The organism is Streptomyces sp. NPDC056128, assembly GCF_042263835.1.
Classification (GTDB): Bacteria; Actinomycetota; Actinomycetes; order Streptomycetales; family Streptomycetaceae; genus Streptomyces.
On sequence record NZ_JBHJVQ010000001.1, the window covers coordinates 854,259 to 905,613 of the forward strand.

38 protein-coding genes (1 of these 38 running past the window's edge) are annotated in these 51,355 nt (G+C 71.4%); 19 read left to right on the forward strand and 19 right to left on the reverse strand.

Annotation, left to right across the window (positions count from 1 at the left end):
* Positions 1-614 carry the 5' portion of a CHAT domain-containing protein gene (locus ACFC1X_RS03765; protein ID WP_376348546.1) on the reverse strand. 2,434 nt of this gene lie to the left of the window's left edge, so the window shows 614 of its 3,048 coding nt (coding positions 1-614); its start codon is at positions 612-614; the stop codon falls past the left edge of the window.
* Positions 615-814: 200 nt separating this feature from the next.
* Here ACFC1X_RS03765 and ACFC1X_RS03770 point away from each other — a divergent pair, with 200 nt between their 5' ends.
* The 3 genes from ACFC1X_RS03770 to ACFC1X_RS03780 all read left to right on the forward strand — a co-directional run bounded on the left by ACFC1X_RS03770 (position 815) and on the right by ACFC1X_RS03780 (position 3,413).
* Positions 815-2,248: a S8/S53 family peptidase gene (locus ACFC1X_RS03770; protein ID WP_376348439.1), complete on the forward strand. Its 1,434-nt coding sequence runs from the start codon at positions 815-817 to the stop codon at positions 2,246-2,248.
* Between the two features lie 71 nt (positions 2,249-2,319).
* Entirely contained in the window at positions 2,320-2,895 is a 576-nt protein-coding gene (locus ACFC1X_RS03775; protein WP_376348441.1) for an RNA polymerase sigma factor, read from the forward strand.
* Complete coding sequence (locus ACFC1X_RS03780; RefSeq protein WP_376348443.1) at positions 2,892-3,413, forward strand: hypothetical protein; 522 nt, start codon at positions 2,892-2,894, stop codon at positions 3,411-3,413. Before ACFC1X_RS03775 ends, ACFC1X_RS03780 begins: the two co-directional genes overlap by 4 nt.
* A 31-nt stretch (positions 3,414-3,444) precedes the next feature.
* Here ACFC1X_RS03780 and ACFC1X_RS03785 read toward each other — a convergent pair whose 3' ends face one another.
* The 5 genes from ACFC1X_RS03785 to ACFC1X_RS03805 all read right to left on the reverse strand — a co-directional run bounded on the left by ACFC1X_RS03785 (position 3,445) and on the right by ACFC1X_RS03805 (position 10,529).
* Positions 3,445-4,242 carry an N-formylglutamate amidohydrolase gene (locus tag ACFC1X_RS03785; RefSeq protein ID WP_376348444.1) on the reverse strand — a complete coding sequence of 266 codons (798 nt, stop codon included), beginning with the start codon at positions 4,240-4,242 and terminating at the stop codon, positions 3,445-3,447.
* 93 nt (positions 4,243-4,335) lie between these two features.
* The gene (locus ACFC1X_RS03790) at positions 4,336-6,555 is read right to left on the reverse strand and encodes an NADP-dependent isocitrate dehydrogenase (RefSeq protein WP_376348446.1); all 2,220 of its coding nucleotides are present in this window, start codon (positions 6,553-6,555) and stop codon (positions 4,336-4,338) included.
* Between the two features lie 37 nt (positions 6,556-6,592).
* Positions 6,593-7,735, reverse strand: coding sequence for a mechanosensitive ion channel family protein (locus ACFC1X_RS03795; protein WP_376348448.1), 1,143 nt, complete (start codon positions 7,733-7,735; stop codon positions 6,593-6,595).
* Between the two features lie 215 nt (positions 7,736-7,950).
* Entirely contained in the window at positions 7,951-9,495 is a 1,545-nt protein-coding gene (locus tag ACFC1X_RS03800) for an amino acid permease (protein WP_376348449.1), read from the reverse strand.
* A 32-nt stretch (positions 9,496-9,527) separates the two neighbouring features.
* Positions 9,528-10,529, reverse strand: coding sequence for a hypothetical protein (locus ACFC1X_RS03805; protein WP_376348451.1), 1,002 nt, complete (start codon positions 10,527-10,529; stop codon positions 9,528-9,530).
* A gap of 274 nt (positions 10,530-10,803) precedes the next feature.
* Here ACFC1X_RS03805 and ACFC1X_RS03810 point away from each other — a divergent pair, with 274 nt between their 5' ends.
* The 3 genes from ACFC1X_RS03810 (at position 10,804) to ACFC1X_RS03820 (ending at position 15,100) form a co-directional block, all read left to right on the forward strand.
* Positions 10,804-12,243 carry an FGGY family carbohydrate kinase gene (locus ACFC1X_RS03810; protein ID WP_376348453.1) on the forward strand — a complete coding sequence of 480 codons (1,440 nt, stop codon included), beginning with the start codon at positions 10,804-10,806 and terminating at the stop codon, positions 12,241-12,243.
* Between the two features lie 242 nt (positions 12,244-12,485).
* A complete protein-coding gene (locus ACFC1X_RS03815; protein WP_376348455.1) occupies positions 12,486-13,880 on the forward strand; it encodes an FAD-dependent oxidoreductase in 1,395 nt (464 codons plus the stop codon).
* The gene (locus ACFC1X_RS03820; RefSeq protein WP_376348456.1) at positions 13,877-15,100 is read left to right on the forward strand and encodes an NAD(P)/FAD-dependent oxidoreductase; all 1,224 of its coding nucleotides are present in this window, start codon (positions 13,877-13,879) and stop codon (positions 15,098-15,100) included. The genes ACFC1X_RS03815 and ACFC1X_RS03820 overlap by 4 nt, the downstream gene beginning before the upstream one ends.
* Before the next feature lie 26 nt (positions 15,101-15,126).
* On the opposite strand, the gene ACFC1X_RS03825 is transcribed toward ACFC1X_RS03820, so the two are convergent.
* A complete protein-coding gene (locus ACFC1X_RS03825) occupies positions 15,127-16,026 on the reverse strand; it encodes a YbhN family protein (protein ID WP_376348548.1) in 900 nt (299 codons plus the stop codon).
* A gap of 198 nt (positions 16,027-16,224) precedes the next feature.
* Here ACFC1X_RS03825 and ACFC1X_RS03830 point away from each other — a divergent pair, with 198 nt between their 5' ends.
* Positions 16,225-18,105, forward strand: a complete 1,881-nt coding sequence (locus tag ACFC1X_RS03830) for an ABC transporter ATP-binding protein (protein WP_376348458.1) — start codon at positions 16,225-16,227, stop codon at positions 18,103-18,105.
* A gap of 3 nt (positions 18,106-18,108) precedes the next feature.
* On the opposite strand, the gene ACFC1X_RS03835 is transcribed toward ACFC1X_RS03830, so the two are convergent.
* From ACFC1X_RS03835 to ACFC1X_RS03880, 10 genes are all read right to left on the reverse strand, one after another.
* Positions 18,109-19,890, reverse strand: a complete 1,782-nt coding sequence (locus ACFC1X_RS03835) for a SpoIIE family protein phosphatase (protein WP_376348459.1) — start codon at positions 19,888-19,890, stop codon at positions 18,109-18,111.
* A 116-nt stretch (positions 19,891-20,006) separates the two neighbouring features.
* Positions 20,007-21,611 carry a glycoside hydrolase family 13 protein gene (locus ACFC1X_RS03840; RefSeq protein ID WP_376348460.1) on the reverse strand — a complete coding sequence of 535 codons (1,605 nt, stop codon included), beginning with the start codon at positions 21,609-21,611 and terminating at the stop codon, positions 20,007-20,009.
* A 131-nt stretch (positions 21,612-21,742) separates the two neighbouring features.
* A complete protein-coding gene (locus ACFC1X_RS03845) occupies positions 21,743-22,618 on the reverse strand; it encodes a carbohydrate ABC transporter permease (protein WP_376348462.1) in 876 nt (291 codons plus the stop codon).
* A gap of 17 nt (positions 22,619-22,635) precedes the next feature.
* Positions 22,636-23,595, reverse strand: coding sequence for a carbohydrate ABC transporter permease (locus ACFC1X_RS03850; protein ID WP_376348464.1), 960 nt, complete (start codon positions 23,593-23,595; stop codon positions 22,636-22,638).
* Between the two features lie 67 nt (positions 23,596-23,662).
* The gene (locus ACFC1X_RS03855) at positions 23,663-25,078 is read right to left on the reverse strand and encodes an extracellular solute-binding protein (protein ID WP_376348466.1); all 1,416 of its coding nucleotides are present in this window, start codon (positions 25,076-25,078) and stop codon (positions 23,663-23,665) included.
* 151 nt (positions 25,079-25,229) lie between these two features.
* Entirely contained in the window at positions 25,230-26,243 is a 1,014-nt protein-coding gene (locus ACFC1X_RS03860) for a LacI family DNA-binding transcriptional regulator (RefSeq protein WP_376348468.1), read from the reverse strand.
* A gap of 84 nt (positions 26,244-26,327) precedes the next feature.
* Positions 26,328-30,617, reverse strand: a complete 4,290-nt coding sequence (locus tag ACFC1X_RS03865) for a discoidin domain-containing protein (RefSeq protein WP_376348470.1) — start codon at positions 30,615-30,617, stop codon at positions 26,328-26,330.
* A 263-nt stretch (positions 30,618-30,880) separates the two neighbouring features.
* Positions 30,881-31,891: a LacI family DNA-binding transcriptional regulator gene (locus ACFC1X_RS03870; protein WP_376348472.1), complete on the reverse strand. Its 1,011-nt coding sequence runs from the start codon at positions 31,889-31,891 to the stop codon at positions 30,881-30,883.
* A gap of 70 nt (positions 31,892-31,961) precedes the next feature.
* Positions 31,962-32,930 carry an endonuclease/exonuclease/phosphatase family protein gene (locus ACFC1X_RS03875; RefSeq protein WP_376348473.1) on the reverse strand — a complete coding sequence of 323 codons (969 nt, stop codon included), beginning with the start codon at positions 32,928-32,930 and terminating at the stop codon, positions 31,962-31,964.
* A 148-nt stretch (positions 32,931-33,078) separates the two neighbouring features.
* Positions 33,079-33,528, reverse strand: a complete 450-nt coding sequence (locus tag ACFC1X_RS03880; RefSeq protein WP_376348475.1) for a cold-shock protein — start codon at positions 33,526-33,528, stop codon at positions 33,079-33,081.
* A 251-nt stretch (positions 33,529-33,779) separates the two neighbouring features.
* Here ACFC1X_RS03880 and ACFC1X_RS03885 point away from each other — a divergent pair, with 251 nt between their 5' ends.
* The 6 genes from ACFC1X_RS03885 (at position 33,780) to ACFC1X_RS03910 (ending at position 40,720) form a co-directional block, all read left to right on the forward strand.
* Complete coding sequence (locus tag ACFC1X_RS03885) at positions 33,780-35,099, forward strand: cysteate synthase (RefSeq protein WP_376348476.1); 1,320 nt, start codon at positions 33,780-33,782, stop codon at positions 35,097-35,099.
* 89 nt (positions 35,100-35,188) lie between these two features.
* Positions 35,189-36,241: an alpha-hydroxy acid oxidase gene (locus tag ACFC1X_RS03890; RefSeq protein ID WP_376348478.1), complete on the forward strand. Its 1,053-nt coding sequence runs from the start codon at positions 35,189-35,191 to the stop codon at positions 36,239-36,241.
* A 94-nt stretch (positions 36,242-36,335) separates the two neighbouring features.
* Positions 36,336-37,415, forward strand: coding sequence for a 3,5-dihydroxyphenylacetyl-CoA synthase DpgA (gene dpgA, locus ACFC1X_RS03895; RefSeq protein WP_376348479.1), 1,080 nt, complete (start codon positions 36,336-36,338; stop codon positions 37,413-37,415).
* Entirely contained in the window at positions 37,409-38,065 is a 657-nt protein-coding gene (gene dpgB / locus ACFC1X_RS03900; RefSeq protein WP_376348481.1) for an enoyl-CoA-hydratase DpgB, read from the forward strand. The genes dpgA and dpgB overlap by 7 nt, the downstream gene beginning before the upstream one ends.
* Positions 38,062-39,255, forward strand: a complete 1,194-nt coding sequence (gene dpgC, locus ACFC1X_RS03905) for a (3,5-dihydroxyphenyl)acetyl-CoA 1,2-dioxygenase DpgC (protein ID WP_376348483.1) — start codon at positions 38,062-38,064, stop codon at positions 39,253-39,255. Before dpgB ends, dpgC begins: the two co-directional genes overlap by 4 nt.
* Before the next feature lie 79 nt (positions 39,256-39,334).
* Complete coding sequence (locus ACFC1X_RS03910; RefSeq protein WP_376348485.1) at positions 39,335-40,720, forward strand: sulfotransferase; 1,386 nt, start codon at positions 39,335-39,337, stop codon at positions 40,718-40,720.
* A gap of 46 nt (positions 40,721-40,766) precedes the next feature.
* Here ACFC1X_RS03910 and ACFC1X_RS03915 read toward each other — a convergent pair whose 3' ends face one another.
* Complete coding sequence (locus tag ACFC1X_RS03915; RefSeq protein ID WP_376348487.1) at positions 40,767-41,939, reverse strand: sulfotransferase domain-containing protein; 1,173 nt, start codon at positions 41,937-41,939, stop codon at positions 40,767-40,769.
* 182 nt (positions 41,940-42,121) lie between these two features.
* On the opposite strand from ACFC1X_RS03915, the gene hppD reads away from it, so the two are divergent.
* Together hppD and ACFC1X_RS03925 are read left to right on the forward strand one after the other, a co-directional pair.
* A complete protein-coding gene (hppD, locus tag ACFC1X_RS03920; protein WP_376348489.1) occupies positions 42,122-43,198 on the forward strand; it encodes a 4-hydroxyphenylpyruvate dioxygenase in 1,077 nt (358 codons plus the stop codon).
* 18 nt (positions 43,199-43,216) lie between these two features.
* On the forward strand, positions 43,217-44,728 hold the full coding sequence (locus ACFC1X_RS03925) for a tryptophan 7-halogenase (protein WP_376348491.1): 1,512 nt from the start codon (positions 43,217-43,219) through the stop codon (positions 44,726-44,728).
* A gap of 21 nt (positions 44,729-44,749) precedes the next feature.
* On the opposite strand, the gene ACFC1X_RS03930 is transcribed toward ACFC1X_RS03925, so the two are convergent.
* Positions 44,750-46,657 carry an ABC transporter ATP-binding protein gene (locus tag ACFC1X_RS03930; protein ID WP_376348492.1) on the reverse strand — a complete coding sequence of 636 codons (1,908 nt, stop codon included), beginning with the start codon at positions 46,655-46,657 and terminating at the stop codon, positions 44,750-44,752.
* 200 nt (positions 46,658-46,857) lie between these two features.
* Between ACFC1X_RS03930 and ACFC1X_RS03935 the strand changes: the two genes are divergently transcribed.
* The 4 genes from ACFC1X_RS03935 to ACFC1X_RS03950 all read left to right on the forward strand — a co-directional run.
* A complete protein-coding gene (locus ACFC1X_RS03935; RefSeq protein ID WP_376348494.1) occupies positions 46,858-48,240 on the forward strand; it encodes a PLP-dependent aminotransferase family protein in 1,383 nt (460 codons plus the stop codon).
* A gap of 373 nt (positions 48,241-48,613) precedes the next feature.
* Positions 48,614-49,426 carry an alpha/beta fold hydrolase gene (locus ACFC1X_RS03940; RefSeq protein WP_376348495.1) on the forward strand — a complete coding sequence of 271 codons (813 nt, stop codon included), beginning with the start codon at positions 48,614-48,616 and terminating at the stop codon, positions 49,424-49,426.
* Between the two features lie 76 nt (positions 49,427-49,502).
* A complete protein-coding gene (locus ACFC1X_RS03945) occupies positions 49,503-49,715 on the forward strand; it encodes an MbtH family protein (protein ID WP_122616379.1) in 213 nt (70 codons plus the stop codon).
* A gap of 94 nt (positions 49,716-49,809) precedes the next feature.
* Positions 49,810-51,355: condensation domain-containing protein (locus ACFC1X_RS03950; RefSeq protein WP_376348497.1), on the forward strand; the 1,546-nt coding region annotated here is incomplete at its 3' end.

The window sequence follows — 51,355 nt, forward strand, 5'->3', positions numbered from 1 at the left end:
AGCCGCAGCGCCGCCGGCACGTCACCGGACCGGAACGCCGCGAGCCCCCGGCTCTCCACCGCGTCCGCCTTGTCGTGCTCCTGGCCGGTGGTGTCCCACAGCCGCTCCGCCGCCGTGAAGTCGGCGTCCGCGCGCTCCACCGAGCCGAGCGCCAGATGCACGGTCGCCCGCAGCGTCAGCGCCCGCGCCGTCCAGATCACGTCGTCCGCCTGCCGCAGCACCGGGATCGCCCGCCGCACGTCCTCCAGCGCCTCGCCGTGCCGCCCGAGCACCCACCAGACGTACGCCCGCCGGTACAGCACCCGCGCCCTGGTGTGCCCGGTCCCGCGCGCCACGCCCCGCTCGAACGCGGCCAGCCCCTCCCGCGTGCGCCCCGCATGCACCAACGCGACCCCGAGCGTGGCCAGTACGTCCGCCTCCCGCTCGGGCGAGTCCGCGCGGGAGGCCAGATCCCGGGCGCGCCGCAGCTGGGCCAGGGCCAGCCGGGTGTCGCCGAAGTCCCGCTGCCAGATGCCGATCACCTGATGGGCGACCGAGGCGTGCAGCGGCGACGGATCGGCCGCGAGCAGTTCCTCCGCCCGCGCCAGCGCTTCGTTGGGGGCGGCGAACACCATGGGCAGCAGTTGGAGAACCGAGTCGTTTCCCGCCGTCACCCCACGGATGGTAGTGCTCCGGAACCACACCCCACAGGTTCGAGTCTGTATCAATCGGCCACCCCGGGACTCTGATTGACGAACGCGGCCCAGACCGCAGCAAGACCGCAGCCGGACGCGGCCACGACCGCCGTCACCGCCGCCGACGTGGAGGACATGCCATGGCACCACAGCGATTCCACGAGCAGTTCGACCAGATCCAGCGCTCGATGCCGGACATCCCGCTGGCGATGGGCCCGGACGACTCCGCCGAGTTCTTCTACGAGAAGGGCGTCGTCCTCGCCCGCGACGGCGAAGAGGCCCGCATCGTCGAGGACACCGTGCGTGACCACTTCACCGCGATGTCCGGACTCACCTCGGACTCCGTGCGCCGCACCGGCCCCGAGACCAACCGCACCGGCATCACCCGCATCCGGGTCGGCGAGGCGGACGAGGGCGACCGCGGCACCGACTCCACCGTCGCCCACGCCCTGCGCTCCCTGCGGACCGTGGAGGGCCGCGCGGGCCGCCGGCTGATCAGCCGCAACCACGTCGTCTCCATCGCCGTCAACGCCTGCCCCGGCGACGAACCCGTACCGGTCCCGGTCAGCGAGCCGCCGAACCCGGCAGCCGCCGGGACGCCGTACGACGAGGAGAGCGCCGTGGGCGTCCTCGTCATCGACACCGGCCTCATGAACGACTACCGCTCCTACCCGCTGCTGGCCCACACCGACGGCGACGCCCAGCTCAAGGAGTGCGACGACGACGGCGTCCTGCTGCAGTACGTCGGCCACGGCACCTTCATCGCCGGGCTCGTCGCCGCCGTCGCCCCCAACACCGACGTGACCGTCCTGGGCACCCTCAACGACGCCGGGGCCATCCTGGAGTCCGAGCTGGGCGAGAAGCTCTTCGAGGCCGTCGACCGCGGCGGCTGGCCCGAGGTCCTCAGCCTCTCCGCCGGCACCTCCAACGGCCGCGTCGACGGCCTGCTCGGGGTGCACGCCTTCATGGAGGAACTGCGCGACCAGCGCACCCTGCTCGTCGCCGCCGCCGGCAACAACGCCAGCGCCACGCCGTTCTGGCCCGCCGCCTACGCCGACCTGCCCGGCTGGGAGAACTCGGTGCTGTCGGTCGGCGCGCTGCGCTCCGACGGCGAGTTCGGCGCCTGCTTCAGCAACCACGGCGGCTGGGTCAAGGTCTACGCCCCGGGCGAGCGCCTCACCAGCGCGCTGACCGGCTTCGGGACCCCCGTGCCGTACGTCTACCAGCACTCCACCTACGACGCCTGCCGGTTCGGGTTCGCCTATCCCTGCACCTGCCAGTACCCCCGGCACAACGGACTGCTCAGCGAGCCGGGCGAGGCGCCCGCCAAGCCGGACCAGGTGATGTTCGAGGGGCACGCGCAGTGGAGCGGCACCTCCTTCGCCACCCCGGTGGTCGCGGGTCTCGTCGCCGCCCACATGACGGCCCACAAGGAGACCGACCCGCGCGCGGCCCGGACGCAGCTCCTCGCGGCCAACACCGAGTACGCGGAGGTGCGGGGCGCGCATGTCCCCGCGCTGCTGCCGCCCACCTGGCACCCGGTCACCGTCGACCCGTCGGCCGGCGGGTCGTGAGCGTCCTGACGGCGGCCGGAAGCACTCGCTCCACGGCGTACGATGACGTGTCGTACACGAGGGGTGGGACCGTGGACCGTGCACATGTCGGGGCGCTCGTCCAGTCGGCCGCCGACGGGGACGCGGCGGCCTGGAAGTCACTGGTGGACGGGCTCGGCCCGCTGGTGTGGTCCGTCGTGCGGGCACACGGGCTGTCCGACGCCGACGCGCACGAGGTGTACCAGACCGCCTGGTTCCGGTTCGCCCAGCACCTGGGGCGGATCCGCGAACCGGAGAAGACCGGCTCCTGGCTGGCGAGCACGGCACGCCACGAGTGCCTGAAGCTGCTGAGGGCCTCGAAGCGGTGGACGCCGACGGACGACCCGCAGCTGCTCGACCGGCCGAGCGAGGACCGTACGCCGGAGGAGTCGGTGCTCGACTCCGAGGAGGCCGCCGCGCAGACCGAGCGGGTGCGCAGGCTGTGGCAGGAGTTCGAGGAACTGGGCGAGCGGTGCCGCCAGTTGCTGCGGGTGCTGATCGCCTCGCCGCCGCCCAGCTATCAGGAGGTGTCCGCCGCGCTGGGGATCGCGGTGGGCAGCATCGGACCCATGCGCCAGCGCTGTCTGCGCCGGCTGCGGGCCCGGCTGGAGACACGGGGGACGGTATGACCGACCGGCACGACGACTTCGACGGGCTCGACGACTTCGACGAGCCCCGCGACGGACTTCCCGAGGGGGCGTACGCGGACGGCGACCCGGACGACGGCCTGCTGGAGGAGGAGCTGCGGCAGGCGGCCGCGATCCTGGACCCGGTTCCGGCCGCCCTGCGCCAGGTCGCCGTCGACGCCTTCGCGCTGCACGACCTCGACGCCCGCGTCGCCGAGCTGACCTTCGACTCGCTGGTCGACGCCATCCCGGTCCGGGGGGAGACGGACCCGCCGCGGATGCTGACCTTCCGCGGCGACGGGGTGACCGTCGACGTGGAGGTCACCGCGGACGGCCTGATCGGCCAGGTGCTGCCGCCGGGCCCGGCCGGGATCGAGGTGCTAGGCGGCCCCCGGGCGCACGCCCGGCTGACCGCCGACGACATGGGCCGGTTCACCGGCGACGCCCCGCCCGCGGGCCCGTTCGCGCTGCGGCTGCGGACCGGCGGCGAGGTGGTCGTGACGGAGTGGCTGCGCGCCTGACCCGGCGGCGGCGGGGCGGCGGCCGCCGGGGTCAGACCGACACGGCGTCCACCAGTGCCGCGAGTGACCGCGCCAGGCGGGGCAGGCCGGGGCCGGCCGGGCCGCCGGGCTCGGTCATGTAGGTGTCCCGGCGGATCTCCACCATCAGCGCGCGGACCTCGTGCCGCTTCCCGTAGAAGTCCAGCGGTACGTACGTCCCGCCGAAGGGGCTGTCCAGGCCCGTCTCCCCGCACGGCTCGAACGCCGCCCGGGCCGCCGCGAGCAGCCCGGGCGGGGTGTGGAAGGAGTCGGTGCCGAGGCAGACCGCAGGGCGGGGGCCCTCGCCGTGCAGCTCGTAGGGGAGCGGCTCGGTGGGGTAGGAGTGCACGTCGATGATCACGGCCCGCCCGGTCACCGCCAGCCGGTCGGCGACCGCCTCGGTCATCGCCCGCGCGTACGGCCGGAAGTACCGCTCGACCAGCGGCCCGGGGTCGGCGCCGGCGGCCCGCAGCACCTCGCGGTGCGAGGTCCGCGTGTACACGGCGCCCATCCCGACGGCGGCCATCTCCTCCCGTTCGTCCGGGAACCGCTCCGGGTCGACGACCAGCCGCGACGCCCGGTTCACGAACCGCCAGGGCGTGAGGCCGGCCAGTCCGGCGGCCCGCTCGGCGATCTCGGCGGTGTGCGCGTCGGTCATGTGGTCGAGCTCCCGCTCCAGCGCGGCGTCCGTGAGCACGATGCCGGAGCGGACGTCGGCGGGGATCTCGCGGGAGGAGTGCGGCACGTGGAGGATCACGGGGGACCCGGGGGCGCCGGGCAGCAGCTCGAAGGCGGGCGGGGCGTCGGTCACGGGGCGGCTCCGGAGGCTCGGACGGCACGGACGGCACAGACGGACACCCCGCCTCCCGGGGAGGGAGACGGGGTGCCGAGGGACGGATGAGGATCAGGCGAGGGACGCCAGCGCCTCGTTCCAGGTGGCCGAGGGGCGCATGACCTCGGCGGCCTTGGCCGGGTCGGGCTGGTAGTAGCCGCCGATCTCGGCGGGCTTGCCCTGGACGGCGTTCAGCTCGTCGACGATCTTCTGCTCGGCGGCGGTGAGCGTCTCGGCGAGCGGGGCGAAGGCCTTGGCCAGGTCCGCGTCGTCGGTCTGCTTGGCCAGCTCCTGCGCCCAGTACAGGGACAGGAAGAAGTGGCTGCCGCGGTTGTCGATGCCGCCGACGCGACGGGTCGGGGACTTGTCCTCGTTGAGGAAGGTCGCCGTGGCGCGGTCGAGGGCGTCGGCGAGGACCCGGGCCTTGGTGTTGCCGGTGGCCTCGGCGTACTGCTCCAGGGACGGCACCAGGGCGAAGAACTCGCCGAGGGAGTCCCAGCGCAGGTAGTCCTCCTTGACCAGCTGCTGCACGTGCTTCGGGGCCGAGCCGCCGGCGCCGGTCTCGAAGAGGCCGCCGCCCGCCATCAGCGGGACGACCGACAGCATCTTGGCGCTGGTGCCCAGCTCCAGGATCGGGAAGAGGTCGGTCAGGTAGTCGCGCAGCACATTGCCGGTGACCGAGATGGTGTTCTCGCCGCGGCGGATGCGCTCCACCGACAGCTTGGTCGCGTCGACCGGGGACAGGATCTTGATGTCCAGGCCCTCGGTGTCGTGCTCCGCCAGGTAGGCCTTCACCTTGGCGATCAGGTTGGCGTCGTGGGCGCGGCCCTCGTCCAGCCAGAAGACGGCCGGGTCGCCGGTGGCGCGGGCGCGGGTGACGGCCAGCTTCACCCAGTCGCGGATCGGGGCGTCCTTGGTCTGGCAGGCGCGGAAGATGTCCCCGGCGGAGACCGTCTGCTCCAGCACGGCGTTGCCGTCGGCGTCCACCAGGCGGACGGTGCCCGTGGTGGGGATCTCGAAGGTCTTGTCGTGGCTGCCGTACTCCTCGGCCTTCTGCGCCATGAGGCCGACGTTCGGGACCGAGCCCATGGTCGACGGGTCGTAGGCGCCGTTGGCGCGGCAGTCGTCGAGGACGGCCTGGTACACGCCGGCGTAGGAGGAGTCCGGGATGACGGCGAGGGCGTCGTGCTCCTGGCCGTCCGCGCCCCACATGTGGCCGGAGGTGCGGATCATGGCCGGCATGGACGCGTCGATGATGACGTCCGAGGGCACGTGCAGGTTGGTGATGCCCTTGTCGGAGTCGACCATGGCCAGCTCCGGGCCCTCGGCCAGCTCCGCGTCGAAGGAGGCCTTGATCTCGGCGCCCTCGGGCAGGGACTCCAGGCCCTTGTAGATGCCGCCCAGGCCGTCGTTCGGGGTGAGGCCGGCCGCGGCGAGCTTGTCGGCGTACTTCGCGAAGGTCTTCGGGAAGAAGGCGCGGACCACGTGGCCGAAGATGATCGGGTCGGAGACCTTCATCATCGTGGCCTTGAGGTGCACGGAGTACAGGACGCCCTCGGCCTTGGCGCGGGCGACCTGCGCGGTCAGGAACTCGCGCAGCGCGGCGACGCGCAGCACGGAGGCGTCGACGACCTCGTCCTTCTTCACGGGTACCGACTCGCGCAGCACCGTGGTGGTGCCGTCGTCGCCGACCAGCTCGATCCGCAGTGCGCCGTCCTCGGCGATCACCACGGACTTCTCGGTGGAGCGGAAGTCGTTCTCGCCCATGGTCGCCACGTTGGTCTTGGACTCGCCGGTCCAGGCGCCCATGCGGTGCGGGTGGGTCTTGGCGTAGTTCTTCACCGAGGCCGGGGCGCGGCGGTCGGAGTTGCCCTCGCGCAGGACCGGGTTGACCGCGGAGCCCTTGACCTTGTCGTAGCGGGCGCGGATGTCGCGCTCCTCGTCGGTCTTCGGGTCGTCCGGGTAGGCCGGGAGCGCGTAGCCCTGGCCCTGCAGCTCGGCGACCGCGGCCTTGAGCTGCGGGATGGACGCCGAGATGTTCGGCAGCTTGATGATGTTGGCGGCGGGCGTCTTGGCCAGCTCGCCGAGTTCCGCGAGGGCGTCCGGGATGCGCTGGTCCTCGGCCAGGTACTCCGGGAAGACGGCGATGATGCGGCCGGCCAGCGAGATGTCGCGGGTCTCGACGGCGACACCCGCCTGCGAGGCGTACGCCCGGATCACCGGCAGGAACGAATACGTCGCCAGGGCCGGGGCCTCGTCAGTGTGTGTGTAGATGATGGTCGAGTCAGTCACCGGGTGCTCCGCTCCACGTCTGCAACATTGCTCGACATCAAGATATCTCGTGCTCGGCGTCGACTCGACTGGGGTTCGACGGGAGATTCCGGACGAATCCGGCGTGCGGGGCGTCGTCGGGCTCTCCCGTCCGCTGCTGCGGGAACACCACGGCCCCCTGCTGGAGCGCGACCGTCCGGGCCGGTGACGGGATGCGGATGCCCTCCGTGCGGTAGCGCCGGTGCAGGCGCTTGATGAACTCGTGCTTGATCCGGTACTGGTCGCTGAACTCGCCGACGCCGAGGATCACCGTCATCCCGATCCGCGAGTCGCCGAAGGTGTGGAAACGCACCGCGGGCTCGTGCTCGGGCACCGCGCCGCTGATCTCCGCCATCACCTCGGCGACCACCTCGATCGTCACCCGCTCCACGTGCTCCAGGTCACTGTCGTAGGAGACGCCGACCTGGACCAGGATGGTCAGCTGCTGCTCGGGCCGCATGAAGTTGGTCATGTTGGACTGCGCGAGCTGGCCGTTCGGGATCACGACCAGGTTGTTGGACAGGTCGCGGACGGTGGTCTGGCGCCAGTTGATGTCCTCGACGTATCCCTCCTCGCCGCTGCTGAGCTGGATGTAGTCACCCGGCTGCACGGTCTTCGAGGCCAGGATGTGGATGCCCGCGAAAAGGTTGGCCAGCGTGTCCTGGAGGGCCAGCGCGACCGCCAGACCACCCACGCCCAGCGCGGTGAGCAGCGGCGCGATGGAGACGCCCAGCGTCTGCAGCATCACCAGGAAGCCGATGGCCAGCACCAGGATCCGGGTGATGTTGACGAAGATCGTGGCCGACCCGGCCACCCCGGACCGGGACGTCGTCACCGACCGCACCAGACCGGCGACCAACCGCGCCGCCGTCACCGTCGCCACGAAGATCAGCAGGACCGTCAGCACCTGGTTGACGTTGTGCTGCACCGCCCGCGTCAGCGGGAGCGCCGCGGCCGCACCGGCCGCACCGGCCGAGACCGCCGCCCACGGCGCCATCGTGCGCAGCGCGGCCACGATGACGTCGTCGCCGCTCCAGCGGGTGCGCCCCGCGTGGCCGGCCAGCCAGCGCAGCAGCATCCGCAGCAGGAACGCCCCCAGCAGGCCCGACCCCAGCGCGATGCCCGCGGGCACCAGGTGGTCCATGGTCAGGTCGTCGGTCACCGGCCACCTCCACGGGGCTCGGCCGCGGCGAAGTTCCCCGCCGACGGCCGGATGTGAGCTCGCGTCACGTCGTCACCTGCTCGATCACTCGATGGCTACTGGATTCCGGGATGTGCGCTCGCACCGGTCGCAAGGCAGTTCGACCGGCGCGAGGGCTCATCCTGCCGTATCCCGAGCGGTGTTCCGTACCGCGCCCAGGGGCGGGGAGAGGCGTTTCAGACGATCCCCTCGGCGAGTTCCGCCTGGTCACGGTCGTCGCCGTACGCCGCGGTCGTCGGAGTGCCGTACGACCGACGGGCGACGAACCACCACACCGTGGCCAAAACCAGTACGACGACCAGCGCGACGGCCGCGTAGTTCATCGTGTCGACCGTCACCGGCGACGACTGGGGGAGGCAGAACAGCACGGTGACGAACGCCACCCACACCACCGCGACCCAGCCCACCGGCCTGCTCCACCGGCCCAGGTTCCACGGCCCCGGCGTGAACCGGTCGCCCGCCCGCAGCCGCAGCAGCACCGGAATGGCGTACGCCGGGGTGATGCCGATGACGTTGATCGCGGTCACCGCGCCGTACGCCGTCGCCGAGTACAGGGACGGCACGGCCAGCAGACCGGCCACCACCACCGACAGCCACACCGCGGCCACCGGGGTCTGGGTGCGGGCGGAGACCTTGCGCCACAGGGCCGAGCCGGGCAGGGCGCCGTCCCGGCTGAACGCGAACACCATGCGGCTGGCGGCGGCCACCTCGGCGTTGCCGCAGAACAGCTGCGCCACGATCACCACGAGCAGCAGCGCGCTCGCGCCGTCCGTGCCCAGGCCGTCCAGGAGGATCTGCGCGGGCGGCACCCCGGTCGCGGTGTTCTGCGTGGCCGCGTAGTCCTGGATGGCGAACGTCAGTCCGGCCAGCAGTACGAAGCCCGCCAGCCACGACACCCAGATGGCCCGCACGATGCCGCGCGCCGCCGACACCGAGGCGTTCGACGTCTCCTCGGACAGATGGGCGGAGGCGTCGTAGCCGGAGAACGTGTACTGCGCCAGCAACAGCCCGATCGCCGCCACGTACAGCGGGTTCTCCCAGCCGGTGTCGTTGACGAACTCGGTGAAGACGAAGGACGGCGACTGGTGGTGGTCCGGGACGATCACCAGCGCGCCGACGATGAGCGCCACACCGGCCAGGTGCCACCACACGCTGACCGAGTTGAGGACACTGACCAGCCGCACGCCGAAGAGGTTGAGGGTGGCGTGCAGCATCAGGATCACGACGAAGATCAGCATCGTCTTCTCCGGCGTCGGCTCGAAGCCCCACTGGAGGTTGAGGAACGCGCCCGTGAACAGCGCCGCCCCGTAGTCGATCCCGGCGATCGCGCCGAGCAGCCCCAGCAGGTTCAGCCAGCCCGTGTACCAGCCCCAGCGGCGTCCGCCGAGCCGGTCGGCCATGTAGTACAGCGCGCCGGACGTCGGATACGCGCTGGTGACCTCGGCCAGCGCCATCCCGACGCACAGCACGAACAGGCCGACGCCCGCCCAGCCCCACAGCATCACGGCGGGGCCGCCGGTGCCCATGCCGAAGCCGTACAGGGTCATGCAGCCGGACAGGATCGAGATCACCGAGAAGCTGATCGCGAAGTTGCCGAAGCCGCCCATGCGGCGGGCCAGCACCGGCCGGTAGCCGAGTTCGCGCAGACGCTGCTCCTCGTCGGTCGCGGCGCCGGACGCGGCGCGCGGCCCCGGGACGGACGGTTCGGAAGGGCGGGACATACGAAACCTCCGGAACGGAAGGGTGTGGGGGGTCAGAGGCGCCGGCCACCGCCGTGGGCGGCCGAGCGGCTGCGCGTCCGGGCCTGGAGGAAGACCTCCACCGCCCGCTGGGAGGAGCCCGTCCCCGGTACCCGGCAGGCCCAGGGCTGCGGCGTCCAGTAGGGGCCGAGCGCGTCGAACACCCGGTCCGCCTCCGCGAACCGCAGGGCGCCCCACAGGGCGTGCGCCAAGTGGTTCATGTCCAGCTGGGACCGCTCGTCGTGGGGGGTGAGGGCGAACCAGGAGCGGTACGCCTGCCGCGCCTCCCGGGTGGCGTCCTCCGCCACCCAGTGCAGGTCGAGGGCGGCCTCCCGCCCGCCCGAACGCCGGTAGCGCTCCACCCGCACGTACAGCGGCAGCACGTGCAGCGCGGAGCCGGGCGGCGCCGATCCCGCCGCCCACTGCGCGAACCCCGCCGCCTGCGCGAGCCGTTCGGAGCCGCCCCGCGGATACAGGAACTGGAGCATGCGGTGGTGGGCCTCGCGGTTGTACGGGTCCCGCTTGCCGGCCTGCGCGAGCAGCCCCCACGGCCCCGCCGGCAGCATGGGTTCCGGCGGCGCCATCCGATGCTCGTCCCAGCGCTGCTCCTCGTCCAGCCGGGCCAGCGCCAGCAGGCACACCCACGGCACCGGGTCGTACGGCGCCGAACGGGTCGCCGCGTCGCAGGCGTGCCAGGCCTGGAGCCACAGTTCCCGCGTGCGCGGGTGGTCCTCGCGGTGCGCCCGCAGCGCGCGCTCCACGACGACCCGGGCGTGCATCACCGCGGCCGGCACACTGTGCGGCTCCTCCGCGAGCCAGGCCCGCACCACGTCGGTACCGGCGGCGGACGCGGCCAGCACCTGGGTGCGCTGCGTCCACCGCGACCAGGACGTGGTCTCGTCGAGCAGGGCGCGCATCGACATCCAGCGTCCGGCCCGCAGCTCCTGGAGGGCGGAGCGCAGTCCGGTGTCGTGGCCGGCGGGGTCGTAGGCGGGCTGTGCCCCGTCCCTGGCCATCAGGCGCCCGCTGCCGGGAGTGGTACGGGCGGGACGGCAGCGTGGCGTGACAAACAGCCCTCCCCTGGGCGGCGGTGAAGCGGTCGTGCGGTCGGCGGCCACTATAGAGGCGGAGGTTCCGCCTCTGTTCAGTTTCGGCACAGCCGTGCAAATCCGCTCCCACCAGGGCGAACTGACTCCCGATCAGCCGCCCTTGACGCGGGTCCGCGCCCGGCGGCAGGCTGGCCCGCAGTGATCGCCGAGGCCGTCGGCGGGGGAGGCGGGAAGGGACGCGATGACCGGTGCGGTGCTCGCCGTCGACCAGGGCACGTCCGGCACCAAGGCCCTGGTGATCTGCCCCGAACGCGGCGTCGTCGGCACCGGCTTCGCCGAGGTCCGCCCCCGCCACCTGCCGGGCGGCCTGGTCGAGGTGGACCCGGAGGAGCTGTACGGCTCGGTGGTCGACGCCGGCCGTCAGGCCCTCGCCGAGGCGGGGCAGCCGGTCACCGCGCTGGGCCTGGCCAACCAGGGCGAGACCGTACTCGCCTGGGACCCGGACACCGGCCGCCCGCTCACCCGCGCCCTGGTCTGGCAGGACCGCCGGGCCGAACCGATCTGCACCGAACTCTCACCACGAGCCGACGAGTTGCGCCACCTGACCGGCCTGCCGCTCGACCCGTACTTCGCCGCGCCGAAAATGGCCTGGATCCGACGCCACCTCACCCGCGACGGCCGGATCTCCACGTCCGACAGTTGGCTGGTCCACCGGCTCACCGGCGCCCACGTCACCGACGCCGCGACCGCCTCCCGCACCCAGCTCCTCGACCTCGACCGCGCCGACTGGTCGCCCCGCGCCCTGGAGCTGTACGGCCTGTCCGACGAGCCGTTTCCGGACGTCGTCGACAACGCCGCCCCGGTCGGCACGACCAGCGCCTTCGGACCCGAACTCCCGCTCACCGGACTCGCCGTCGACCAGCAGGCGGCCCTGCTCGCCCAGCGCGTCACCGAGCCTGGTACCGCCAAGTGCACTTACGGAACCGGCGCGTTCCTCCTCGCCCACACCGGCGACACCCCGCGACGGGGCGCCTCGGGCCTGGCCGCCTGCGTCGCCTGGCGGCTGGGCGGACGCACCGAGTACTGCCTGGACGGACAGGTGTACACGGCCGCCTCCGCCGTGCGCTGGCTCACCGGCCTCGGCGTCATCACCGGCGCCGCCGACCTCGACCCCGTCGGCGCCACCGTGCCGGACAGCGGCGGCGTCACCTTCGTCCCCGCGCTGGCCGGCCTCGCCGCCCCCTGGTGGCGCGGCGACCTGCGCGGCTCGCTCACCGGTCTCGGCCTGGACACCACCCCCGGCCACCTGGTGCGCGCCCTGTGCGAGGGCATCGCCGCCCAGGTCGCCGAACTCGCCGACGCGGCGGCCGGCGACCTCGGCACCCCCCTGAAGGTGCTGCGCGTCGACGGCGGACTCACCCGCTCGGCGCTCCTCATGCAGACCCAGGCCGACCTGCTCCAACTCCCCGTGGAGGTGTCCGCCCTGCCGGACGCCACCGCGCTCGGCGTGGGAGCGCTGGCCCGCCTCGGCGCGAACCCGGCCCTGACACTCGCCACCGCCCTGCCCCCCACCGGCCCGACCACCGTCTACGAGCCCCGCGTCACCCCCGACGAGGCCGCAGCCCGCCGCGCCCGCTTCCGCACGGCGGTCGACGTGCTGCTGGCCGGTGGTCCGGCGTGAGGGGCATCGGGTGGGTGCCGGGGGCGGGGTGCGCCGGGGAGGGTCCTGCGGGCTCGTCCGCGTCACCGCTGACGGGACCGGCCTCCGGTCGCGCGCGTTTCCGCACGGCGGTCGACGCGCTGCTCGCCGGGGGCCCGGCATGACGCGCGCCGCCGCGGGCGGCATGACGCGCGCCGGCGCGGTCGGCGTGACGTTCGCCGGGAACCCCGCGTGACGGGCGTCCGTACCGGACGGAGTTCCGCATGACGACCGTCACCGTCTCCGGCACGCTGCCCGAGGACCCGTACGACGTCGCGATCGTCGGCGCCGGAGTGGTCGGGTGCGCGATCGCGCGGCGGCTCGCGCACCATCCGGGGCTGCGTGTCGCGCTCGTCGAGGCGCGGGACGATGTCGGACAGGGCACGTCCAAGGCCAACACCGCCATCCTGCACACCGGCTTCGACGCCGTGCCCGGCTCCCTGGAGGCCCGGCTGGTACGGACCGGCTCCCGTGAACTCGCCGCGTACGCCGCCGAGTCCGGCATCCCCGTCGAACCCGTGGGCGCGCTGCTCGTCGCCTGGGACGAGGAGCAGCTCGCCGCCCTGCCCCGCCTCGCCGAGAAGGCCGCGCGCAACGAGTACCACGACACCCGTGTCCTCGCCCCCGCCGACCTCTACGCCCGCGAACCCCACCTCGGCCCCGGCGCGCTCGGCGCCCTGCACGTGCCCGGCGAGAGCGTCATCTGCCCGTGGACGACGACTTTGGCGTACGCCACCCAGGCGGTCCGTGCCGGCGTCCACCTGCACCTCGAGGCGCCCGTCGAACACGCCGGACACCACGACGGCGTCCACCACCTGACCACCCCGCGCGGCACCGTGCGCGCCCGCCGCCTCGTCAACGCCGCCGGACTGCACGCCGACACCCTCGACCGGCAACTCGGCCACGACGACTTCACCGTCACCCCGCGTCGGGGCCAGCTCATCGTCCACGACACGTTCGCCCGCGCACTCGTCCGGCACATCCTCCTGCCCGTCCCCACCGCGCTCGGCAAGGGCGTCCTGGTCGCCCCCACCGTGCACGGCAACGTCCTGCTCGGTCCCACCGCCGAGGACCTCGACGACAAGGGCGCCACCGAGTCCACCGCCGAGGGCCTGCGCCGACTGCGCGAGCAGGGCCGCCGTATCCTCCCCGCGCTGCTGGAGGAGGAGGTCACCGCCGTCTACGCCGGCCTGCGCGCCGCCACCGAGCACGACGACTACCGGATCACCGCCCACCCCGGCCAGGGCTGCGTCACCGTCGGCGGCATCCGCTCCACCGGCCTCACCGCCTCCCTCGCCATCGCCGAACACGTCACCGGCCTCCTCGCCGGCACCGGACTCGACCTCGGTCCGCAACGCCCCCCGGAGCCGGTCCGCATGCCCTCCCTCGGCGAGACGTGCCCGCGGCCCGAACTGGTCGCCGCCGACCCGGAGTACGGCGTCCTGGTCTGCCACTGCGAGCGCGTCTCCCGGGGCGAGATCCGCGACGCCCTCGCCAGTACGATCCCGCCCCGCGGCCTCGACGGGCTGCGCCGCCGCACCCGCGCCCGGGCGGGCCGCTGCCAGGGTTTCTACTGCGGGGCCGCGGTCCGGGAACTGTTCGAGGAGGCACGGCGATGACGCGTGAGGTCGACGTCCTGGTCGTGGGGGCGGGCCCCGCCGGACTCGTGGCCGCGACCCAACTGGCGATGACCGGCGCGCGCGTCGAGGTCCTGGAGCGCGAGCGGTGGCCCGGGGGAGCGCTGGTCCACTGTGCGCACCGCGGCTTCGGCACCTGGCCGCACACGCGGACCGGCCCCGCCCACGCCCGGCTGCTCGCCGACGCGGCGGTCCGCGCGGGGGCGGACGTACGGACCGGCGTCACCGCCCTCGACTGGGCGGGCCCCCGCACCCTCGCCACCGTCGGACCCCGGGGCGCCGAGACGATCGCCGCCCGGGCCGTCCTCCTCGCCACCGGCGCCCGCGAACGCCCCCGTGCCGCCCGCCTCGTTCCCGGCACCCGCCCCGCCGGCGTGTACACCACCGGCGAACTCCAGCGGGCCGTGCACCGCTACGGGCAGCACATCGGCGACCGTGCGGTGATCGTCGGCGCGGAGTCCGTCTCGCACGCCGCCGCCGACACCGTACGCGCCGCCGGAGCCGAGGTGGTGGCACTGCTCACGGAGCTGCCCCGGGCCCCGGCCCGCCCCGCGCCGACCCTGAACACCCGGCTGCGCCACCGCACTCCGGTCCTCACCGGCACCACGGTCACCGAACTCCTCGGCCACGGACGCCTGTCGGGGGTACGCGTCCGCCACCGCGACGGCCGTACGGCCACCCTCCGCTGCGACACCGTCGTGTTCACCGGCGACTTCGTCCCCGAGCACGAACTCGCCCGGCGCGGCGCGCTGACCCTCGACCCCGGCACCGGCGGCCCCGCCGTGGACGGCGCCCTCAGGACCACCCGCCCCGGCGTCTTCGCCGCCGGCAGCCTGCTGCACGCCGTCGAGAGCGCCGCCACCGCGGCCCGCGAAGGCGCCCACGCCGCGACCGCCGTACACGACCGGCTCGGCACGGGCGCGCCGGACGACCGGCCCGCCGCCGTCCCCCTCCTCGCCGGACCACCCCTGCTCCGCGTCACCCCGAACCTCGTCACCCCCGCCGACCGCCTCCCGTACCTCCTGCGCACCGCGATCCCACTGACCCGCCCCGTCCTGTACGTCACCCAGGACGGCCGCCCGCTGCACCGCGCCCGCCTACCGCTCACCACCGCCGTCCCGCACCGCCCGCTGACCCTGACGGCCCGCTGGACGCACCGGGTCGACCCCGGCGGCGGACCGGTACGCGTCACCGTCGCCTGACCACGCCCACAGCCCCCCGGCCGCCCTCAGATCACCCGCATCCGCACCAGCGCCGCCAGCGTCAACGCCCCCGGCAGCAGCGGCAGCCAGACCGTCAGGAGCCGGAACGCCAGCACCACCGCCGTGGCCACCGCCGCCGGGCCGCCCGCCGCCACCAGCGCCACGACCAGCGCCGCCTCGACCGAACCGATACCGCCCGGCGTCGGTACCAGCGCCACCGCGACGGTCGCCGCCAGGTACGCCACCGCCATGTGCGCGACCGGCACCGGCAGCCCCAGCGACACGCCCACCAGGACCAGCGCGGACGCCTGCAGCGCGGGGAACGCGAGCGCGCCGCCCCACAGCGCCACCGCCCGCGCCGGGCGACGGTGCACCGAGCGGGCCTCACCGAGCGCCGTCCGCAGGAACGAGGCCACCGCCCCGCGCAGCCGCGGCACCAGCACGAGCACCCCCGCCGCCACCACCGGCACCGCGCCCGCGACCACCAGCAGCGGCCCCACCGCCCCCTCGGGCAGCAGCGTGCCGAGCCGCAGCGCGCCGGGGAACAGGACGAACAACGCGCCCAGCAGGACGAGCCGGCCCACGCTCTCCGCCAGCAGGTACAGGGCGAGGGCGGCCGAGGACCGCGCCAGCGGCAGCCCGCACACCGCCATGAACCGCAGGTTGACCGCGCTCGCGCCCAGGCCCGTCGGCAGCAGGTGGTTGGCCGCGCCCGCCGCGAACTGCGTGGCCAGCAGCCGCCGTCGGGGCAGCCGTTCCACCACCGCGCCCTGCCGGGTGCAGGCGGCGGCCACCCAGGTCAGACAGGTCGCGCCGGCCGCCGCCAGCAGCCACGGCCAGCGGGCCGTGGCGAGATGACCGAAGCCCTCGGCGAGCACCGACCGGTGCCGCACCGCGACCACGGTGACCAGCAGCAGCGGAAGCACGCACAGGATCCGCCGGACCGGAACCCGGCGCAGGAGCGGCTTCTCGGGCAGTCGTGGGAGTCGTACCGCTGTCGTCACACCACAAGACATTCCCCCAGCCGCGCCAACTACGGATGGCCGACGCGCGGACGACGGCTTACGGACCGCGGGCGGCGCCGCCTTGACCTCAAGGTTGCTTGAGGTTCTACCGTCCTTCGCATGAGCATGGAGACCACAGCCTGGACCCAACTGCACAGCGTCATGAACGCCGAGCAGGAGCGCCGACCCCTCGCCCGCGCCACGCTGCGCCGCATCGCCGCCTTCGCCCGCCCGCACCGCACCCGCATCGTCCGGTTCGTGCTGCTCGGGGTGGTGACCGCACTCCTCGCCGTCGCCACCCCCGTCCTGGCCGGACGCGTCGTGAACGCGATCGTGTCGGGCGGCGACGAGGGCAGGGTCGTCCGCCTCGCCCTGCTCATCGCCCTCATCGCGGTCGCCGAGGCGGTGCTCGGCATCCTCTCCCGCAGGATCTCGGCGACGCTGGGGGAGGGGCTCATCCTCGATCTGCGCACGGCCGTGTTCGATCATGTGCAGCGCATGCCGGTCGCGTTCTTCACACGTACTCGTACGGGCGCGCTGGTCTCCCGGCTCAACAACGACGTCATCGGCGCCCAGCGCGCCTTCAGCAACACCCTGTCCGGTGTCGTCAGCAACCTCGTCACCCTCGTGCTCACCCTCGCCGTGATGCTCACCCTGTCCTGGCAGATCACCCTGCTCGCCCTGGCGCTGCTCCCGGTGTTCGTGCTCCCGGCCCGGCGGATGGGGCGCCGCATGGCCCGCATGCAGCGCGAGGCCGCCGCCCTCAACGCCGCGATGGGCACCCGGATGACCGAGCGGTTCTCGGCACCCGGCGCCACCCTGATCAAACTCTTCGGCCGCCCCGAGGACGAGTCCGCCGAATTCGCCGACCGGGCCCGCCGCGTCGCCGACATCGGGGTGCGCACCGCCACCGCCCAGGCCGCCTTCATCACCGCCCTCACCCTGGTCTCCGCCCTGGCCCTCGCCCTCGTCTACGGCCTCGGCGGCTTCCTCGCCCTGCGCGGCAGCCTGGACCCCGGCGCCGTCGTCGCCCTGGCCCTGCTGCTCACCCGCCTCTACGCGCCGCTCACCGCGCTCGCCGGGGCCCGCGTGGAGGTCATGAGCGCCCTCGTCAGCTTCGAGCGGGTCTTCGAGGTGCTGGACCTGACCCCGCTCATCGACGAGAAGCCCGACGCCCGCCCGGTCCCCGACGGCCCGGTCGCCGTCGAGTTCGACGACGTCCGCTTCGGCTACCCGGCCGCCGACAAGGTCTCCCTCGCCTCCCTCGAAGAAGTCGCCACCCTGGACACCCGCGGCGGCGACGAGGTCCTCCACGGCCTCTCCTTCCGCGCCGAACCCGGACAGACCATCGCCCTCGTCGGCTCCTCCGGCGCCGGCAAGTCCACCATCGCCGGACTGCTGCCGCGCCTGTACGACACCGACGGCGGCACCGTCCGCGTCGGCGGCGTCGACGTCCGCGACCTGAGCGCCCGGTCGCTGCGCGACACCGTCGGCATGGTCACCCAGGACGGCCACCTCTTCCACGACACCGTCCGCGCCAACCTGCTGCTGGCCCGCCCCGGGGCGAGCGACACCGAACTGTGGGACGCGCTGCGCCGCGCCCGCCTCACCGACCTCGTCCGGTCCCTGCCCGACGGCCTCGACACCGTGGTCGGCGAGCGCGGCTACCGGCTCTCCGGCGGCGAACGCCAGCGCATGACCATCGCCCGGCTGCTGCTCGCCCGCCAGCGCGTCGTCATCCTGGACGAGGCCACCGCCCACCTCGACAACACCTCCGAGGCGGCCGTCCAGGAGGCCCTCACCGAAGCCCTGGCGGACCGGACCGCCCTGGTGATCGCGCACCGGCTCTCCACGGTCCGCGCGGCTGACCGGATCTTGGTGGTCGAGGCCGGCCGCATCGTGGAGAGCGGCACCCACGAGGAACTCCTGGCCGCCCAGGGCCGCTACGCCCAACTGCACCGCACCCAGTTCGCCCGCCGGACGATGGACAAGGCGGCGTAGCCGCTACCGCGGGCCGGACACCCCGGCCCGCATCGGCAGGTCCTGCTCGGCCCAGACCACCTTGCCGTCGGGGGTGCGGCACGAACCCCAGCGCCGGCACAGCATGTTGATCAGCTGCAGACCCCGCCCGCTCTCGTCGCTCACGTCCGCGTGCTGGATCTGCGGCAGGTCGGGACCGGAGTCGGAGACCTCCACCGACAGCCGCTCGTGCCGCAGCAGCCGCAGCTCACCCGGGGCGTTCCCGTACCGCAGGGCGTTGCCGACCAGTTCGCTGACCACCAGCTCCGTCGTATCGACCAGATCCTCCAGACCCCACCGCTCCAACTGCTCGCGCACCGCCGTACGGGCCTGTCCGGCGGCCTTGCCGTCTGGTGGCAGCGGGCGTACGTACACGTCGCACTCCGGACCGAGCGGCCGGGCGAGGGCCGCCAGGACGATCGCGTCGTCCGACCGGTCACCGCCGATCCGCTCGGCGACGGCCCGGCATTCGGTGCCGTCCGCGGGCAGGCCCTCGCCGACCGCCACGCGCAGCCGCTCCAACTGCGTGCCCAGGTCGGCCGTGCGCGATCTGACCAGCCCGTCCGTGAACAGCGTCAGCCGGCTCCGCTCGGGCACCGGCAGCTCGACCACGTCGTACGGGATCACCCCCGCCCCCAGCGGCGCCCCCGCGGGCACCTCCAGGAACGCGGAGACACCGTCGGGCCCGGTCAGCAGCGGCGGCGGGTGACCGGCGCTGGAGACGCGGAACGTGCCGCCGTACGGGTCGTACACCGCGCACAGACAGGTGGCGACCTGGTCCTCCTCCAGGTCGCGGGCGGCCAGGTCGAGGCGGGCCAGCAGCCGCTCGGGCGCGATGTCCAGCGCCATCAGGGTCCGGGCCACCGTGCGCAGCCGGCCCATGGTCGCGGCGGCGGCCAGACCGCGCCCCATCACATCGCCCACCATCAGGGCGGTACGTCCGCTGGGCAGCGCGACCACGTCGAACCAGTCGCCGCCCACCGCGGCCGGATCGGCGGCCGGGTCGTAGCACGAGGTCACGTCGAGCCCGGGAGTGCTCGGGCTGGACCGGGGGAGCAGCGCCCGCTGCAGCGTCACCACGTGGTCGCGCTCGCGCCCGTAGAGCCTGGCGTTGTCGATGTACACGGCGGCCTTGGACGCCAGCTCCATGGCCAGGGCCACGTCGGTCCGGTTGAACGGCGCCCGGTGGCCGGCCCGTACGAAGTCGGCGAGCCCCAGCAGCACCCCGCGGGCGATCAGCGGCACCGCCAGATAGGAGTGGACGCCCGCCCGGCGCATGATGTCCGACGACTCGCGCGAGGGCGCGATCACGGCGAAGTCCGCCCGCGTCATCCGGGTCACCAGCACCGGCCGGCGGGAGGTGAGGCACCGTTGCCCCAGCCGGTCGGCGGTGTGCACCGACAGCTCGCCCACGGGATCGGGCGCGAGGTTCAGGCCCTCGACCTCCGACACCGCCATGGCCCTGAGCCGCGGCGCGCCCCCTCCCGGGACCCGGTCGCCCTCCTGGAACCGCAGGACCGAGTCCAGCAGGTCCACCGCGGCGCCGTCGGCCAGCTCCGGCACGGTGAAGTCGGCCAGCTCCTCCGCCGTCCGCCGCACGTCGAGCGTGGTGCCGATGCTCAGGTCCGCCGCGTTCAACCAGGCCAGCCGGCGTCGCGCGCCCAGCGCCTCCGTCATCGACCGCAGCGCGCCCCGCGCCGCCCGGTGCCCGCTCACGAGGGGATTCGGGGGGCGGCGCACCCCGGGCAGCCACGGTCGTTCCCGCACGCGTCGCCTCCTCCCACGGCATCCTGACCCGATTCTGCCCTGCCTCGGGTCGAGCGGCGACGGCGAGGCCCCGATCGGCGGGGGAGCGCCGACCGGGGCACCGGTCAGGTGGCGGCTCAGTCGCGCAGCCAGACCGCCGTGTCGACGGGCAGCCGGCCGTCCCCGTCCAGCGGCCGGCTGCCGAGCAGCAGGGAGCGGTGCGCGGGCAGCTCGACCGGCGCCGCCGACAGATTGACCACGCACACCAGACCGCCCGGGCGCCGGAACGCGAGGACCCCGTCGGGTGCGGGCAGCCAGTCCAGCGGACCGTCACCGAGACCCTCGGTGGTGCGCCGCAGCCGCAGCGCCTCGCGGTAGAGCGCCAGCATCGACCCCGGGTCCGCGGCCTGCCTGTCGGCCGCGTACCGCGCCCAGCCCTCCGGCTGCGGCAGCCAGGGCTCGGTCTCGGAGCCGAAACCGCAGTACGGGGCGTCGGCCGCCCAGGGCAGCGGCACCCGGCAGCCGTCCCGGCCCGGATCCGTGCCCCCGGAGCGGAAGTGCATCGGGTCCTGGATGCTCCCGCGCGGGACGTCGGCCTCGGGCAGGCCGAGTTCCTCACCCTGGTACAGGTAGACGGAGCCCGGCAGGGCCAGCGTGAGCAGGGCGGCCGCGCGGGCGCGCCGGGTGCCGAGGGCCGGGTCGGTCGGCGTCCCGAACGCCTTCTTCGCGAAGTCGAAGCCGGTGTCCTCGCGGCCGTACCGGGTCACCGTCCGGGTCACGTCGTGGTTGCACAGCACCCAGGTGGCGGGGGCGCCGACCGGAGCGTGCTCGGCCAGCGTGTCGTCGATGGTGCGGCGCAGCCGTCCCGCGTCCCAGGGGCAGGACAGGAAGTTGAAGTTGAAGGCCGTGTGCAGTTCGTCGGGCCGCAGATAGCGCGCGAAACGCTCGGCGTCGGGCAGCCACACCTCGCCCACGAAGACGCCCCCGTAGGCGTCGGCGACGGCCCGCCAGGAGCGGTAGATGTCGTGCAGCTCGTCCTGGTCGATGTACGGGTGCGGGTCGACGCCCTCCACGAAGTCCGCCAGGGCGGGGTCCTTGGCGAGCAGCGCGGCGGAGTCGATGCGGACGCCCGCCACCCCGCGCTCGAACCAGAACCGCAGGATCTCCTCGTGCTCCCGGCGCACCTCCGGATGGGCCCAGTTGAGGTCGGGCTGCTCCGGCGTGAACAGGTGCAGGTACCACTCGCCGTCCGGCACCCGGGTCCAGGTGCGGCCGGAGAACTGGGAGGGCCAGTCGTTGGGCGGCAGTTCACCGTTCTCGCCGCGGCCCGGCCGGAAGTGGAACCGCTCCCGCTCCGCGCTGCCCGGACCGGCGGCCAGCGCCGCCCGGAACCAGGCATGCTGGTCGGAGACGTGGTTGGGGACGATGTCGACGATGGTGCGGATGCCCATCTCCCGTGCCTCGGCGATGAGTTTCTCGGCCTCGCCGAGGGTGCCGAAGGCCGGGTCGATGGTGCGGTAGTCGGCGACGTCGTAGCCGCCGTCGACGAGCGGGGAGACGTACCAGGGCGTGAACCAGACGGCGTCGACGCCGAGTTCGGCGAGGTAGGGCAGTCGCGCCCGGACGCCCGCGAGATCACCGGTGCCGTCGCCGTCGCCGTCGGCGAAACTGCGGGGGTACACCTGGTAGATGACGGCGTCGCGCCACCAGTCTGCGGTGCGGTGCGAGGTGGGGGCTGCCACGTGACGGTCCTTTCGGGCAGGGTGGATCTTCGCCGCCGGCCCGGACAGTGCGGGGCGTCGGACGGGCCGGCGGCGAAGGTTGACGGGACGAGCCGGCGGGGCGGAAGAGGAGGAGGGCGGGGCGCGGTGCCTCAGCCCTTGAGCCCTCCGGCGGTGAGTCCGCTCATGATGTTGCGCTGGAAGATCAGGAAGATGATGAGCGTGGGCAGTGACGCCATGGTCAGCGCGGCGATCAGCACGTTGACGGGTACACCGTTGGACAGCGAGTAGATCCCCACGTTCAGGGTCTGCCTGGCCGGGTCGGGCAGGGTCAGCATGGGCCAGAGGAAGTCCTTCCAGACGCCCACGATCGCGAAGATGGACACCACGCCGAGGATCGGCCGCGAGATCGGCAGGACGATCGACCGGAGGGTGCGCATCGGCGACGCGCCGTCCATCGAGGCGGCGTCGAGCAGTTCCCTGGGGATCGAGTCGAAGAACCGCTTCAGCAGGAAGATGTTGAAGGCGTTGGTCACCGAGGGCAGCCAGATCGCCCACGGCGTGTTCAGCAGGTTGCGTTCGAAGATCGGCACGTCGAGCACCGTCAGGTACTGCGGCACGACCAGGACGGTCGCCGGGATCATCAGCGTCGCCAGCATCATGCCGAGGATGGCCTTGCCGAAGACCGGACGGAGCTTGGAGAGCGAGTAGGCGGCCGCCACGTCGAGCACCAGCTGGAAGGCGAGCGCGCCGAACGCGTAGTACAGCGTGTTCCCCAGCAGGCCGGCCAGATCCATGACGTTCCAGGCCTGCGTGTAGTTGTCCGGTTCGAAGGACTCGGGGACCAGCGTCGGCGGGGTTCGGACGACCTCCTGGGTGTCCTTGAACCCGCTGGAGACCATCCAGTACATGGGGCCGAGGAAGACCACGGTGAACAGCGTGATCACACCGCCGAACGTCACCCAGTAGAGGACCTTGCCGCGGGGCCGGGCGAGCTGGGCCGGCGAGATGAGCGTGCGTGTGGACATCGGTGGATTCCCCCGGCCTACTCGTCCTCGGCGCGGTTGAGCTTCACGTACGCCGCCGAGAACCCGGCCAGCAGTACGAGGAGCAGCAGGCCGAGGGCCGCCGCGGCGCCGTAGTTGTTGAAGTTGAAGGCGTACTGATAGATGAGGTAGACGACGGTGGTGGTCGAGCCCTCGGGCCCGGCCCCGCCGGTGAGCAGGAAGGGCTCCACGAAGACCTGCATGGTGGCGATGACCTGCATGAGCAGCATCAGCGAGAGGATGAGCCGCGTCTGCGGGATCGTCACGTGCCAGACCTTGCGCAGCAGTCCGGCCCCGTCCAGCTCCGCCGCCTCGTACAGCTCCCCCGGGATGCCCTGGAGCGCGGCGAGGTAGATGAGTGCCGCGCCGCCCATGTTCATCCACGTCGACGCGATGACCACGGACAGCATCGAGAGGTCGGGGTCCTGGAGCCACTGCTGCTCGGGCAGCCCGACGGAACCGAGCAGTTCGTTGAGCAGCCCGTAACCGGGGTCGTACAGGTACTTGAAGAGCAGGACCGCGGCGACCGGCGGGAGCATCACCGGCAGGTAGACCAGCAGCCGCAGGTACCCCTTGCCGTGCCTGAGTTCGTTGATGACGAGCGCGACGACGAACGGCACGGCGAAGCCGAGGACCAGGGCCAGCACGGTGAACAGCAGCGTGTTGCGCCACGCCTGCCAGAAGGCCGGGTCGTTGAAGACCGTTCGCAGGTTGTCCAGGCCGACCCAGGAGACCTCGCCCTGGTCCGTCTTCTGAAAGGCGAGGAGGAACTCCCGGACCATCGGGTACCAGGAGAAGAACGCGAAGCAGAGGACCGCTCCGATCAGGAAGCCGTGCGCGGTGAGGTTGCGCTTCAGGCTCCTGCCGAAGGACCCGCCGCGCGGGGGCGGGCCGTCCACCGGCGGCTGGGCGTGGCGGGCTCTCGCCGCCTTGCTCGGGGTCAGGCTGGGGGCCGACATCGTCGCTCCTTGGGACTGATCTCATGGGCCCCGGGGGGCGGTGCGGCCCGCCCCCCGAGGGAGCCGGTCACTGCGTGGCCAGGACCTGGTCGACCTGCTTCTCCGCGCTGGAGAGCAGCTTGTCGATGTCGGCGTCCTTGTTGGTGAGGATGCCGGACATCACGTTGTCCAGGACCTTGTAGACCTCCTGCGCCTTCGGCGGCTCGGCCATGCCCGGCACCGGGTTGTCCATGAACGCCTTGAAGTTCTCGACCGGCATCGTGGCGTGCTCGATCCGGGCCGCGTCGTCCTTCTTCTTCGACTCGTTCAGCCAGAAGTTGGGCTGCGGGAGGCCGACCGGCAGCTTGTCGGCCTTCTTGCGGGCCCAGTCGAACTGTCCCTTGCCGACGGTGAGGTTCTCGAAGTTCAGCCAGGCGACGGCCGCCTTGACCTTGTCGGCGGAGATCCCCTTCTTGATCATGTAACTGTTGCCGCCGGCCAGCGTGTTCTTCTCACCCGGGATCGGCCCCATGCCGAAGTTCTCGTAGTCCGCGCCGAGTTGCTGGACCATGTAGGTGATGTCGTCGGGCGCGGCGAGGAACATGCCGAGCTTGTCGGTGGCGATCTGCTTCTGGAGGTCGCCCCACTTGAGCAGCTGGGTCTTGCCCATGCTCTCGTCCTCCCAGCGCATGGCGTGGAGGTTCTCGGCGACCTGCTTGCCCGTCTCGTTGTTGAACGCGGCCTTCTTGCCGCTCTCGTCGACGACCTGGGCGCCGCGGCTGTACATCTGGGCGGTGAAGTGCCAGCCACCGGTGTTGCCCGCGCTGTACTCGCCGAAGCCGGCGATGCCGTCGCCCAGACCGGCTATCTTCTTCGCGGCGGTGCGGACCTCGTCCCAGGTGCGCGGCGGGTTGTCCGGGTCAAGTCCGGCCTTCTCGAAGAGCTTGCGGTTGATCAGCAGGCCCATCGTGTAGTTGCTGGTGGGCAGGCCGTAGAGCTTGTTCTCGTGCTTCAGCGAGCCCAGGACGTTCGGGTCGATGTCCTTGAGGGCGGGGACGGTCTTGTCGTTGACGTACGCCGTGATGTCCTCGGCGCCGTCGTTGTCCAGCACCTGCGGCAGGTCGGTGAAGTAGGTGTAGAAGACGTCGGGCTGCGACTTGGCCTTGAGCATCGCCGTGAAGCGCGGCGGCTCCAGGCACTGGCCCGGGGTGGAGCGGCCCTCGATGGTGACGTTGGGGTAGATCTTGTTGAACTCCTTGACGTCCTCCTTCCACTCCTTCAGCTCGGCCGCCTTCGCCGTCGGTGGCATGCAGTCGATGGTGATCGTGACCTTGGTCTTCGGGTCCAGCGGAGCAGCCGGGTCGGAGGACCCGCTGCCGCTTTCGGAACCGCCGCCGTCGTCACTGCTGCTCGTGCCGCAGGCGGCCAGAGCGGTCAGGGTGAGAGCGGAGACGAGCGTGATGGCGCCGGCACGGCGAGTACGGCGGAACCGAGCACTTCTCATGGGTGGTCCCCTTCGGGCATGAACGTGGAAGGCGCCCCACCGCCGATGCGTTGTGGGGCGCCGCTCACTCAACCACCGCGAACAAGTGAACGCAATATCCCGCGCTGATTTCGTAATTGCTTGACAGTCGGCCGAAGAAGTTGAGGATCCGCTACCGGGCCCCAACCTGCGCGGTGGAGCCCCGAACGACGAGTTCCGGTTCGAAGAGCAGCTCGCCGTGCGGGACTTCGGTGCCTTGGATCTGGGCGCAGAGGAGGTCGACGGCGGCGCGTCCCATGGCTTCGATGGGTTGGCGGACGGTGGTGAGGGGTGGTTCGGTGCAGGTCATGAAGGCGGAGTCGTCGTAGCCGATGACGGAGACGTCGTGGGGTACGTGGAGTCCGCGTCGGCGTGCGGCGCGTACGGCGCCGAGGGCGAGGGGGTCGCTGGCGCAGATGATGCCGGTGACGCCGCGCTCCAGCAGTCGGGCGGCGGCGGCCTGGCCGCCTTCCAGGGAGAACATGGCCCGTTCCACGAACGCGTCGGGCAGGGCGGCGTGCAGGGCTCCGGCCGCTTCCCGGGCGGCGGCGAGCTTCCTGCGGGACGGGATGTGGTCGGACGGTCCCAGCACGAGGCCGATGCGCTCGTGGCCCAGCGATGCCAGGTGCCGCCAGGACTGCTCCACGGCCACGGCGTCGTCGCACGCGATGCACGGGAAGTCCAGATCCGGGATGGAGGCGTTGATGAGCACGACGGGGATGTTGCGCTCGGCGAGCAGCCGGTAGTGGTCGTGCGGCGCGTCCGCCTGCGCGAACAGGCCGCCGCCGGCGAAGACGACGCCGGAGACCTGCTGCTGGAGCAGCAGCTCGACGTAGTCGGCCTCGGAGACGCCGCCCTTGGTTTGGGTGCACAGCACCGGCGTCAGGCCCTGCTGGGCGAGCGCACCGCCGATGACCTCGGCGAACGCGGGAAAGATCGGGTTCTGCAGCTCGGGCAGCACCAGCCCCACGAGCCTCGCTCTCTCGCCCCGCAGCTGGGTGGGCCGCTCGTATCCCAGGACGTCCAACGCGCTGAGCACGGACCTCCGGGTCGCCTCGGAGACCCCGGGCTTGCCGTTGAGTACCCGGCTGACCGTGGCCTCGCTGACCCCAACCTTCTTCGCCACCTGAGCAAGTCGTCGTGTCACAAACGCAAGACTAGCGCAAGCCTCTGCAAGAGGCTTGCGCCAGTCAGTAGCCTGACCGACAAGGGCCGGTGCGGCCCGCTCGGTCTACGGGTTGCGGTTGATCTTGAAGGTGGACGTCGTGTTCCGGATGTCCACGGCGTTGCCCTCCAGCCTCAGCCCGTTGAACGTGACCTCGCCGACCGCGGGGCCCTGCCCCGGCTCGGGCATCTCGTTGGCCCAGAGGCCGAAGCCGGACTTGGCGTCGAACGCGTCACCGCTCTTGCGCGCGCCGGTGATGGACACGTCGGTGAAGACGGTGTCCTTGATCGGGAACTGCGGCTGCCCTCCCACGTAGTTCGTCTGGAACATGATGCCGCTGTACGTCGGATCGACGATGTCGACGTTGTTGACCCGGATCCCCTGGAACACCTTGGACGCGGAGAACACCCAGATGCCGGGGAAGGTCTGCTGTCCCCAGAAGTGGCCGCCGGCCCGGACGATCGAGATGTTCTCGAAGGTCGTCGGATCGGTGCCGAAGCCGTTCATCGGGTAGCCGAAGTCCAGCGAACTGATGGTGATGCCGGAGTAGACCAGGGTGTCCGCGATGTGGATGTTGCGGAAGGTGTTGTTGTAGCCGCCGTAGACGGCGAGTCCCGCGGCACGCCAGGTCAGCGTCGTCGAGAGGTTCTCGTACAGGTTGTTCTTCATGTCCGCGCCGCCGGCGTCGATCGCCGAGAACAGCGCGAAGCTGTCGTCACCGGTCGCCCGGGCGTCGTTGTTGGACACCAGGTTGTCGGTCGAGCCGTTGGTCATGTTGACACCGTCGGCGAACATGTTGCGGATCCGGGAGTTCTTGATCGTGATCCGGTCGCTGTTGGCGCCCCAGTAGAGGCACACCATGTGCTCGTTCCAGATGTTGTCGATCACGATGTCCGACACGTTGGAGAAGTCGAACACCTTGCCCGGACCGTCGATGCGGCTGGTGTAGTTGCCGAAGTAGGCGAAGTTCGCGAACGACGACCCCTTCGCGCTCGCCTCGGCCCGGAAGCCGACGTCGGTGTTGTCCTGCGTCGTGGGCGCGTGGAACTTGGTGAACCACGGACCGGCGCCCACCACCTTCACCGCCTTGCCGTACACCTGGAACTTGCTCGACGTCTGGTAATCACCGGCCGGCAGGTACACCCCGACCAGCTTGCCGGAGGTGTCCATGCGGACCCGGTCGAGCGCGTTCTGCACGTCCTGGTGCGTGAACCCGGCCGGCACCGCGTACGCCGCCGGGTCGGGGTTGGCCACCGGGGCGACCTGCTCCAGGTTGACGAAGTCGATCGCGTAGTCGGTGTTGTTCGCGGCGTCCTTCTGCAACCGGATCCTGCTGCCCGCCGGGACGGTCTCGCCCAGCATCAGGTGCGCCTCGTCGTAGATGTGACGCGGCGCGCCCGAGCCGGGGGAGTTGCCGGGCGAGGCCTCGTTGCCGTAGAGCCAGGCGTACTTCGACGTCAGCGGCAGCGCCTTCTTCATGACGCCGTCGACGTAGACGTTGATCGTGGAGTTGATGCCGCCGCCGCCCGGCGCGTCCGGGATGGAGAAGCGGGTCACCAGGGTGTTGGTGGCGGCCCGGGTGGTGAACTCGACGTACTCGCCGGTCGCGTCGAGCTCGACCGCCTTGCGGCCGGAGGCTTCCCCGGCGATGTCGCCGATGGTCCGGTTCGGTCCGGCCACGGTGGCACCGCCGCCGACCGTGCCGTCCTCCGCCTCGTACATGTCGTACGGCATGTTGGCGCCGCGTCCGACGAACAGCGGCTGCGTGGAGGTGTTGTTCTCCCGCTTGACCGGCAGTTCGTTGGCGTCGTCGGCCACCTTCACCTTCAAGGTGTACGAGCCGTTGGCCGCCTTCCAGGGGCCGAGGCTCACCGCGGGGCTCGTCGAACCGGCGGCGATGACACCGGAGTGCGTGCCGGTCAGCGTCTTGACGGTGGCGCCGTCGGAGTCCACCAGGGTGAGCGTCACCGCGTGGCCGCCGCCCGCGGAGTCCTGGGTGCCCTGGTTGCGCAGCGCGACCTTGAACGTGACGTCGTCACCGGCGGCCGGGCTGGAGGGGGAGGTGGTGACGGTCGCGGCGACCAGGTCGGAACTCCGGACCGGCTTGACGACCAGCGGCTCCGGACGCGTGTAGGTGTTGTTGGTCTCGTTCTGCTCGATGATCTCGCCGGCCTCGTCGGCGACCGCGCTCAGCTCGTAGGAGCCGGCGTCGCGCGCCCCGATGGAGGCGCTGACCGTGCTCTGCGCACCCGCCTGAAGCGCGCCCACGGAGGCGGTGGCGACCTTGGTGTCACCGAGCCGCAGGGCGACCTTGCCGGCCGGACTCGCCGCGGCGCCGCTGTTGCGGACGGTGGCCGACACGGTGATCTCGTCCGACTCGACGGGCGAGGCGGGCGAGGTGGCCAGCTTCGTCACCTCCAGGTCGGGGTTGGGCGCGGGGGCGCCGATCACCTGGAACTCGGCGATCTGCCCGGCCGTCGCCCCCGTGTTGGAGGTGAACCTGAGCTGCACGTCGGCGACCCGGCCGTCGACGGGCACGGTCACGCTGTTGCCGCCGCTCGCCGGATCGAAGACGTAGTCCTTCGCGGCCACCAGGCTGCTGAACCCGGAGGCCGCCTGCTCGCGGCCGAGCACCTGGATGTTCTGGGTGCGCTTGGACCAACTGGTGTCGGGGTTGAGCTTGAGTACGACGGCACTGATGTCGGCGTTGGCGCCGAGCTTGAGGGTCAGCGTGTTCGGGTAGCTGCCCGCCGCCCCCTCCCAGTAGGTCGACGTGCTGTTGTCGTTGGCGTTCTCGGCGACGTACGTGTGGATCACCGACGAGGCGCTGATCGGCTTGCCGACGGCCAGGTTCGAGCCGTCCCTGGTGCCGTTGCGGAGGACGGAGTTGCTGTCGCCCGACACGTTGCCGGCCGCGTCCCTGGCCCGCACGAAGTAGGTCACGTTCGCGGCGACGGGCTGGGTGTCGGTGTACGTGGTGACGTCGCCCGCGACGCTCTTGCGGAGCTTGTTGTCGGCGTAGACGTCGTACCCGGTGACGCCCTTGTTGTCGGTGGAGGCGCTCCAGGTCAGCTTCACCTGACCGGCGGTGGGCTCGGTGAGGGCGAGGTTCGACGGCGCGGTCGGCGCCTGCGTGTCACCGTTGTCGCCGCGCCGGGTGACCGTGTTGCTGTTCCCCGACACGTTGCCGGCCGCGTCCTTGGCCCGCACATGGTAGGTGACCGTCGCGTCGCCCGGACGGGTGTCGGTGTACGTGGTGACGTTCCCGCCGACCGAGGTCAGCAGGTCACCGTTGGCGTAGATGTCGTACCCCGTGACGGCCGTGTCGTCCGAGGACGCGTTCCAGGTCAGCCTGATCTGGCCGGTCGCCGGCTCGGTGAGGGCGAGGTTCGCGGGGGTGGTCGGGGCCTGGGTGTCGCCGCCCGCCGGGCCGTAGACCTCCAGCTCGGAGACCTGGGCGGCCGGCTGGCCGGTGTTCGCGGTCACCAGGACGCGCACGTAGCGGGCGGTCGTGGCGTCGAAGGCGACCGTCGCCGACTGGCCGCCCGCCGCGTCGAAGGTGTACGCCTTGGCGGCGGTCAGGTCGCCGAAGTCCGAGCCGTTCTCGCTCGCCTGGATCTTCAGGGTCTGGCTGCGGGCACCCCAGCCGTCCGGCAGCCGCAGCACCACGCGGTCGACCCTGCGGGAGGCGCCGAGGTCGGCCTGGATCCACTGCGGCAGCGCGTTGTTGGCGCTCTCCCAGTAGGTGGCCTTGTTGCCGTCGTTGCCGTTGCCGGCCGTGTACGCCCCCGTGGAACTGCTCGCCGTCAGAGTCCGGTTCGCGGCGAGGTTCGTCGACGACTCCCCGGCCGCGCGCACCTCGAGTTCGGAGAGCTGCGCCGCCTGCCAGCCGGTGTTGGCCGTGATCTCGACCCGCACGAACCGCGTCCTGGTGGCGGGGAAGCTCACGGTGACCGTGTTGCCCGACCCCGGGTCGAAGCGGTAGGTGGCGGAACCCTTCAGGGTGCTGAAGCTCGTACCGTCGGCGCTGCCCTGGAGGGAGAGTGTCTGGTCGCGGCGCTCCCAGCCGGCGGGCAGTCTCAGGACCACCTCGTCGATCCGCTCCGTGGTGCCGAGGTCGGTCTGGACCCACTGCGGGAGGCTGCCGCCGCCGCTCTGCCAGTACGAACCCTGGTTGCCGTCGGTGATGTTGGCGGCGCCGTACTCACCGTGCGCGCTGCTCGCCGCCGTGGCGTCCCCCACGGCGATGTTGGGTCCGCCTGCCGCCGTGGCCGACAGCAGGGGGCCGCCCAGCGCCAGGAGACTGGTCGCGACCACCGTGCACAGCGCACGTGATCTCCAGTTCCGGATTCTCATCTGTCCCCGATCTCCGCCTCGTTCCTGAATGTTCTCTGTCATTTACGTTGAGCGCTCAGAGAGTTGCAGAGAACTGTTGAGTCGTCTACAGGATGTGCGGCATGAACTCCGCGCACGGCGGACCGGCGCGGTAGTGGTGGGGTGTAAGGAACTCCCGGGTGGTGCCCTGGAACAGCGACTTTCACGGGCTCCGTCGGAGAACCGCAAGCCGCTGCCATTTCCCGCAAGGAATTTGCGGGCGGGGACGGGTGAGAGGTCTGCGGTCAGCCGGCGGACGGCTGCGCCGTGGAGCCGCGGACGACCAGTTCCGGTTCGAAGAGCAGCTCGCCGTGCGGGACTTCGGTGCCTTGGATCTGGGCGCAGAGGAGGTCGACGGCGGCGCGTCCCATGGCTTCGATGGGTTGGCGGACGGTGGTGAGGGGTGGTTCGGTGCAGGTCATGAAGGCGGAGTCGTCGTAGCCGATGACGGAGACGTCGTGGGGGACGTGGAGTCCGCGTCGGCGGGCGGCGCGTACGGCGCCGAGGGCGAGGGGGTCGCTGGCGCAGATGATGCCGGTGACGCCGCGTTCGAGGAGGCGGGCGGCGGCGGCCTGGCCGCCTTCCAGGGAGAACATGGCGCGTTCCACGAACTCGTCCGGCAGCTCGGCGTGCGCGGCCCCGGCCGCTTCCCGGGCGGCGGCGAGCTTCCTGCGGGACGGGATGTGGTCGGACGGACCGAGCACGAGGCCGATGCGCTCGTGCCCCAGCGATGCCAGGTGCCGCCAGGACTGCTCCACGGCCACGGCGTCGTCGCACGCGATGCACGGGAAGTCGAGGTTCTCGATCGACGCGTTGATCAGCACCACCGGGATGTTTCGCTCCGCCAGCAGCCGGTAGTGGTCGTGCGGGGCGTCCGCCTGCGCGAACAGACCGCCCGCGAAGACCACCCCCGAGACCTGCTGCTGGAGCAGCAGCTCGACGTAGTCGGCCTCGGAGACGCCGCCCTTGGTCTGGGTGCACAGCACCGGCGTCAGCCCCTGCTGGGCGAGCGCGCCGCCAATGACCTCGGCGAACGCGGGGAAGATCGGGTTCTGCAGCTCGGGCAGCACCAGCCCGACCAGCCGGGCCCGTTCGCCCCGCAGCTGGGTGGGCCGCTCGTAGCCCAGGACGTCCAACGCGCTCAGCACGGCCTGCCGGGTCGCGTCGGAGACCCCGGGCTTGCCGTTGAGCACCCGGCTGACCGTGGCCTCGCTGACCCCAACCTTCTTCGCCACCTGAGCAAGTCGTCGCGTCACACACGAAAGGCTAACGCAAGCACCGCAAGCGGCTTGCTCGGCGGCCGCATTGGGACGGCTGCGCACTGATTCAGGTGGTATGCACCGGTCGGTCCCAAGTGACCCGTGCGAGGACCGGAAGGTGGTCGCTGCCGGTGGCGGACAGGGTGCGTATGTGGCCGACCGTCGCGGAGCGGGCCAGAACCTGGTCGATCCGGGCCATCGGGAACGCGGCGGGGAAGCTGAGGGCGACGCCCCGCTCGGGCACGTTCAGCTCGCTGGTCAGCGGATCGAGTGCCCGGTCGTCGACGGTGCCGTTGAGGTCGCCCAGCAGGACCACCCTGCGCGACCGCTCCGCCGCGACGGCGTCGCCGAGCAGCCCGGCGCTCTCGTCCCGCCAGGACGACGCGAGGCCGGAGACCCCGACCCGGACCGACGGCAGATGCGCGACGTAGACGGCGACCTCGCCGCGCGGCGTGTGCGCCACGGCCCGCAGCCCGCGCTCCCACTCCTCCGTGATGCCCCGCGGTCTGATGTCCAGCGGTCGGGCCCCGCTGAGCGGATGCTTCGACCAGAGTCCGACCGTGCCCCGGACCGTCCGGTACGGGTAGTCCTGGGCGAGGGTCTTCTCGTAGACCGCCCGGGCGGGCGCCACCAGTTCCTGGAGCGCTATCAGGTCGGGCCCCGCACCGGCCAGTGCGCGGGCCGTTCCCGCCGGGTCGGTGTTCTCGTCGCTGACGTTGTGCTGCACCACGACGAGGTCGCCGGCGCCGGGCTCCGGCGCGGGCAGGAGCAGCGAGCCGAACTGGTACGTCCAGGCCGCCACCGGCAGCAGCAGGGCGACCAGCGCGAGAGCCGAACGGCGCAGCAGCGCCGGCGGGAGCAGCAGCACGACCAGCGCGCCGAGCCACGGCAGGAAGGACTCCAGCAGGCTGCCCAGCCCGCCGGGCCGGTTGGGAACCACGCCGTGGAACACCAGCAGCAGGGCGGTGAACGCGGCCACCCCGGCCCATACCCGCCCGCGCCGCCAGCTCCACCCAGGCTTCGCCCGCTCGGTCATCGCTCCTCGTTCCGTCGCCCTCGCTGTCAGGACGACGAAACCGGTAGATCGAGTTCCGGACGATGGAAGGAAGCGCTTTGCAAGGGTGCCGACTCCCAGCATGGGAAAGGGCCCCACGGATGCGCACCCGTGGGGCCCTCTCCCCTGCTCAGCCTTCGACCCAGCCGTGCTTCCTGCCGTACTCGACCAGCCGCTGCCGGAGCCGCAGGATCTGCTCCCCGGACAGCGACGGAGCCGCGCTCAGCATGAGTTCCGTCATCTCGTGGGTGAACTCCGCGGCGCCCAGCACATCACACGTCGGCTCCTCCGCCTCGTGGAACGAGGGCATCGGCGAATGCGCCGGCGCGGCGGACCGCAGCGGCGCGACATGCGCAGGCGCCACGGCCGGCGGCGCCCCGTCGGCCAGCTGCACGGACGACGCCTTCAGCCCGCGGTCGCCCTCCTCCACCTCGAACTTCACCCAGGCCCCGGAACGCACCGACGTCTCCGGGATCAGCAGATCATTGGCATGCAGGAAGACGTCCTCCCCGCCGTGCTCGGGAGCGATGAACCCGTAGCCCCGCACCCCGTCGAACCTGACAACCCTGCCTACCGCCATCTCAACCACACACCTTCTCGCACCTCTGAGCCCCAACGACTCGACAGGATGGTAACTCCGGACCGCGGCGAGTGCGGACCGGGACGTTCAAGTGGGGCCGAGCGTCAGTTGAACACGCAACCGTTGAGGGGTGTGCCGGGCGGCGCACTCATAGATCGGAAGGCCCCGCTGCCGTACGCTGACTGCCGCACCGCGATTCCCGAAACCTCCGCATTCGAGCCATGTCCAAGTGGTCGGCGAAAGGTGGGTACATGGCCGGGAACGGGCGGCGCGGTACGGACGGGAAGGCCGCGGCCGGGGACCGGCACTACGTACTCGTGTGCTCGCTGTGCGGCGACCGCCGGCCCGACGACGGCCTGATCCTGGACTGCCCGCGGGACCATCCGCCCGCACTGCTCAGAACCGAGTACGCCAACCCGCGGTTCACCCCCGACCAGGCGTACGACGGACTGTTCCGCTACCGGGAGTGGCTGCCCGTGGTCCGCGCCCCCCGATCGACGGGCCGGGGCGTCGTGTACCGCAGCCGCGGCCTCGCCGGCGCCCTCGGACTGCCACGGCTGTGGATCGCGTTCAACGGCTACTGGCCGGAACGCGGCGCCTCGCTCGAAACCGGCACCTTCAAGGAGTTCGAGGCCCTCACGGTGCTCGGCCGGCTCCCGGGCCGGGAGCACGTCCTGACCGTCGCCTCGTCGGGCAACACCGCCGCCGCGTTCGCCTGGGTCTGCTCCCGGCAGCGGGTGCCCTGCCTGATCGTCGTCTCCGGCAAGGGCCTGGGCCGACTGCGGTTCCCCGGGACCCTCGACCCCTGTGTGACGCTCGTGGTCATCGACGACGGCGACTATCCCGACGCCATCGCACTCGCGTCCTCGATCTCCCGCCTGCCGCCCTTCCGGGCCGAGGGCGGCGTGAAGAACGTCGGCCGCCGGGACGGCCTGGCGGCCGTACTGCTGACGGCGTACGAGGAAATGAGATGCCTGCCGTCGCACTACTTCCAGGCCGTGGGCAGCGGCACCGGCGCCATCGCGGTCCTCGAGGCCGCCCGCCGGATCAGCGGCGCCGCCGGCGGACTTCCGCTGCCCCGACTCATGCTGTGCCAGAACCTGCCGTTCACCCCCATCCACGACGCCTGGCGCATGGGGGAGACCGTGCGGGAACCCGAACTCACCGACGGCTTCCGGGAGTCCATCGCCAAGGTGCATGCCGACGAGCTGACGAACTGGGCACCCCCCTACAGCATCCGCGCGGGCGTCCGCGACGCGCTGCGCGACAGCGACGGCGACGTCCTGGTCGTCGACAACGCCTCCGTCGTCGTCGCCAGGAACATGTTCCGCACACTCGAAGGGATCGACATCGAACCCGCAGCGGGTGTGGCCGTCGCCTGCCTGCGCGACGCGGTGGCCCAGGGGAAGGTCGACCGGGACTCGGTCGTCCTGCTGAACATCACCGGTGGCGGGCGCCGCCGCCTCGCGACGGACCGCCCTCTGGTAGGCGCCCGGCCGCACTGGCGCCTGACGAAGGACGCACTCGCCGAGGACGGACTGGCGCAGCGGATCGCCGCGCGACGCACATGAACGGCTTGGACGGGAGGAGCGGCGACAGGCGATACTCAAGCGCTCCTCAAGGAAATCGCTGCGTGCTGCTTTGATCGGGGAAGGATCTGATGCGGCTCTCGCTCGGCGACTACGCCCGACTGGCGCGCGAACGGCTGGACCCACCCGTCTGGGACTTCCTCGACGGCGGCGCCGGTGAGGAACGCACCCTACTGGCCAACACCACCGCCTTCGACCGGGTGCGGCTGCGGCCCACGGTACTGAGCGGAGTCACCGCCCCGGAACTCCAGACCAAGATCCTCGACCGCCCGTGGGCGGTTCCGCTGGCCGTCGCGCCGATGGCCTACCACACCCTGGCGCACCCGGAGGGCGAGGTCGCCACCGTCCGGGCCGCGGCGCGGCGCGGCGTCCCCGTCGTCGTCAGCATGTTCGCCGGCCGCACCTTCGAGGACCTCGCCGCCGCGGCCGGCGCTCCGCTCTGGCTCCAGACGTACTGTCTGCGCGACCGCGCCACCGTCCGACGGCTCGTGGAACGTGCCGAGCACGCCCGGTTCGAAGCGGTCGTCCTCACCGTCGACACCCCCCGCCTGGGCCGGCGGCTGCGCGACCTGCGCAACGGCTTCCGGCTGCCCCCGGGCGTCGGACCCGCCAACCTCGACGGCGACGGCTTCGACAGCCCGGCGGGCCACGCCCTGACCCGGTTCGACCCGGCGCAGGACTGGGGCTGGGTCGAGTGGCTGCGGTCGGTCACCCGGCTGCCGATCGTCCTGAAGGGGATCCTCACCGGGGCGGACGCGGCACGCGCGGTCACCGCCGGGGTGGACGGAATCATCGTCTCGAATCACGGCGGACGCCAACTCGACGGCGTACCGGCGTCCCTGGACGCGCTGCCGGAAGTCGCGGCCGCGGTGTCGGACGCGTGCCCGGTCCTCCTCGACGGGGGCGTGCGCCGCGGCGCCGACGTCCTGGCCGCCCGTGCGATGGGCGCGGACGCCGTCCTCCTCGGCCGTCCCGTGCTGTACGGACTCGCCGTGGACGGCGAGGAGGGCGTCGCGCGCACGCTCGACCTGCTGGTCGACGAACTCACCGACGCCATGACCCTCACCGGCACGCCTTCCGTGGCGGCGGTCTCCCCAGAGCTGGTCAGCACCTCGTCCATGTGACCGAAGAAGACAAGAGAGAGGAGATGGTGATGTCCGGCTGGACCGTCAAGCGGCTTGTCCGCAGCAAGCGTCGTATGTGGGGGTGGACCTTCCGATGACCGTCCGGGCCCGGATCGTCGGCGTGGGCACGGCCGTGCCGCCGACCTCGTACTCGCAGCAGGAAGTGCTGGACACCTTCGAGATCACCGACGCCAGGGCGCGTGGCGTCTTCCTCAACAGCGCCATCGAGCGACGCCACCTGGTGCTCCCCCCGCCCGGCGCCGACGGCCGCCCCGTCCGCGAGCAGCAGGGCGATCTGCTCGACAAGCACAGGACCCACGCCGTGGAGTCCGGAATCCGCGCCTTGGAAGCCTGCCTGAAGCGGGCCGGCGCGAGCCTCGCCGACGTGCGTCACCTGTGCTGCGTCACCTCGACGGGATTCCTCACCCCGGGGCTGAGCGCACTGATCATCCGTGAACTGGGCATCGACCGGGACTGCAGCCGCTCCGACATCGTCGGGATGGGCTGCAACGCGGGCCTGAACGCACTGAATCTGGTCGCCGGCTGGTCGGTGGCCAACCCCGGCGAGCTGGCCGTCGTCCTGTGCTCGGAGGCGTGCTCGGCCGCCTACGCCATGGACGCCACCATGCGGACGGCCGTGGTGAACAGCCTCTTCGGCGACGGAGCCGCGGCGGTCGCGCTGATCGCCGGCGAACCCGCGCCCCCCGCACACCGGCCCGGCGCGGGCGCGGACGGCCCGCGCATCCTCCGGTTCGCCAGCCACATCATCCCCGACGCCGTGGGCGCCATGCGGTACGACTGGGACCGGGACCTGGGCAGGTTCAGCTTCTTCCTCGACCCGCAGATCCCCTACGTCATCGGCGCGCACGCCGAAGAGGTCACCGACCGCCTGCTGGCCGGAACCGGCCTGCTCCGCGACGACATCAGCCACTGGCTGGTGCACTCGGGCGGCAAGAAGGTCATCGACGCGGTCGTCGTCAACCTCGGCCTGAGCCGCCACGCCGTCCGGCACACCACCGGAGTCCTGCGCGACTACGGGAACGTCTCCAGCGGGTCGTTCCTGTTCTCCTACGAGCGTCTCCTGGAGGAACAGGTGGCCACCCCCGGCGAATACGGCGTCCTCATGACCATGGGACCCGGCTCCACCATCGAGACGGCGCTGATCCAATGGTGACCGGCGAGAGCTTCCACCTGGAGATCGACGGCTCCGCACACCTCACGGCGGACTCCGTGCGCGCCGTGGAGACGGCCTGCGCCGCCGCCGAGCGCGACGGGTTCCTCGCCGTGGCCGTCACCGGCGTACCGGACGGCATGCGCACCGAGGCCGATGTCGCCCTGGTCAGCAAGTGGGAACGGGCACTGCGACGGCTCGAACGGCTGCCCGCGACCACGATCGCGGTCGCCTCCGGCGCGGTCGGCGGCCCCGCCCTCGACGCGCTCCTCGCCACCGACCACCGCATCGCGACCCCCGACACCCGCCTGGAGGTCTCGCTGAGCGGTGCGGCCACCTGGCCGGGCATGGCGCTGCACCGGCTCGTCCAGCAGGCCGGCATCGCGGCCGTGCGGCACGCGGTCCTGTTCGGGCAGCCCCTGACGGCGGCGCGAGCACTGGCCCTCGACCTCGTCCACGACCTCGTCGACGCGCCCCTGCCCGCGCTGACCGAGGCCGTCGCGGCGGCCCGCCTCCGCTCCGGCCGCGAACTGGCCATCAGACGGCAGCTGATGCACGACGCCGCCACGACCAGCTTCGAGGACGCACTCGGCGCCCACCTCGCGGCCTGCGACCGGACGCTCCGTCAGGCCGCGGCGGGAGCGGGCCGATGACAGCCGGGGCGCCCGAGGCGCCGGACGGGCTCGACGCAGACCTACGCCGAGATCTGGCCCGGCTCACCGACGACTCCGCGACCTCGGACCGGGCCAGGAAACTGCGGGTCGAGATCATGGACCGGCACGCGGACGCCCTCTACGACCGGCTCACCGACGGGCGCTCGGCGCACCCGCGCCTCGACCGGCTGATGGCCGACACGGCCAAGGCGTTCCCCGCGCTGGTGCCGACCGAGATCGACCAGGGGATCTTCCTGCGCGGCGTCCTGCGCGCACCGGACGCCGGCCCGCACCTGCTGTCGTCGATGCTCCGTCCGACCGAGCGCGCGCTGGCCCTGCTGCCGGAGTTCCGCCGGACCGGGTCCGTGGAGACACACTCGCTGCACGTGGAGCGCCGGGACGGCGTGGCCCACCTGACCATGTGCCGGGACGACTGCCTGAACGCCGAGGACAACCGCCAGGTCGACGACATGGAGACGGCCGTCGACCTGGCCCTGCTCGACCCGGACGTGGAGGTCGGCGTCCTGCGCGGCGGGACCATGACGCACCCCCGCTACCGCGGGCGACGGGTCTTCAGCGCCGGCATCAACCTCAAGAGCCTGCACGCCGGGGAGATCTCACTGGTCGGCTTCCTGCTCCGGCGTGAACTGGGCTACATCAGCAAGCTCGTCCGGGGCCTGCTCGTCGAGCGGGACGACGACTGGCGGTCGGCCACGGTGGAGAAGCCGTGGATCGCCGCCGTCGACACCTTCGCCATCGGGGGAGGCTGCCAGCTCCTGCTCGTCCTCGACCACGTGATCGCCGGCTCGGACGCCTACGTCAGCCTCCCCGCCGCACGCGAGGGCATCGTCCCCGGCGTGTCGAACCTGCGGCTCGGCCGCGTCGCCGGATCGCGCCTCGCCCGCCAGGTCATCCTGGGCGGACGGCGCATCTGGGCGACGTCCCCCCAGGCGCGCGCGCTGATCGACGAGGTCGTGGAACCCGACGAGATCGACGCCGCCGTCGACCGGGCGGCCCAGCGGCTGCGCGCCCCGGCGGCCGTCCCGAACCGCAGCATGCTCAACCTCGCCGAGGAACCCCCCGACGTGTTCCGCGCCTACGTCGCCGAGTTCGCCCTGCGGCAGGCGCTGCGGCTGCACGCGGAGGACGTGCGGGACAAAGCGGCCCGATTCGGCGGCCGAGCCACATGACCCGTCCCGCACGGCCACGAGCCGTCCGGGACGTCTTCGTCGACGCGCGCCCACCCGCGCGCAGAACTGGAGGAGTGCGGTGCGCAGTCACCAGCCCGAACCGGCCGAACCGGCAGGCACGGACGCGGGAACCGGTCCCCCCGATCCGGTCGTCGCCACCGCACGCCGCCGACTGGACGAACTGCGCACCGTGCGGACACCGGTCGAGGACTTCAGGACGGCGGTCAGGGAGCTGGTGGTCATCGCCTCCCCCTTCCGGGGCGGCACCACACTGCTGACGGAGCTCCTCCGCGGCGCCGAGGACCTCCTGCACTTCCAGGCCGAGATGCAGCCCATCCTGCGCCTGGCCGGGTGGACCCACCCGGAGAACGGCGCCGACTCCGAACGGCTCTCCGGCCTCACCGGAGACGTCGCGCTCCTCGAAAGCGAACTGGGCAGCGACGTGGGCAACCCGGTGAGCGACTGGGGCGCCATCGACTGGTCGCGGTTCGCCCAGGACGTCCTGTGGCGGTGGATCGTGCAGTGGCCCACGGCACCGCTCAGCCTGGCCGAGGTCGAATCCATGCTGGCGAAGGCGCTCGCGGACCAACCGCCCGGCGGCCTCGACGACGGCAGCGGCGATCCCACCCGGGCGGTCGGCCTCACCCTGCTGAAGATGCTGACGACCCGGTACGAGTGCGCGAACCCGTACTACGCCGACGTCTCGGCGGCCGAGATCAACGGCATCCTCCCGGGCGCGCCCCGGCCGGCCGGACCGCACGGCGACACCGTCCTCGAATTCGCGCCCCTCGCCCTGCCCAAACCCTGGAAGAGGGCGACGCGGCGGGAGGTGGAGAGCCGGACGGTCATCACCAAGACCCCGGTCAACGTCTACAAACTGGGGGCCCTCAGGGAGTTCTTCCCCCGGGCCCGCATGAGGATCATCCACCTCACCCGCAACCCGGGCGCCGCGATCAGCAGCTACCGCGAGGCATGGCTGTCGCACTGGTTTTTCAACGCCCGGGTCGGCACCCCGCTGAACATCGCCGGATACACCGAACCGGGACGGCCGTGGAGCCGTGACTGGTGGAAGCTCGACTTCCCGCCGGGCTGGCAGGATCTCACCGAAGCCCCGCTGGAGGAGGTCTGCGCCACCCAGTGGCGCTGCTCGCACACCGCCATCCTCGACTTCGCGGCGCGGAACAAGGACATCGACGTCCTCCGTCTCCAGTACGAGGACCTGATCGGCACCGCCCACGAACGCACCCGTGCCATCGGCGAGTTGGCGAGCTGGCTCGGCACGGACCGCTCACCCCTGCTGGCCCCGGCGGTGCGGGGGATGACCCCCATGAACGCCCTCACGCTGCCGCGGCGCGCGAAGTGGTACGGCAACTACGACGTCCTCAAGGACGCCCTGAACAGCCCCGACGTGCTGTCCCTCGCGGCGGAGCTGGGCTACTCGACGGACCTGACCGACTGGCCGTGACCCACGCCCGGCGGCCGTGACCCCGCCCAGCGGCCGTGATCCCCGCTCACCGGCGGTGCAGCCACGCGAGGAAGTCGGGCGGTGCCAGTGCGGCCGCCCTGGCGTGATACCTCGTCAGCTCGTCGCCGGTCAGCAGGGCCGTGCCGGACCCGGACCCACCCCGCCGGAAGAACGCCTTGTTGTCACGGGTCGTCCCCAGGGGCTGGATCCGGTCCGCGGCCGCGCGCATCCGGTCGAACGAGGCGGCCGCCACCAGATCGGCCCAGCCGGCGCCTCCGGTGGGGACGCCGAGGTGCCGGCCCAGGCGGGCCATCTCACCCGAGAGGTCGGCGGAGAGATCCTCGTAGTGGAAGAGGAGGACCCCGGCGTCGGCGCGGCGGGACCAGGCGTCCGACAGATGCCACAGCACACCCCGCAGGGACGACGGCTGCCCCTCACGCGGGGGATCCTCCTCGACCCACCGGGCCAGCCACTCCCGCGGTGCCACCTGCCGCTCCTGACGCGGGCCTCCGGGCCCCGGCACATCGCCGGACCGGTCGTGGTTGCCGCTCTGGTGGTACAGCGAGACCGCGGTGTCCAGCGGATGCCGGGCGACGACGACATGGGTGACGTCCGGCGCCGTCACGATGTCGCTCAGCGGCGTATGGGTCTTGATCAGCCGCCGGTGCGACTGACCGGCGAACGCGGCGAACACCTCGTCGCACGGACGCGCCATGTCGTCCAGCCAGGGCGACAGTTGAGGCAGGGGCGCCGGGAGGTCCGGAGTCCGCAGGACCAGCAGGGCGCAGATCATCTGCATCCACGTGGTGCCGCTCTTGGCGGGTGTGCTGATGACGATGTCACCGGACCGGAAGTCGAACCGGCGCCACCGCGAGGTCCGCAGGAACGTCCACAGCGAGAGGGCGGCGGCGCGCCCGCGGTCGGTCAGGACGAGCCGTACCCGTCGGCGGTCGGCCCGATCCACCCGCAGTTCCAGGTACCCGTGCGTGGTCAGCGCGTCCACGGTCTCGCCGGCCTGCCGGTCGCTGATGCCCAGCACGCGCTTGAGGTCCCCGGCCGCCCCGCCCCGGAACGCCATGGCACCCAGGACGAAAGGCCCGTGCCGCGGAAGGCCGTCGAATCCCGCTGCCGACAGATGGGCGTCGAGGTCCGCCTCCACGTCCCGCGCCTCCCGGAGCAGGGAGCGGAGCATTTCATCGCTGACGGCAACAGGAAACACACCCGCAGCGTATTGACCGCCCGTCCGGCCGTCAATGCGTGCAATCTCGGCAACGCCCGCCACCCGTCCGGAAATCGAAGTGAAAGCCGAGCATTTCCCTTTACGCTCGTCGGCCGTCGTTCCCAGCGGCAGTGATCCTCAGGTAGCGTGCACCGACGCCATTCGGATACCGGAGGGTTCCCATGGATATTGGCGCGATCGATCATCTCGAATGCTATGTGGCCGATGTGGACAGCTCGGCCCTCTTCCTCCGCGACGCGTTCGGCTTCCAGGTGTGCGGTCGCGGCGGCCCCGACACCGGCCTGACCGGCTGCCGGTCGGTGCTGCTGCGCCAGCACGGGATCTGCCTCCTGCTGACGACGGCCCTGGACGAGCACCATCCGGCGGCCGGCTACGTGGAGCGCCACGGCGACGGGGTCGCCGTCATCGCCGTCACGACCGCCGACGCCCACGCGGCGTTCACCGAAGCCGTGGAACGCGGGGCGGCCGCGGTGGAACCCCCCACCGAACTCAAGGGCGACGGCACACGCGTCGCCACCGCCTCGGTGAGCGGGTTCGGCGACGTCGTCCAGCGTTTCGTCGAGCGGGCGGACCCCGCCGGCCCCTTCGCCCCCGGCCTCCTTGTCGAGGAGCACCCCGGGGTCACCGCGCCGGGACTGCTGAGGACCATCGACCACCTCGCCGTGTGCGTCCCCGCCGGCGAACTGGAGCGCACGGTGCGCGACTACCAGTCGATATTCGGATTCTCGCAGACTTTCGAGGAACGCATCATCGTCGGTTCCCAGGCGATGGATTCCAAAGTGGTGCAGAGCGAATCCGGAAAAGTAACCCTGACCATTATCGAACCGGACACCACGCGGGAGCCGGGGCAGATCGACGCATTCGTCCGCGCCCACGACGGCGCCGGCGTGCAGCACATCGCTTTCCTCACCGAAGACATCGCGGAGGCCGTGCGCGACTGCACGAAACGCGGCGTCCGCTTCCTTTCGACGCCCTCCCGCTACTACGACGCGCTGCCCGAGCGGATCGGCGCCCTCGGCGTGCCCCTGGACGAACTGCGCGAACTCAACATCCTCGCCGACCGCGACCACTGGGGCCTGCTGCTCCAGCTCTTCACCGAGTCACGGCACCCCCGGGGCACCCTCTTCTACGAGCTGATCGACCGGCGCGGCGGGCGCACCTTCGGCAGCAACAACATCAAGGCCCTCTACGAGGCGGTCGACCGGCAGCGTGCCGCGGACCCGGAACCGGCCACCTGAGACGAGCGGAGGACCGTGATGGGGCAGACACGGGCACGGACGGAAGAAGCCGACGTCGTCGTGGTGGGAGGCGGCCCGGGCGGCTCGACCGCCGCCGCACTCGTCGCCCTGCGGGGACACCGGGTGGTGCTCCTGGAGAAGGAGAGGTTCCCGAGGTACCAGATCGGCGAGTCGCTGCTGCCGGCCACGGTCCACGGAGTCTGCCGCCTCACGGGCGTCGCGGACGAACTGGCCGCCGCCGGCTTCACCAGGAAACGTGGCGGCACGTTCCGCTGGGGGTCGAGACCCGACCCGTGGACCTTCTCCTTCTCGGTCTCGCCCAGGATGGCGGGCCCCTCCTCCTTCGCCTACCAGGTCGAACGCTCCAAGTTCGACCACATCCTCCTCAACCACGCCCGCAACCTCGGCGTGGACGTCCGCGAGGGCTCCGCCGTCGACCACGTCCTGGAGGACGGCGAACGGGTGAGCGGCGTCGGCTACACCGACGAGGTCGGCGAGCGGCACGAGATCACGAGCCGGTACGTCATCGACGCCTCCGGCAACACCAGCCGCCTCTTCACCAACGTCGCCGGCACCAGGAACTACTCGGAGTTCTTCCGCAGCCTCGCCCTCTTCGGCTACTTCACCGGCGGCAAACGGCTCCCGGAACCCAACTCCGGCAACATCCTCTCGGCGGCCTTCAAGAGCGGCTGGTTCTGGTACATCCCCCTGAGCCCCGAACTGACCAGCGTCGGCGCCGTCGTACGCCGCGACATGGCGCAGAAGGTCCAGGGAGACCCGGAGGCGGCACTGCGCGCCCTGATCGACGAATGCCCCCTCGTCAAGGAGTACCTCGCCGACGCCGAACGCGTCCGCACCGGCCAGTACGGGCGGCTGCGGGTGCGGAAGGACTACTCCTACCAGGCCACGTCCTACTGGCGTCCCGGAATGGTCCTCATCGGCGACGCCGCCTGCTTCGTGGACCCGGTGTTCTCCTCCGGGGTCCACCTCGCCACGTTCAGCGCGCTGCTCGCCGCGCGCTCCATCAACAGCGTCCTGGCCGGCACGGTCGGCGAACAGGACGCCTTCCGGGAGTTCGAGGCCCGGTACCGCCGCGAGTACAGCGTCTTCTACGAGTTCCTCGTCTCCTTCTACGACATGAACGTCAGCGAGGAGTCGTACTTCTGGCGGGCGAAGAAGGTCACCGGCAGCTCGGCGGCGGAATTCGAGTCGTTCATCGACCTCGTCGGCGGAGTCGCCTCCGGGGAGTCCGCGCTCACCGACGCCCGGACGACCGCCGCCCAACTCAAGTCGCGGTCGGCGGAGTTCTCCGGCGCGGTCGACCAGGTCGCCGCGGACGACGGGGGGACCATGGTCCCCCTCTTCCGGTCCGAGGTGGTCCGCAACGCCATGCGACAGGGCGGCCAGGTCCAGAGCCACGCCCTGCTGGGAGACGACGCCGAGGACGAGACCCCACTCCTCCCCGGCGGACTGGTCGGCTCACCCGACGGGCTGTCCTGGCAGACCCCGAAACGCCAGGAGACCCCGTAGGCAGAAGACCGCGGCGGCCGGCTAGGACCCGGCCGCCGCCGACTTCTGCGGGGCGAACTGCGTGCGGTACACCTCCGCGTAGAGCCCGCCGCCCGCGAGCAGCTCCTCATGCGTCCCGCGCTCGGCGATCCGGCCCTCGTCGATGACCAGGATCTGCGACGCGTCGCGCACCGTGGACAGCCGGTGCGCGATCACCAGCGACGTCCTGCCCTCCAGCGCGGTCGCCAGCGCCCGCTGGACGGCCGCCTCCGACTCCGAGTCCAGATGCGCCGTCGCCTCGTCCAGCACCACGACCGCAGGAGACTTCAGCAGCAGCCGGGCCAGGGCGATCCGCTGCTTCTCACCCCCCGAGAGCCGATAGCCGCGATCACCCACCACCGTGTCCAGACCCTCCGCCAGCGAGGAGACCAACTCCCAGATCTGCGCCGCCCGGCACGCCTCGACGATCTCCCGCTCCGTCGCGTCCGGCCGGGCATAGGCCAGGTTGGCCCGGATCGTGTCGTGAAACAGATGGGCCTCCTGACTGACCACACCGATCGTCTCCCGCAACGAGGCGAGCGTCAGGTCCCGGACGTCCTCACCACCGATGCGCACCGTCCCCACATCGGGGTCGTACAGCCTGGGCACCAGCCGGGTGACCGTCGTCTTGCCCGACCCCGAACGCCCCACCAACGCCGTCAGCCGACCGGCCGGCGCCCGGAAACTCACCCGGTCCAGCACCTGCGCCGGAACCGCACGCTCGGGAACCGCCGACGCGATGGACTCCAGCGACGCCAGGGAGACCTTGTCGGCGGCCGGGTAGGAGAATGACACCCCCTCGAACTCGATCTCCGGCGCGCCGGCGTCCGACGAGCCGGTGTCCGACGCGAGCGCGAGCGGGCGAGCCCCGGGACGCTCCTTGATGATCGGCTCCAGGTCCAGCACCTCGAACACCCGGTCGAAGCTCACCAACGCCGTCAACACACTCACCTGCATGTTCGACAACTGGTTGACCGGCCCGTACAGCCGGGCCAGCAGAGTGACCAGCGCGACCATGGTGCCCAGTTGGAACACCCCGTCGATGACGAGGCTCCCCCCGAGCCCGTACATGACGGCGGTGGTCAGCGACGTGAGCAGCCCCATCAGGATGAAGAACGAACGCGCGTACACCGCGGTGACCGTCGCGATGTCCCGGACCTTCCCGGCCCGGTCCGCGAAGAGGCCGGACTCCTCCTCCGGCCGCCCGTACAGCTTGACGAGCAGCGCACCCGACACGTTGAACCGCTCGTTCATCATGGAGGCCGCCTCGGCGTCCAGCTGCATCTGCTGCCTGGTGAGCCGCTGCAGCCGCTTCCCGATCACCTTGCCGGGCAGCAGGAACAGCGGAATGAGCACCAGCGCGGCCAGCGTCAACTGCCAGGACAGATACAGCATGGCGGCGAGGACGAGCACCAGCGTGAGCAGAGTGGACACCGCCTGGGACAACAGCGTCGTCACCGCCTGCTGGGCGCCGATGACATCCGTGTTCAGCCGGCTGACGAGGGACCCGGTCTGCGCCCGGGTGAAGAAGGCCATCGGCTGCCGTTGCACATGGCGGAACACCTCGGTCCGCAGATCGTAGATGAGACCCTGACTGATCTGGGCCGAGCACCTGGTCTGCACGAACAGCACCAGCGCGTCGAGCAGCGCCAGCCCGGCGATCACCAGGGACAGCGTGACCACCACCGAGACCCGGCCCGGCATCACACCGTCATCGATGATCACCTTGAGGATCAACGGCATGGACACCGTGATGACCGCGTCGGTCGCGGTCACGAACATCAGAAGACCCAGCCGCCAACGGTATGGCTTCGCGTAGGGAATGATCCGGCCCAGCGTGCCGGGCTTGATCTGCTGGCGGGTGACCGAATCACCGAGGCGCAGCCGTATCGGCCCGGGGCCTCCAAGCATGGGGCGCGTACCTCCTCCGTCATGGGCGACGAGACGTACCCACCCTCCATGGCAGATGTGCCAGCCGAGTATCGCCCGCCGCGACTCCGACTGACAACACACGCACGGCGGTTGGGGACCCGGCCCTTCACTGGCGGCAACCGGTGCCTGCTGTTAGCGTCCGCGCGAACGCACCGCCATTGGTATCCCGCTCCAGGAGGGTGACGTTGACGACCGAGAATCCACCCGCGACACCGACCCGGCCGATTCCCGCGGAATCCGACCTGAGCGGGGCCCTCCTCCACCGGGCCGACCTGCACGGCAGCGTCTCCGACCCGACGCTGGACACGATGAACTTCCTCAACGAAATCACCCTGCGATATCCGGACGCCATCTCATTCGCCCCCGGCCGGCCCTACGACGGATTCTTCGACACCGGCCAGATATTCGAGCACATCCAGCGATATCTGAACCACCTCTCGGACAACGGGAATTCACCCGAAGCCGTCCGCGACGCGATGTTCCAGTACGGCCCGACCGCGGGCCGCATCCGTGAGCTGATCGCCGACTCACTGCGCCGCGACGAGGACATCGACGTCCCCCCGGAATCCATCGTCGTGACCGTCGGCTGCCAGGAGGCGATGCTCCTCGCCGTACGGGCCCTCATCGCCGACCGCGACGACGTACTCCTCGTGGCCAGCCCCTGCTACGTCGGCATCACCGGCGCCGCCCGCCTCCTGGACGTCGAACTGATCGCGGTCGAGGAACAGGAGACCGGCCTGCGCACCGCCGACCTGGAAGCCGCCCTGGAAGCCCAGCGAGCCCGTGGACGCCGCCCCCGGGCCTTCTACGTCGTACCCGACCACTCCAACCCCTCCGGCACCACCATGCCCCTGGCCACCAGACACGAACTGCTGGACCTGGCCGACCGCCACGACATCCTGGTCCTGGAGGACAGCCCGTACCGCCTGGTGAGCGGCGCCCCACGCCTGCCCACCCTCAAATCCCTCGACCGCCGCCACCGCGTGGTCCACCTCGGATCCTTCTCCAAGACGCTCTTCCCCGGCGCCCGCGTCGGCTACGCCGTCGCCGACCAGCCCGTCCACGACACACACGGCCGCACCGGCCTCCTCGCCGACGAACTGGCCAAAATCAAAAGCATGGTGACCGTCAACACGTCCCCCCTGAGCCAGGCCGCGGTGGCGGGCATGCTGCTGGCCGCCGAAGGACAGGTCGCCGAACTCAACAAAGAAGCCTCGGCCTACTACCAGGGCACCATGCGCTCCACCCTCCACCGGCTCGAACAACGCTTCCCACCAGGCGTCCGCGAGGCGACCCGAGTCCGGTGGAACACCCCCGAGGGCGGCTTCTTCCTCACCCTGCGGGTCCCCTTCCACGCCGACAACGAGGCCCTCGCCCGGTCGGCCCAGGACTTCGGCGTCATCTGGACACCCATGTCCTACTTCCACCCCCACGGCGGCGGCGACCACAGCATCCGCCTCTCCACCAGCTACCTGACCGAGGATCACATCAGCGAGGGCATCCAACGACTCGGCAACTTCATCGAGCACGAGGCACACCGCCCGACCGGACCCGCGACCTGACAACCACGCCCGCGGACATGGCCGTTCAAGTGGCGCCACGCCCCAGTTGAACACTTCAACCACCTTGGCCGGGCCAGGACGCTGACCTCGGGCGGCGAACGGATCGACGTATTGCGTCGATCCGTTCGGCAGGACAGTATTCCCCGGGGTGGGCTCCCCGGACGACGAGCCCACCGTGTGCGCAGGTAATGGGGGAGGAATACTCGCTCGTGAGCCAGGCCATGCCGCCCATACGCGACGACGACGCACGCCGACCGCGACAGACCGGCCAAGACCCGGCCGCCTGGCGCCGAAGGCGGCACCAGGACAGACAGCCACACCACGACCGATCCTCCGAACGGCCGGCGGTGACGACGCTGGAAGCGGTGCGGGCATGCCGCAGCTCCTGACCAACGGTGTCCGCCTCGCCTACGAACGCCAGGGAGCGGGCACACCGGTGCTCTACATCATGGGCTCCGGCGCCGCAGGACGCGTGTGGACCGTCCACCAGACCCCCGCCGCGGTACGCGCGGGCTACGAGGCCATCACCTTCGACAACCGCGGAATCCCGCCGTCCGACAGCCCTCCCGGCAAGTACTCGCTCGCCGACCTGGCCGAAGACACCCGAGGACTGATCGAAGCACTGGACCTCGCACCCTGCCGGATCGTCGGCGTCTCCATGGGCGCCCTGATCGCCCAGGAACTGCTGATCACCTCGCCGCACCTGGTCCACTGCGCCGTCCTCATGGCCACCAAGGCACGCTCCGACACCGCCCGGACCGCACACGCCATGGCACACCGCGCGCTCACCGACTCCGGGATCACCCTGCCACCCGAGTACTACGCCGCCACGACGGTCTTCGAGATGTTCTCACCGAAGACCCTCGACAACGACGACGCGATCTCCCTCTGGCTCGACACCTTCCAGATCGCGGACGGCGGCCGGCACATGGGCGGCGGCCAGTCCTGGGCCGGCCTCAACGGCGAGGACCGACGTCCGGCCCTGCGCGACACCACCGTCCCCTGCCGGGTCATCGCCTTCTCCGACGATCTCATCACACCACCACACCTGGGCGCCGAAGTCGCCGACGCCATCACGGACTGCGACTACGTCGAGATCCCCTCCTGCGGTCATCTCGGCTACCTGGAACGCCCCGAAGAGATCAATTCCGCCATCCTGGAATTCCTGCGAAAGCACGACGACTGAACGTCACCGCGCGCGATTTTACGTCCTTTCATGACTACGTCTTTCATGCCGTCAGCAGCCAGAGAGGGAAACGTAAATGACCAACCCCTTCGAGGACCCGGAAGCCACCTACCTCGTGCTCGTCAACGACGAGGGCCAGCACTCACTGTGGCCCGCCTTCATCGACGTACCGGCCGGCTGGGAGGTCATCCTCAGTGAGTCCAGCCGCCAGGAATGCATGGACTTCATCGAGACCAACTGGACCGACCTCCGCCCCAACAGCCTGATCAAGGCCATGGAGAACAACTAGGTCCACCGCTCCGCACGACGAGTTGTCAGCCGGCCGAGCAGCCGGCTCCTGTGCCGCTCACGGGCAGTCGGAAGCCGAGGAGGTCAGGTCAGGTATGTCCCATGACGCGGAAAACGGCCAGGAGCTGATGACGGGGCAACTCGCCATCTGGAACGCACTCCAACTCGAACCCGTGGACCCGATCTTCAACATCGCCGAATACCTCGACATCCAGGGCGACCTGAATGTCGAGGTATTCGTCGCCGCACTGCGCCGGCTCCTGGGCGAATCCGACTCCCTCCACGCCTGCTTCCGCGGCACCGGCACGGAGGCCAGGCAGCACAGGATGCCGCCGGACCACCTGCCCATCCACGTCATGGACGTCACCTCCGCCACCGACCCCGCCGCGGCCGCGGTCGAGTGGATGCGCACCGACATGAACCGCTCCCTCGACGTGGCGAACGGCCCCCTCGCCACCCACGCCGTCTTCCGGATCGCGGAGCGTCGCTACTTCTGGTACATGTGCGCCCACCACCTCGTCGGCGACGGCTTCAGCGCCACCGTGCTCGTCGCCAGGCTGTCGCAGATCTACGCCGCCCTGCTCGCCGGCGACGACCCCGCCGCGTCCGAGGATGTCCTGGAGTCCTCCGCACTCCTCCTGGACGAGGACCGCAGATACCGCCAGTCGGAAGAATTCCAGGAGGACCGGCGCTTCTGGCTCGACCTGCTCGCCGACTGCCCTCGCACGGCCACCATCAGCGGCCTGCCCGTACGCAGGGCCAGGTTCCTGCGCCGCAGGCACCTGGTCGAGGTCGACCGCGACCAGGCGGCCCGTATGAGGTCGTCCGCACGGAGACTCCGCACCAGCCTGGCCGGACTCGCGATCACCGCCGGCGCCGCATGCCTGCACCAGATCACCGGAGCCGACGATCTCACCTTCGGCATCCCCGTCCTGGGACGCGCCAACAACCGCCTGCGGGGAATCCCGGGGACCACCACCAACATCGTCCCCGTCCGCTCCCGACTGGACCCCCGCGCCACGCTGACCGACCTCGTGCGGGCCACCTCACGCAACGTCCGTGCCTCACTGAAGCACCAGCGCTACCACCAGATGGACATCCTCAAAGACCTGCACCGCGTGGGATCGGGCCCCGTCTTCGGCACGATCCTCAACGTCATGTCGTTCGACTACCAGGTCCAGTTCGGAGACTGCACGGCGACGGCCCACAACATCTCCAGCGGACCGGTCGACGACGTCCAGATCTCCATCTACGACCGCTCGACCGACACCGGCTTCGAGATCGCCGTCGACGTGAACCCCGAGACCTACAGCGCCGAGGCGGCGGAGGACATCGCCCGCCGCTTCCTGAACGCCCTGGAACAGCTGACCGACGCTTCCCCCACGGAACGGGTCGGCCGCCTGCAGCTGCTTTCGGAGACCGAACGCCACCAGGTGATCTCCGAGTGGAATGACACGGGTGTGGTGGTGGGGGATGTGTCGGTGTTGGGTTTGTTCGGGGAGGTGGTGGGGCGGGATCGGGGTGCGGTGGCGGTGGTGTGTGGGGGTGAGCGGGTGTCGTATGGGGAGTTGGATGTGCGGTCGGATCGGTTGGCGGAGGTGTTGAGGGGTTTGGGGGTGGGGCCTGAGTCGGTGGTGGGGG

Coding starts and splice junctions, on each gene's coding strand:
- ACFC1X_RS03770 (WP_376348439.1), top strand. CDS start 815: ATGGCACCACAGCGATTCCACGAGCAGTTCGACCAGATCCAGCGCTCG.
- ACFC1X_RS03780 (WP_376348443.1), top strand. CDS start 2,892: ATGACCGACCGGCACGACGACTTCGACGGGCTCGACGACTTCGACGAG.
- ACFC1X_RS03800 (WP_376348449.1), bottom strand. CDS start 9,495: ATGTCCCGCCCTTCCGAACCGTCCGTCCCGGGGCCGCGCGCCGCGTCC.
- ACFC1X_RS03805 (WP_376348451.1), bottom strand. CDS start 10,529: ATGGCCAGGGACGGGGCACAGCCCGCCTACGACCCCGCCGGCCACGAC.
- ACFC1X_RS03810 (WP_376348453.1), top strand. CDS start 10,804: ATGACCGGTGCGGTGCTCGCCGTCGACCAGGGCACGTCCGGCACCAAG.
- ACFC1X_RS03815 (WP_376348455.1), top strand. CDS start 12,486: ATGACGACCGTCACCGTCTCCGGCACGCTGCCCGAGGACCCGTACGAC.
- ACFC1X_RS03820 (WP_376348456.1), top strand. CDS start 13,877: ATGACGCGTGAGGTCGACGTCCTGGTCGTGGGGGCGGGCCCCGCCGGA.
- ACFC1X_RS03830 (WP_376348458.1), top strand. CDS start 16,225: ATGAGCATGGAGACCACAGCCTGGACCCAACTGCACAGCGTCATGAAC.
- ACFC1X_RS03845 (WP_376348462.1), bottom strand. CDS start 22,618: ATGTCCACACGCACGCTCATCTCGCCGGCCCAGCTCGCCCGGCCCCGC.
- ACFC1X_RS03850 (WP_376348464.1), bottom strand. CDS start 23,595: ATGTCGGCCCCCAGCCTGACCCCGAGCAAGGCGGCGAGAGCCCGCCAC.
- ACFC1X_RS03855 (WP_376348466.1), bottom strand. CDS start 25,078: ATGAGAAGTGCTCGGTTCCGCCGTACTCGCCGTGCCGGCGCCATCACG.
- ACFC1X_RS03865 (WP_376348470.1), bottom strand. CDS start 30,617: ATGAGAATCCGGAACTGGAGATCACGTGCGCTGTGCACGGTGGTCGCG.
- ACFC1X_RS03875 (WP_376348473.1), bottom strand. CDS start 32,930: ATGACCGAGCGGGCGAAGCCTGGGTGGAGCTGGCGGCGCGGGCGGGTA.
- ACFC1X_RS03880 (WP_376348475.1), bottom strand. CDS start 33,528: ATGGCGGTAGGCAGGGTTGTCAGGTTCGACGGGGTGCGGGGCTACGGG.
- ACFC1X_RS03885 (WP_376348476.1), top strand. CDS start 33,780: ATGGCCGGGAACGGGCGGCGCGGTACGGACGGGAAGGCCGCGGCCGGG.
- ACFC1X_RS03890 (WP_376348478.1), top strand. CDS start 35,189: ATGCGGCTCTCGCTCGGCGACTACGCCCGACTGGCGCGCGAACGGCTG.
- dpgA (WP_376348479.1), top strand. CDS start 36,336: ATGACCGTCCGGGCCCGGATCGTCGGCGTGGGCACGGCCGTGCCGCCG.
- dpgB (WP_376348481.1), top strand. CDS start 37,409: ATGGTGACCGGCGAGAGCTTCCACCTGGAGATCGACGGCTCCGCACAC.
- dpgC (WP_376348483.1), top strand. CDS start 38,062: ATGACAGCCGGGGCGCCCGAGGCGCCGGACGGGCTCGACGCAGACCTA.
- hppD (WP_376348489.1), top strand. CDS start 42,122: ATGGATATTGGCGCGATCGATCATCTCGAATGCTATGTGGCCGATGTG.
- ACFC1X_RS03925 (WP_376348491.1), top strand. CDS start 43,217: ATGGGGCAGACACGGGCACGGACGGAAGAAGCCGACGTCGTCGTGGTG.
- ACFC1X_RS03930 (WP_376348492.1), bottom strand. CDS start 46,657: ATGCTTGGAGGCCCCGGGCCGATACGGCTGCGCCTCGGTGATTCGGTC.
- ACFC1X_RS03940 (WP_376348495.1), top strand. CDS start 48,614: ATGCCGCAGCTCCTGACCAACGGTGTCCGCCTCGCCTACGAACGCCAG.
- ACFC1X_RS03945 (WP_122616379.1), top strand. CDS start 49,503: ATGACCAACCCCTTCGAGGACCCGGAAGCCACCTACCTCGTGCTCGTC.